General features: G+C 62.4%; 42 protein-coding genes and 1 riboswitch. Of the genes, 14 read left to right on the top strand and 28 right to left on the bottom strand.

Going from position 1 to position 48,305, the window contains the following annotated elements:
- Positions 1-157 precede the first annotated feature (157 nt).
- From tyrS to CRD15_RS01595, 5 genes are read right to left on the bottom strand one after another with little or no spacing between them, the layout of a single operon-like run.
- A complete protein-coding gene (tyrS, locus tag CRD15_RS01615) occupies positions 158-1,444 on the bottom strand; it encodes a tyrosine--tRNA ligase (RefSeq protein ID WP_187401750.1) in 1,287 nt (428 codons plus the stop codon).
- 46 nt (positions 1,445-1,490) lie between these two features.
- A complete protein-coding gene (locus tag CRD15_RS01610; protein ID WP_034966121.1) occupies positions 1,491-1,658 on the bottom strand; it encodes a Trm112 family protein in 168 nt (55 codons plus the stop codon).
- A 48-nt stretch (positions 1,659-1,706) separates the two neighbouring features.
- A complete protein-coding gene (locus CRD15_RS01605; protein WP_187401749.1) occupies positions 1,707-3,284 on the bottom strand; it encodes a VWA domain-containing protein in 1,578 nt (525 codons plus the stop codon).
- A 60-nt stretch (positions 3,285-3,344) separates the two neighbouring features.
- Entirely contained in the window at positions 3,345-4,010 is a 666-nt protein-coding gene (locus CRD15_RS01600) for a hypothetical protein (RefSeq protein WP_034966117.1), read from the bottom strand.
- A gap of 48 nt (positions 4,011-4,058) precedes the next feature.
- The gene (locus CRD15_RS01595; protein ID WP_187401748.1) at positions 4,059-5,714 is read right to left on the bottom strand and encodes a VWA domain-containing protein; all 1,656 of its coding nucleotides are present in this window, start codon (positions 5,712-5,714) and stop codon (positions 4,059-4,061) included.
- 101 nt (positions 5,715-5,815) lie between these two features.
- Positions 5,816-5,929: riboswitch (TPP riboswitch) on the top strand.
- On the opposite strand from CRD15_RS01595, the gene thiC reads away from it, so the two are divergent.
- From thiC to CRD15_RS01565, 6 genes are all read left to right on the top strand, one after another.
- Positions 5,930-7,870, top strand: coding sequence for a phosphomethylpyrimidine synthase ThiC (gene thiC / locus CRD15_RS01590; protein ID WP_187401747.1), 1,941 nt, complete (start codon positions 5,930-5,932; stop codon positions 7,868-7,870). It begins immediately after the preceding riboswitch.
- The gene (locus CRD15_RS01585; protein ID WP_187401746.1) at positions 7,860-8,504 is read left to right on the top strand and encodes a thiamine phosphate synthase; all 645 of its coding nucleotides are present in this window, start codon (positions 7,860-7,862) and stop codon (positions 8,502-8,504) included. Before thiC ends, CRD15_RS01585 begins: the two co-directional genes overlap by 11 nt.
- Positions 8,505-8,545: 41 nt before the next feature.
- Entirely contained in the window at positions 8,546-9,706 is a 1,161-nt protein-coding gene (gene thiO / locus CRD15_RS01580; RefSeq protein WP_187401745.1) for a glycine oxidase ThiO, read from the top strand.
- Between the two features lie 65 nt (positions 9,707-9,771).
- Positions 9,772-9,990, top strand: a complete 219-nt coding sequence (gene thiS / locus CRD15_RS01575) for a sulfur carrier protein ThiS (RefSeq protein ID WP_034966107.1) — start codon at positions 9,772-9,774, stop codon at positions 9,988-9,990.
- Positions 9,991-10,002: 12 nt separating this feature from the next.
- A complete protein-coding gene (locus CRD15_RS01570) occupies positions 10,003-10,806 on the top strand; it encodes a thiazole synthase (RefSeq protein ID WP_034966104.1) in 804 nt (267 codons plus the stop codon).
- Positions 10,806-12,029: a ThiF family adenylyltransferase gene (locus CRD15_RS01565; RefSeq protein ID WP_187401744.1), complete on the top strand. Its 1,224-nt coding sequence runs from the start codon at positions 10,806-10,808 to the stop codon at positions 12,027-12,029. The genes CRD15_RS01570 and CRD15_RS01565 overlap by 1 nt, the downstream gene beginning before the upstream one ends.
- A 29-nt stretch (positions 12,030-12,058) precedes the next feature.
- Here the strand turns inward: CRD15_RS01565 and argH are convergent, their stop codons facing one another.
- The 16 genes from argH to CRD15_RS10080 all read right to left on the bottom strand — a co-directional run bounded on the left by argH (position 12,059) and on the right by CRD15_RS10080 (position 28,380).
- Entirely contained in the window at positions 12,059-13,498 is a 1,440-nt protein-coding gene (argH, locus tag CRD15_RS01560) for an argininosuccinate lyase (protein ID WP_187401743.1), read from the bottom strand.
- Between the two features lie 62 nt (positions 13,499-13,560).
- Positions 13,561-14,757, bottom strand: coding sequence for an argininosuccinate synthase (locus CRD15_RS01555; RefSeq protein ID WP_034981490.1), 1,197 nt, complete (start codon positions 14,755-14,757; stop codon positions 13,561-13,563).
- A 72-nt stretch (positions 14,758-14,829) separates the two neighbouring features.
- Positions 14,830-15,294, bottom strand: a complete 465-nt coding sequence (gene argR, locus CRD15_RS01550) for an arginine repressor (protein ID WP_034966094.1) — start codon at positions 15,292-15,294, stop codon at positions 14,830-14,832.
- Positions 15,279-16,214 (bottom strand): ornithine carbamoyltransferase, encoded by a 936-nt coding sequence (gene argF, locus CRD15_RS01545; RefSeq protein WP_035008671.1) that lies wholly within the window; start codon positions 16,212-16,214, stop codon positions 15,279-15,281. The genes argR and argF overlap by 16 nt, the downstream gene beginning before the upstream one ends.
- A 19-nt stretch (positions 16,215-16,233) precedes the next feature.
- Positions 16,234-17,439: an acetylornithine transaminase gene (locus tag CRD15_RS01540; RefSeq protein ID WP_035008672.1), complete on the bottom strand. Its 1,206-nt coding sequence runs from the start codon at positions 17,437-17,439 to the stop codon at positions 16,234-16,236.
- A gap of 2 nt (positions 17,440-17,441) precedes the next feature.
- Positions 17,442-18,389 (bottom strand): acetylglutamate kinase, encoded by a 948-nt coding sequence (argB, locus tag CRD15_RS01535; protein WP_034973548.1) that lies wholly within the window; start codon positions 18,387-18,389, stop codon positions 17,442-17,444.
- Between the two features lie 63 nt (positions 18,390-18,452).
- Positions 18,453-19,655 (bottom strand): bifunctional glutamate N-acetyltransferase/amino-acid acetyltransferase ArgJ, encoded by a 1,203-nt coding sequence (gene argJ, locus CRD15_RS01530; protein WP_034973550.1) that lies wholly within the window; start codon positions 19,653-19,655, stop codon positions 18,453-18,455.
- 7 nt (positions 19,656-19,662) lie between these two features.
- Positions 19,663-20,688, bottom strand: coding sequence for an N-acetyl-gamma-glutamyl-phosphate reductase (gene argC, locus CRD15_RS01525; RefSeq protein ID WP_034973552.1), 1,026 nt, complete (start codon positions 20,686-20,688; stop codon positions 19,663-19,665).
- 66 nt (positions 20,689-20,754) lie between these two features.
- Positions 20,755-23,310 carry a phenylalanine--tRNA ligase subunit beta gene (gene pheT, locus CRD15_RS01520; RefSeq protein WP_187401742.1) on the bottom strand — a complete coding sequence of 852 codons (2,556 nt, stop codon included), beginning with the start codon at positions 23,308-23,310 and terminating at the stop codon, positions 20,755-20,757.
- Between the two features lie 48 nt (positions 23,311-23,358).
- Positions 23,359-24,414: a phenylalanine--tRNA ligase subunit alpha gene (pheS, locus tag CRD15_RS01515; RefSeq protein WP_187401741.1), complete on the bottom strand. Its 1,056-nt coding sequence runs from the start codon at positions 24,412-24,414 to the stop codon at positions 23,359-23,361.
- An 85-nt stretch (positions 24,415-24,499) separates the two neighbouring features.
- Positions 24,500-25,360 carry an RNA methyltransferase gene (locus tag CRD15_RS01510; protein WP_187401740.1) on the bottom strand — a complete coding sequence of 287 codons (861 nt, stop codon included), beginning with the start codon at positions 25,358-25,360 and terminating at the stop codon, positions 24,500-24,502.
- 7 nt (positions 25,361-25,367) lie between these two features.
- Positions 25,368-26,123, bottom strand: coding sequence for a hypothetical protein (locus CRD15_RS01505; RefSeq protein ID WP_255463685.1), 756 nt, complete (start codon positions 26,121-26,123; stop codon positions 25,368-25,370).
- A gap of 136 nt (positions 26,124-26,259) precedes the next feature.
- A complete protein-coding gene (gene rplT, locus CRD15_RS01500) occupies positions 26,260-26,643 on the bottom strand; it encodes a 50S ribosomal protein L20 (protein WP_011273437.1) in 384 nt (127 codons plus the stop codon).
- Positions 26,644-26,755: 112 nt separating this feature from the next.
- On the bottom strand, positions 26,756-26,950 hold the full coding sequence (rpmI, locus tag CRD15_RS01495; protein WP_005295736.1) for a 50S ribosomal protein L35: 195 nt from the start codon (positions 26,948-26,950) through the stop codon (positions 26,756-26,758).
- A gap of 32 nt (positions 26,951-26,982) precedes the next feature.
- Entirely contained in the window at positions 26,983-27,504 is a 522-nt protein-coding gene (gene infC, locus CRD15_RS01490; protein ID WP_080716109.1) for a translation initiation factor IF-3, read from the bottom strand.
- A 639-nt stretch (positions 27,505-28,143) separates the two neighbouring features.
- Positions 28,144-28,380, bottom strand: a complete 237-nt coding sequence (locus CRD15_RS10080) for a hypothetical protein (RefSeq protein WP_237744617.1) — start codon at positions 28,378-28,380, stop codon at positions 28,144-28,146.
- Positions 28,381-28,412: 32 nt separating this feature from the next.
- Here CRD15_RS10080 and CRD15_RS01485 point away from each other — a divergent pair, with 32 nt between their 5' ends.
- Complete coding sequence (locus CRD15_RS01485; RefSeq protein ID WP_237744616.1) at positions 28,413-30,269, top strand: DUF2339 domain-containing protein; 1,857 nt, start codon at positions 28,413-28,415, stop codon at positions 30,267-30,269.
- Here the strand turns inward: CRD15_RS01485 and uvrA are convergent.
- Positions 30,248-33,094: an excinuclease ABC subunit UvrA gene (gene uvrA / locus CRD15_RS01480; RefSeq protein WP_034981472.1), complete on the bottom strand. Its 2,847-nt coding sequence runs from the start codon at positions 33,092-33,094 to the stop codon at positions 30,248-30,250. The two genes, CRD15_RS01485 and uvrA, sit on opposite strands and share 22 nt — an antisense overlap.
- A 72-nt stretch (positions 33,095-33,166) precedes the next feature.
- On the opposite strand from uvrA, the gene CRD15_RS01475 reads away from it, so the two are divergent.
- Both CRD15_RS01475 and CRD15_RS01470 read left to right on the top strand, forming a co-directional pair.
- Positions 33,167-33,880: an MBL fold metallo-hydrolase gene (locus tag CRD15_RS01475; RefSeq protein ID WP_034981469.1), complete on the top strand. Its 714-nt coding sequence runs from the start codon at positions 33,167-33,169 to the stop codon at positions 33,878-33,880.
- 129 nt (positions 33,881-34,009) lie between these two features.
- Entirely contained in the window at positions 34,010-34,861 is an 852-nt protein-coding gene (locus tag CRD15_RS01470) for a DoxX family protein (protein WP_034981466.1), read from the top strand.
- Between the two features lie 59 nt (positions 34,862-34,920).
- Here CRD15_RS01470 and CRD15_RS01465 read toward each other — a convergent pair whose 3' ends face one another.
- Positions 34,921-35,871: a hypothetical protein gene (locus tag CRD15_RS01465; RefSeq protein ID WP_187401739.1), complete on the bottom strand. Its 951-nt coding sequence runs from the start codon at positions 35,869-35,871 to the stop codon at positions 34,921-34,923.
- A gap of 257 nt (positions 35,872-36,128) precedes the next feature.
- On the opposite strand from CRD15_RS01465, the gene CRD15_RS01460 reads away from it, so the two are divergent.
- Positions 36,129-38,426 carry an ATP-binding domain-containing protein gene (locus tag CRD15_RS01460; RefSeq protein WP_187401738.1) on the top strand — a complete coding sequence of 766 codons (2,298 nt, stop codon included), beginning with the start codon at positions 36,129-36,131 and terminating at the stop codon, positions 38,424-38,426.
- A 26-nt stretch (positions 38,427-38,452) separates the two neighbouring features.
- Here CRD15_RS01460 and CRD15_RS01455 read toward each other — a convergent pair whose 3' ends face one another.
- Positions 38,453-38,887: a universal stress protein gene (locus CRD15_RS01455; protein WP_034966036.1), complete on the bottom strand. Its 435-nt coding sequence runs from the start codon at positions 38,885-38,887 to the stop codon at positions 38,453-38,455.
- A 10-nt stretch (positions 38,888-38,897) separates the two neighbouring features.
- Positions 38,898-41,045 (bottom strand): excinuclease ABC subunit UvrB, encoded by a 2,148-nt coding sequence (gene uvrB, locus CRD15_RS01450; protein ID WP_187401737.1) that lies wholly within the window; start codon positions 41,043-41,045, stop codon positions 38,898-38,900.
- 85 nt (positions 41,046-41,130) lie between these two features.
- On the opposite strand from uvrB, the gene CRD15_RS01445 reads away from it, so the two are divergent.
- Complete coding sequence (locus CRD15_RS01445; RefSeq protein WP_187401736.1) at positions 41,131-42,075, top strand: YdcF family protein; 945 nt, start codon at positions 41,131-41,133, stop codon at positions 42,073-42,075.
- A gap of 4 nt (positions 42,076-42,079) precedes the next feature.
- Here the strand turns inward: CRD15_RS01445 and coaE are convergent, their stop codons facing one another.
- Both coaE and CRD15_RS01435 read right to left on the bottom strand, forming a co-directional pair.
- Complete coding sequence (gene coaE, locus CRD15_RS01440; protein ID WP_034971573.1) at positions 42,080-42,664, bottom strand: dephospho-CoA kinase; 585 nt, start codon at positions 42,662-42,664, stop codon at positions 42,080-42,082.
- 16 nt (positions 42,665-42,680) lie between these two features.
- Complete coding sequence (locus tag CRD15_RS01435) at positions 42,681-43,028, bottom strand: hypothetical protein (RefSeq protein ID WP_034975800.1); 348 nt, start codon at positions 43,026-43,028, stop codon at positions 42,681-42,683.
- 61 nt (positions 43,029-43,089) lie between these two features.
- Here CRD15_RS01435 and CRD15_RS01430 point away from each other — a divergent pair, with 61 nt between their 5' ends.
- Positions 43,090-44,337: a DUF4185 domain-containing protein gene (locus tag CRD15_RS01430; RefSeq protein ID WP_043012877.1), complete on the top strand. Its 1,248-nt coding sequence runs from the start codon at positions 43,090-43,092 to the stop codon at positions 44,335-44,337.
- A gap of 56 nt (positions 44,338-44,393) precedes the next feature.
- Here CRD15_RS01430 and CRD15_RS01425 read toward each other — a convergent pair whose 3' ends face one another.
- Positions 44,394-45,710 (bottom strand): acetyl-CoA C-acetyltransferase, encoded by a 1,317-nt coding sequence (locus tag CRD15_RS01425; RefSeq protein WP_034966024.1) that lies wholly within the window; start codon positions 45,708-45,710, stop codon positions 44,394-44,396.
- Positions 45,711-45,938: 228 nt separating this feature from the next.
- Between CRD15_RS01425 and CRD15_RS01420 the strand changes: the two genes are divergently transcribed.
- Positions 45,939-47,285, top strand: coding sequence for a 3-oxoacyl-ACP reductase (locus CRD15_RS01420; RefSeq protein WP_187401735.1), 1,347 nt, complete (start codon positions 45,939-45,941; stop codon positions 47,283-47,285).
- Between the two features lie 44 nt (positions 47,286-47,329).
- Positions 47,330-48,259: a MaoC family dehydratase gene (locus tag CRD15_RS01415; RefSeq protein WP_284821228.1), complete on the top strand. Its 930-nt coding sequence runs from the start codon at positions 47,330-47,332 to the stop codon at positions 48,257-48,259.
- The last annotated feature ends 46 nt before the right edge of the window (positions 48,260-48,305 follow it).

The raw sequence follows: 48,305 nt of genomic DNA, 5'->3' as shown, positions 1-48,305 counted from the left end.
CGACCGCACCAGTAAGGTTTGTGTTCCCCACTCGCTCTCGGCGACTTGATTTAATGTACACCCACCCCGAAGAAACACACAAATCCCCTGGTAGAAGCGGGAAATGCAACTACCAAGGGATCTGTTTAACGCATAAAGGCCGTTCGGGGTGGCGTCACTAAGAAGAAGCCCCAACGCGCGCACCGGCGAAACGCTTCTTACCCTTGCGCAGCACCAGCCACGATCCGTGCAGCAGATCGTCGGCGGACGGCGACCATTCGATGTCCTCGATGCGCTGGTTGTTCACGTAAGCGCCACCCTCCCCGACGGTACGACGGGCGGCACCCTTGGACTTCTCCAGGCCGGACTCGACGAGGAGGTCCAGGATGGTGGCATCGGGACCGACCTCAGCAACCTCGGTTTCCTGCAGGGCGGAAGACAGGGTGGCCTCGTCCAGATCCTGCAGCTCCGCCTTGCCGAACAACGCCTGGGCGGCCAGCTCCACAGCCTCAGTAGCAGCAGCGCCGTGCACCAGAGTGGTCATCTCGCGGGCCAGAACACGCTGCGCCTCGCGCTTGAAGGGCTCCTCGGCGACCTTGCGCTCCAGCTCCGCGATCTCCTCCTGGGAAAGGAAGGTAAACCAGCGCAGGTAATCGATCACTACGGTATCGCCTGCGTTGATGAAGTACTGGTACCAGGAGTACGGACTGGTCAGCTGCGGATCCAGCCACAGCTTGCCACCGCCGGTGGACTTGCCGAACTTGTTGCCCTCCGCGTCGGTGACCAGTGGCACGGTCAGGCCATGCACCTTGGCGCCGTTCACGCGGCGGTTCAGATCCACACCAGAAACGATGTTGCCCCACTGGTCGCCACCGCCGATCTGCAGCACGCAGTCGTACTCGTTGTGCAGGTGCACGTAGTCGTTGGCCTGCAGCAGCATGTAGGAAAACTCAGTGTAGGAAATGCCATCCGATTCCAAGCGGCGCTTCACGGTATCGCGGTCCAGCATGGTGTTCAGCGAGAAGTTCTTGCCGACATCGCGCAGGTACTCAATGACGTTCATCTGGCTGATCCAGTCAGCGTTGTTCACCATCACGGCCGGGCTGTCCACGTCGCTTTCGCCGGTGAAATCGACGAATGCCTCCAGCTGCTTCTTGATGGCCACCATGTTCTCACCGATCTGCTCTTCGGAAAGCATGGAGCGTTCGCCCACATCGCGCGGGTCGCCGATCATGCCGGTCGCGCCACCAGCCAGGGTGATCGGGCGGTGGCCGAACTGCTGGAAGCGCTTCAACATAATCAGCGGCACCAGGTGGCCCGCGTGCAGGGAGCTACCCGTCGGGTCGAAACCGCAGTACAGCGTGATGGGATCCTGCGTGGCCTCCTTCAGCGCCTCCAGGTCCGTGGACTGATTAATCAGGCCGCGCCACTGCAACTCGTCAATGATGTTCTTGTTGTCACTCATGCGTATTCGTTCTCGTTCCTCTTTTATGCGTTGCTACTTGACGGGGTTACTTGACCGGCCAGTCTTGAGCTTCTTCGACCAGCAGCACCGGGATACCATCCTGCACCGGATAGGCCTTATTCAGGCGGGGGTTCACCAAATAGTCACCGTGATCCTCCAGCGGCTGCTTGTCGATGGGGCACGCGAGGATCTCTAGGAGCTTCTGGTCAATCATGTTGCCCAGTCTAGCTGGTGGCTTGGGCTCCTTCCTTAGTGACGCCCCCTACGTAGCCCAATACTTACTGGCCCTGTCCAGGGCAGTGGCCAGGCCGCCCTCTTTGGCCTTAAAGACTTCACCGCCGGTCTCTTCAGCAAGACGCTGCATGTCCTCTGCGTTTTCATTGCCGTAATGGACGATGTATACGGGGAAAACTACCCCCTCCTTGCGCTCCCTGTACCTCAGTTCGTGCGACCATTCCGCATAGTCCACACCTTTGGCAGGTGTTCCACTGGTCAGCAAGACTATTGACTGTCCTTGAATCAAGTTTCCTCTTTGCGGAATTCGCAGATATTCCCTGTACAGCTGGTAATAGATATTGGCCTCTTGGCGGGCCGCCATACGGTCTACGTAATCCTTTAGAGTGCGTGCATGCTTTGGATCATCTGGGGAATAGTCCTTTTGGGTGAACGCTTTGCTCGAGGATGTACTGGATGTTGTGATATTTACCGCTCTGCCATTGACCCCCGCTTGTTCACCAAGCAAATCGAGTATGTCTTTCTTTGCTTCCCTGAATTTTTCCCCTTGCATGGAAGCGGAAACGTCGACTAGCAGGTTGATGTCTCTGGGGCGAAGCAGCTCCTCCCGATAAAAGCGCAATGTGTTTTCGAACTCCTGCTTGGAACCGGGGAGCTTATGAGCGGTTGTATCAGCACGGCGTTGCCCAGGTGAGTCGCCCAATTCAACTCGTATTTTATGCCGGAGTTCGTTGCCATGTTGAGTGACCCAATCAGCGAAGGCTTTCGTCTTAGCATGAGCAGAAGCCTCAGCTTCTTCGTCATCTGGATTCTTGATCACCGAAATCGGAAAGTCGTTAAACCCGATCCTGTCAGCGGGGATAACAAAGGTAATTTCTCCGTTATCCCTTAAAAGTTTCTCATCAGAAGAAAACGCGAAAACTGCTTGAGCAACATCATCTGTAGCAGAGAATCTGTCATACAATTCATCAGAAGTATCGCTTAAAAGCACCTGAGCGCCGAAAAACTTCTTCAATTGAGGATGAACTTTACCTGCAACCTCTTCTGCTAAGTCATCTGATTGCAAGCCCCCGATCTTGTATAGTATGCCGATCAGAGACTGCATCCCCAGGTTGGATTTGCCCGGATCTGCCATACCAAAAGTTAGGTCTCCCCTTGTGACCGCTTCCCGGACATCGTTCCACGTAACTTGCTTCTTCTGCCATCCCAAACGATCCAGGTCTTTGCTCCTTAATGCGAGCCCCAACGTATCCGAAGCCAACCCGTAGCTCTCTCCGAGCGCCTCATTGTTTTGCAGGTTCACATAGGAGTTAGTCGCCAACCAGACTGCATCGTACTCATCCCCTAGCTCCCCATTAGCAATCTTCCGGGAAAGCTCAACTGTGTCTCCCCCGAGGTCAATCTCGACTTGCATTCCGTAGTCACGCTTCGCTTCTACCCACAGGAACGGACTGAATGGAATGTCATTCGCCATCACTATCCGCAGCGGGCGCTCATCTTCTCCTCCATCACGTTTCTTGGCTACAGTCCCCACAGCCACAAGAAACACGGCAAGGATCAATACGAGGAGAATACTGGCGGTCTTTTTGGAGAAAGCATTAGTCATTTCTTCAACTCTATTTGTGCGCAAACCGATGCATTATCTTGAAACCTAATTGATTTATACTCATTCCTCGGGCTTCCGTAGCACGCCGAATTCCAGTTCTAGGAATGTGCGATTGTCCTTCAGCTCTTGGAGGTTGTCCTGCATGATCGCTTGGTGAACTTTGTCCATTTCTGATTGCAAAACTGCCAGCGAAGCACGGAAATCCTCAACGGCCTGGTTATGCGTTGCAGTCGGCATGTCATCAAGAATTCGGCAGGTCTCTGGGAAATAGACGTCCAAAATGCGGCGAACCTTGTTCTCTTGCGGCGGATCCGCAGCCAAGTGATCCCACTCGTGCACAACGTCCTTGCACGTGCTGTAGAAATGATCGAGATCCGCGTAGAACTCTTGGCGCTGCTGTCCGGAGACGCGCACGGATTCTTTGAGATGCTTAGAGTGGGTGCGGATGCCCTGTAGGGACTCGGTAGGAACCTCATAGAACGTGGGAGCTGGTTTACTAAAAGGTTCGTGCCGTTTCTTTTCCAGAGAGTGCTTCCCATCCTGGACTGGCTTCCCCTCTAGCGACTTTTGTTCCTGTCCTTCCGGCATGAGCATCCCAGCAGCACCGGCGAGGGCTCCCGCCACGACGATCCACAGAGACCCTAGATCCACCGCAGCATGCAAGCCCACGATCGCGACGAAAACGACAAGCCCAGCAACGATTTTCGGAAAGTACTTGGAGTTCATGGTTTCTTTCCTACCCTGTCCTACTGATTGCGGCCTACTGATTGCGGCCTACTGGTAACTGCGGATCTCTTCGAACGCCTTAGACAGATCACCGCTACGAGCGTTGAAAACCTTGCCACCGGTGAAGTCCGCCAGGAAGTTCATCTCCTCCTCGCTGGCCTCCCCATAGAGGATGACGAACACCGGGATCTTGCGGTCAGTCTCGGCCATCTTGCGCTTCATCTTGGTGATGAACTCCTGGCGATTCGTGCCGGAGTTCGACTCACCATCGGTCATCAGCACAATCGAATTCAGGGAACCGCCGCCTTCACCCACACGGTCGTAGGCGCGCAACACGGCGTCATAAATCGCAGTTTCACCACGGGGCTGCAGACCATTGACGTAATCCCGCAGGCCTCGACTCTGCTCCGCGCTGTCCGGGTCGTAGTGCTCCTGGGTGTATCCATCGGCAACCTTGCTACTGAAAGGCATAAGGGTGATCGTTTCGCGACGGCCGAATCCCTTCGGATTACCGGCTTCGCCTGCGGTGCCGTCAATAAGCCTGTTCAGGATGCCCTTCAGATCTGCCAGTCGGTTGCCCCGCATCGAGCCGGACGTGTCGAGCAGGAAGTTGCTGTCAGCGGGGCGGCGAAGGTCATCACGATACAGGCTGACAAGAGAACGAATGTGATCCTTCGACGTCGGATACTCGTAGTAGTTCTGGGTGCCCTTGTTTTCCGCGTCCTTGCCCGAAACGATCAGGTGGGTTCGCTCCCCTACCTCTTCGCTGTGCTCTTTAAACCAATCGGCTAGGGCTTCGACCTTCGCTACGGTGTCCGCCTCAGGCCCCGTTTCGCCGGGCTTCGTGAGCGCCGAAAGGGGGTAATCGGCAGCGCCCGCGGCATCCCCGGGGACGATTACTTCGATATCTACCCCGTCGTTTTCCTTCATCGATTGCAGAACGGATTGATAGTTGAAGATGCCATCCGCCTTGCCAGGGTTCTTTACGAAGGTATCGCGCAGCCAACCGGAGGATCCGGAAGTGATCGTCTGGCCGGAGAAGAAGTCCTTCATACGTGGCTTGTCGAGAAACGCCGTCGAAAGATCGAACTTCTGCCCCTGCGGAGAGTTGCTCAGTGCCGCCGCGACCGAAAGAAGAGTAAGGAAACCGGAGTTGGATTCCTGCGGATCTGTCATGCCGAACGTAAGATCACCGCGCTTTACGGCCTCAGCGATATCCGACCACTTGACGTCCTTATTGCGCCATCCCAGGCGATTGACCGCGTCCTGTTTGAGCCCCAGAGCTACCGGCGAACGGGCAATGCTGTGATCTTCGGACTGCTGGGATGAGCCCTCCGCTCTGGCAAAAGCGTTGGTTGCAAACCAGGTGGCGTCATACTTATCCCCATAATCACCATCCACCAGGTTACGAGTGTTGACGAGAGTGCCACTGTCGTACTCCATTTCAATCTCGAACCCCAAGTCCGAGGAAGCCTGTTGGATAAACGGTTCCATATCCGACAGCTCTGTAGCAGCGACAATTTTCAAAGGCTTGCTGGTGTCATAAGACTTCCCGCCAGATCCGGTTAGACTGCCGGGGAAGTTCCCCGAGCCAACCACATAAGCAACCGCTGCTACCAGCAGCAACACAACTACAAGGAAAAACTTTGAACTGCTCTTTTTGCCGTTATTGGCGTTCAAGCTGCTGGGGTATGGGCTCGTCATAGGCCTGATCTTATTTCACACGCAGCTACTTTTCAGGCCAAACCGAACAAGCTGACAGGGCGAAACTACACGCTTGTGAGAGGTGCGTTACAGTGGAAAGCACAACCGAACACGGGCGCTCGAGGTATCGAGCTGAGACCGCGCTACATCCCGCGCGGGTACCGCTAGAACCTGTCTGGTTAGAACCAGCGAAGGAAGAGTCAGGAGAGTCTTTAATGACGGACACGTCTACCCAGAACACCGCTGCCACCCCCACCGACGAGTACGGCGCGGAGATCCACCCGAAGCACAGCTTCTCCCCCATCGAGAAGACCGTGGAATCCTTCGGCAAGACCTTCAAGCTGCAGGTTCCGGAGACGGAGATTCAGCTGGACGACTCACCGACCGGCCCCAACGCGCCGGTGAGGATCTACCGGACCCGCGGACCGTGGGCCGAGCCGACCAAGGGACTGGAAGGGCTGCGCAGCGAGTGGATCGAAGCTCGTGGCGACGTGGAGCCCTACGAGGGGCGCCGTCGCAACCTGCTGGATGACGGCAACCGTGCAGTCAAGCGTGGCGAGGCCAGCGAGGAATGGAAGGGTTCCACCCGCCCCACCCTGCGCGCCAAGGACGGCAAGCGCGTTACCCAGATGCACTACGCCCGCCAGGGCATCATCACCCCGGAGATGGAGTACGTGGCGCTGCGCGAGCACTGCGACGTAGAGAAGGTCCGCGAGCAGGTTGCCTCCGGCAAGGCCATCATCCCGAACAACGTTAACCACCCGGAATCCGAGCCGATGATCATCGGCAACGCCTTCACCACGAAGATCAACGCCAACATCGGTAACTCCGCCGTCACTTCCTCCATCCGCGAAGAGGTCGACAAGCTGCGTTGGGCCACCCGCTGGGGTGCGGACACCGTGATGGATCTGTCCACCGGTAACGACATTCACACCACCCGCGAATGGATCCTGCGCAACTCCCCTGTACCCATCGGCACCGTGCCGATCTACCAAGCCCTGGAGAAGGTCGACGGCGTGGCCGAGGATCTGACCTGGGAGATCTTCCGCGATACCGTCATCGAGCAGTGCGAGCAGGGCGTGGACTACATGACCATCCACGCTGGCGTGCGCCTGCCGTTCGTGCCGCTGACCACCAAGCGCGTTACCGGCATCGTGTCTCGCGGTGGTTCCATCATGGCGGGCTGGTGCCTGGCCCACCACAAGGAATCCTTCCTCTACGAAAACTTCGACGAACTGTGCGAGATCTTCACCAAGTACGACGTCGCCTTCTCCCTGGGCGACGGCCTGCGCCCCGGCTCCATCGCGGACGCCAACGACGCAGCCCAGTTCGCAGAGCTGAAGACCATCGGCGAGCTGACCCACCGCGCCTGGGAGTACGACGTGCAGGTCATGGTCGAAGGTCCGGGCCACGTGCCACTAAACATGGTGCAGGTCAACAACGAAAAGGAGCAAGAATGGTGCGGCGGCGCACCGTTCTACACCCTGGGTCCGCTGGTTACGGATATCGCTCCGGGGTACGACCACATCACCTCCGCCATCGGTGCGGCAAACATCGCCATGGGTGGCACCGCGATGCTGTGCTACGTCACCCCGAAGGAGCACTTGGGTCTGCCGAACAAGGATGACGTGAAGACCGGTGTGATCACCTACAAGGTGTCCGCCCACGCCGCCGACGTGGCCAAGGGCCACCCGGGCGCCCACGAGTGGGACGATGCCATGAGTAAGGCCCGCTTCGAGTTCCGCTGGCACGACCAGTTCGCCCTTTCCCTGGATCCGGACACCGCGCAGGCGTACCACGACGAGACCCTGCCTGCGGAGCCGGCGAAGACCGCGCACTTCTGCTCCATGTGTGGCCCGAAGTTCTGCTCCATGCGCATTAGCCAAGACATCCGCGATGCTTTCGGCGACGAGATCGACGAGGCATTGGCCACCGATCAGAAGCAGTCGCTGGTTAAGGATCTGGGCCTGCCGGGCTTCGGCCGCCAAAGCGTAGACGGCGTGGACGCTACAGATGCCAAGGCCAGCGCTGCGGGCGAAGAGGAAATGGCCGAGGAGTTCCGCCGTGCGGGCTCCCAGCTGTACCTAAACCGCGACGAGGCCAAGGAAGTTGCCGAGGATCTGCAGAAGGAGGCGGCAGCGCACGGTGAGCGCTAACGTCGATCTGCGCTGCTACCTGGTTACCGGCGCGCCGCACGAGAAAGTCGTCGACGTCGCCGCGGCCGCGGCCGCCGGAGGTGCGGGCGTGGTGCAGGTGCGCAGCAAACCCATTAGTGTGCGTGACCTGACGGCTCTGGCCATCGAGGTCGCCGCCGCCGTCCAGCGGGCCAACCCGGCCACCAAAGTGCTGATCGACGACCGCGTGGATGTCGCCGCTGCCCTCATGGGTCACCACCACATCCACGGCGTGCACATTGGCCAGGACGACCTTGATCCGCGCCTGGCACGCGAGGTACTGGGGCCAGATGCAATCATTGGGCTGACCACCGGCACTCTGCCGCTGGTGCAGCAGGCCAACGAGTACGCCGATGCGATCGACTACATCGGCGCCGGCCCCTTCCGCCCCACCCCCACCAAGGATTCCGGCCGCGAGCCGTTGGGGCTGGAAGGTTATCCCGCGCTGGTGCGAGCCTCCCGCGTTCCGGTGGTAGCCATCGGCGACGTGCGCGCGGAGGACGCAGCCGACCTAGCCGACACGGGTGTTGCCGGAGTCGCGATCGTTCGCGGATTCATGAACTCACCCAACCCGCGCGCCACCGCCCGGCAGGTGCTCGCTGGTTTTTCTTCGTGACGCCCACCGCTTGCAACCCGCACAAGAGGAAGTGAATAGAAGTGACTAATTCCAGTCCTGGCGGCTCCCAGCACTATGCCCACATTGTGGTGGGCGCGGGGATCGTGGGTCTTTCCACCGCTTTCAAGCTGGTGGACCTCGGGGCGGACCCCTCTAGCGTGGCGGTGATCGACCCAGCCCCAGTAAGCGGGGCCTCCTTCATCGCGGGCGGCATGCTGGCCCCGGTCGCAGAAGTGCAGTATAAGCAGGAGCCGTTGTACCCGCTGATGGTGGCGTCCAAAAACTTGTACGACGACCTGCTGCAACGGCTGGGCGAAAAGACCTCCCTAAGCACCGGCCACAGAACAGAATCGACCTTCGTGGTGGGGGCGGATCGAGCGGACGCGCGGCACCTCACCGAGCTGACGGAACACCAGCACGGCCACGGCATGGAGGTACAGCGCCTGCCACTGCGCCAGGCACGCAAGATCGAATGGGGCCTCAGCCCGCAGCTATCCGGTGTGGTCGAGATCCCCGGCGACCACCAGGTGAACCCGCGCATGTACTGTGCGGCGCTGCTGGATGCGCTGCGGAACATGGGCGTGGCGATCCTCGGCGAGCGGGTGAGCCACATCGAGGACGGTACCGTCACCACAGACGCCGCGACGTACACGGCCGACATGGTGTACCTGTGCAACGGGCTAGGCGCCGGGCAGGTAAAGGGCTGGTACGAGGGCGAGAAATCTCCGCTGAAGCTGCGCCCGGTGCGCGGCGATATGCTGCGGCTGCGGGTGCCCGAGGGAATGGAGCCGCCCGTGGGGCGCGTGATCCGGGGATTCGTGGAGGACCGGCCGGTGTACATCATCCCGCGGACCGACGGCACAATCGCGGTCGGTGCGACCAGCCGCGAAGACGCCCGCCGTGGCCCCGCGGTGGACGGGGTGTACACGCTGCTGCGCGATGCGATTCGGATTGTGCCCGGGATCCAGGAGTGCGAATTCATTGAAGCGATCACCGGCGAACGGCCGGGCGCGCCAGACGACCTGCCGTACCTGGGGAAAATCGGCGAGAAACTGGTGATTTCCACTGGCTACTTCCGCCACGGAATTCTGCTGTCCGCGTTGGGGGCTACAGTGGGGGCAGCACTGGGAATGGGCCAGCCGGTCCCCACGTTGGAACCGGAGATCGACCTGGCCAGTTGCGCGCCACTGCGCCACGCCTAGAGGGGCGTGCGCGGGCGCTGCACAGAAGAGCTTGCAAAGTAAAGCCGTAACGCTAAGGAGTTTTCATGGACTACACGGTGAATGACGAACCACGGTCAGCGGAAAACGCGCCGAGTGTGGCGGAAGTCGTGGCTGCGGAGACGGGCCGCGAGACCTCTGCTGCGGAAGGCGCGAAGGGGGTCGCAGTGGCAGTGAACCGCGCGGTCGTTCCGGCTAGCGACTGGGGGCGCACCCTGGACGACGGCGACGCGGTGGACATCCTGATCGCCGTCCAGGGCGGCTAGGAGTAACCGGCGATGCTGAAGATTGCGGATAAGGAATTCGATTCCCACCTTGTCATGGGCACCGGTGGCGCCAGCAGCCAGTCACTGCTGGAGGATGCGCTGGTTGCCAGTGGCACGCAGCTAACCACGGTGGCGATGCGCCGCCACAGCGCACAAACTACCGGCGGCGGTGAGAGCGTCTTCGAGCTACTGAACCGCCTGGGTATAGACGTGTTGCCGAACACCGCGGGATGCCAGACGGCGCGCGATGCGATGCTGACGGCCCAGCTGGCGCGCGAGGCACTGGGGACGAACTGGGTGAAGGTAGAGGTCATCGCCGACGACCACACGCTGCTGCCCGACGTGGTGGAGCTGGTGGATGCCTGCGAGATGCTGGTGGCCGAAGGCTTCGTGGTGCTTGCCTACACCAGCGACGACCCGGTAGTAGCCCGGCGGCTGGAGGACGTGGGCGTGCATGCTGTCATGCCGCTGGGTTCGCCGATCGGCACGGGGCTGGGGATCCTGAACCCGCACAACATCGAACTGATCTGTTCGCGCGCCCAGGTGCCGGTGCTGCTGGACGCGGGCGTGGGCACGGCCTCCGACGCGGCGCTGGCGATGGAGCTGGGCTGTTCCGGTGTGCTGCTAGCCAGCGCGGTAAACCGCTGCCAGGATCCGGTGGCGATGGCGCAGGCCATGAAGGCGGCCGTGGAGGCCGGCCGATTGGCACGCGGGGCTGGGCGCATTCCCCAGCGCACGCATGCCCAGGGTGCGTTGGCCTCCTCTAGCTTCGACGGTTTGGCCAGCTGGGATGGCTGGGCAGACGAGGTGCTGTGATGTTCAGCGAATACACTTCGCTGCCCGCCGATGAACTGAAGCGGGTGGCGCGGCAGACGATCCTTCCGGGACACGGCCTGCGAGAACAGGAGCGCCTGCACGAGGCACATGTGCTGGTGATCGGCGCGGGCGGCCTCGGCTGCCCCTTGATGCAGTCGCTGGCTGCAGCGGGGGTCGGTGAGATGTCCGTTATCGACGACGACACGGTGGACATCACGAACATCCACCGCCAAATCCTCTTCGGTGCCAGCGACGTCGGCCGTCCCAAGGTGGACGTCGCCGGCGAGCGCCTGCGGGAGCTACAGCCCGGTCTGCGCTTCCACGGCATCCACGGCCGCTTCACCGCCGACAACGCCGCCGAGCTGCTGGAGGACGTGGACGTGCTGATCGACGGCTCGGATACTTTCGCCACGAAGTTCCTGGCCGCTGATGCTGCCGAGGCCACCGGCACTCCCTTGGTCTGGGGTTCTGTGCTGCGCTACCGTGGCGACGTGGCGGTTTGGTGGTCCGGCCCGGGCGCTGACATAAGCGCCGAGGAGTCCGCCCGGGGCGTCGGCATGCGCGACCTCTACCCCTCCCAACCGGATCCGGACAGCGTGCCGGACTGCGCCACCGCCGGAGTGCTGGGCGTAACGACCGCGGTAGTCGCGGGCCTCATGGCCACGGAGACCATTAAGTTCCTGCGCGATCCTGACTCTCGCGCACAGCAAGTTGGGCGGTTGCATATTTATGACGCCCTTAGCGCCAACATCCAGCACTTCAACGTCACCGCCGATCCACAGCGGAAGCCGGTCACCGAGATCGTGGCGGAGGAAACATCGAGCTGCGAGGCTGACGCAGCTCAGGATAGTAGGCCTGCAGCGGCTGGGGAAGATACAGCCGCCTGCCTACTGCGTGCCCTAGCCGACGGGGCAGCGATAGCGATTGACGTGCGCGAGCCGGGAGAAAAGGCCATCAAGGACCTGCCGACGTTCTCCGAGTACCCCGGCTACCACCTGCCCACCAGCGTGTGGAGCGAGCAGCCGGAACTGGCGGAGCAGCTGCTTGAGAGCATGAGCAGCGCACACGGCGCTGCGGAGGACACGGTGGATGTCGTGGTCTACTGCGCGTCCGGCAAGCGCTCGGCAAACTTCGTCGAACGCTTCGCAAAGCACGCCGCCGGGCAGGGCGTGCGTCTGCACAACCTGCCCGGCGGGGCGAATGAACACGGGGTCGGGATCTAGACCCGATTGAACCTAGGTTCCCTGGGCGCTTAGACCAGGCGGGTCTTCTCAGCCCACTTGCGGTCGGTAGAGGAGGCTTCGCGCACGCGCTCCTTCTGCTCCGCCACGCGCACGCCAGCGGTGCCACCGCGGGTAGCGCGGGAGGCCACGGCACCGTCGATGGTCAGCACCTCGCGAACCTCCGGAGTCAGAGCCGTGTGCACACCCGCCAGCTCCTCGTCGGTGAGATCCACCAGATCCACTCCGCGCGATTCCGCGATGCGGACACAAGAGCCGGAGGCCTCGTGGGCGACGCGGAAAGGCACGCCCTGGCGAACCATCCACTCCGCCAGGTCGGTGGCCAGCGTGAAGCCCGCCGGGGCGAGCTCACCCAGGCGCTCCGGGTGGAAAGTCAGCGTATCGACCAGGCCAGCCATCGCCGGGAGCAGCAGGTTCAGCTGAGCCACGGAATCCGCGATGGGCTCCTTGTCCTCCTGCAAATCACGGTTGTAGGCCAGCGGCATAGCCTTCAGGGTGGCCAGCAGACCGGTGGCGTTGCCGATCAGGCGGCCGGTCTTGCCGCGCATGAGCTCTGCGACGTCCGGGTTCTTCTTCTGCGGCATGATCGACGAGCCGGTGGACCACTCATCGGCCAGCGTGACGTAACCGAACTCCGGGGTGGACCAGGCGATGACTTCCTCTGCCAGACGGGAAAGATCCACTGCAACCTGGGCAAACACGAAGGCTGCCTCAGAGGCGAAGTCGCGGGAACTAGTGGCGTCAATAGAGTTATCCGCAGCAGAGTCAAAGCCGAGCTCCTCCGCGATGGCCTCCGGGTCGAGCGCCAGGGAGGAACCCGCGAGCGCACCAGAACCATACGGGGACACAGCGAGGCGCTTATCCAGATCCTGGAAGCGCTGCACGTCGCGCAGCAGCGGCTGCGCGTGCGCCAGCAGCTGGTGGGCCAGCAGCACCGGCTGGGCGGCCTGGAAGTGCGTCTTGCCCGGCATGATGGCCTCCGGGTGGCGATCACACTGGGCGACCAGAGCGTCGACGACGTCCAGTACGCCCGCGGTGATGTCGCGGATCGCGTCGCGCAGCCACATGCGGAACAGGGTGGCGACCTGGTCATTGCGGGAACGACCCGCACGCAGGCGACCGCCGGCCTCCGGGCCGACCCGATCAATCAGGCCGCGTTCCATCGCGCCGTGGACGTCCTCGTCGCTGGGTTCGGGGCCGAAGGAACCATCGGCGACGTCCTTCCCCAGTTTCTGCAAGCCAGCGATGAGGGTATCGAAGTCCTCGTCGCTGAGCAGGTTGGCCTTGTGTAGCACCCGTGCATGAGCCTGCGAGGCCAGCACGTCATAGGGGGCCAGGACCCAGTCGAAGTGCGTGGACTTCGACAGGGCAGCCATCGCCTCAGTCGGGCCGCCGGAGAATCGGCCGCCCCACAGGGCGCCCTCGTTCGTGCCGTGTGCCTCGGTGGTCATGGTTGGGTTCAGTGCCTTTCTGCTCTCGTTAGCCTCTGGTGAGCCTCTGGTGGGATTGGCCGCTAATTAGCCAGGTCGCGCTTCGCGGCGATCTTGGAGGACAGGCCGTGCAGCTCCACGAAGCCACGCGCCATGGACTGGTCGAAAGAGTCGCCCTCGTCGTAGGTGGCCAGGTTGAAGTCGTACAGGGACTTGCCGGAGCGGCGGCCGTTGACGGTGATGGAGCCAGCGTGCAGAACCAGGCGGATGTCGCCGGTGACGTGGGTCTGGGTGGACTCGATGAACGCATCCAGGGAGCGCTTCAGCGGGCTGAACCACAGGCCGTCGTAAACCTGGTTGGACCACTCAGCATCGATGCCGCGCTTGTAGCGGGCCAGCTCACGCTCGACGGTGACTGCCTCCAAAGCCTCGTGTGCGCGGATCAGGGTCATAGCACCCGGAGCCTCGTAGATCTCGCGGGACTTGATGCCCACCAGGCGATCCTCAACCATGTCCAGGCGGCCCACACCCTGGGCGCCGGCGCGGCGGTTCAGTTCTTCGATAGCCTCCAGCACGGTGACCTTCTTGCCGTCGATGGCGACGGGCTTGCCGCCTTCGAAGGAGATGATGACCTCATCCGGAGCCTGCCCCAGGCCCGGATCCTCGGTGTAGGCGTAAACGTCCTTGGTCGGGGCGTTCCACAGATCCTCCAGGAAGCCGGTTTCAACGGCACGGCCCCAAACGTTCTGATCAATGGAGAACGGGGACTTCTTGGACTGCTCGATCGGGATGCCATTTTCCTCGGCGAAGGCGATGGCCTTCTCGCGAGTCCAGGCGTAGTCGCGGACCGGGGCGATGATCTCCAGGTCGGGGGCGGTGTTGGCGAAGCCGACCTCGAAGCGAACCTGGTCGTTGCCCTTACCGGTGCAGCCGTGGGCAACGGCGGTTCCGCCGTGCTCGGCAGCGGCCTCGGACAGGTGCTTCACGATCAGCGGGCGGGAGATCGCGGAGACCAGCGGGTACTCCTTCATGTACATGCCGTTGGCCTTGATGGTCGGCAGGCAGTAATCGTTGGCGAACTCATCGCGAGCGTCCACGACGATGGATTCCACGGCGCCGGCGCCCAGTGCGCGCTGGCGGACGGTCTCCATGTCCTCGCCGCCCTGGCCCAGGTCGATGGAGACGCACACGACCTCTGCGTTGCGCTCCTTGGCGATCCAGCTGATGGCAACGGTGGTATCCAGCCCGCCGGAGTATGCGAGTACTACGCGATCCTTCATTCTTCTTTACGCTTCCCTTCGAAAGTCTTATGCAGTCTTTTGCGGTCTTGCTCTAGTATCAGTTAATTCATTCTAGCTTTGCGCCAGGTGGTAGAAGTACTCCCCAAGCTCCTTACCGCTGAGGGGCTCCCGCGCCAGGACGAACACCGTATCGTCGCCAGCGATCGTGGCCACCACTCGGTTGACGTCCGAGCGGTCGAGGATGCTGGCCAGGTACTGCGCGGCACCGGGTGGGGTACGCAGCACTGCGATGTTGCCGGAGTGATCGTGGTCGACCAGCAGCTCCCCCAATACTCGGCGCAGCTTATCCGGGCCATCGACACGCACGTCGTCGGACAGGGAGTAGTACACCTCCCCGCCCACACGCACCTTCTTGGCTCCCAGATCCACCAGGTCGCGCGACAAGGTCGCCTGGGTGACGTCGATGCCGCGGTTGACCAGGATGCCCAGCAGCTGGCGCTGGCTGCCTACCTTCTCGGCGCCGATGATGCGCCCGATCATGTCCTGTCGCGCGGTGCGGGTTAGCGAAGAAGCCATACCATCAGCGCCTTTTGTGCGTGCAAGCGGTTTTCTGCCTCATCGAATACCACGGACTGTGGCCCGTCGATAACCTCCGCGGTGACCTCGCTGCCCCGGTAGGCCGGCAGGCAGTGCAGGAAAATTGCGTCATCCTTGGCGGTGCCCATCAGTTCCGCGTCGACCTGGTAGGCCTTCAGCGCACTGCGATCCTCGGAGGCATCCTGCCCCATCGACAGCCAGGTATCGGTGATCACCACGTCCGCGCCGGTGGCGTCCACCTTGTCGGTCACGGTCACGGTCGCACCGGTCTGCTCGGCGCGCTGCCGAGCACGCTCGACGAACTCTGCGGCCGGCTGGAAGCCCTCGGGTGCGGCGATGGTGATGTTCACGCCCGCGGTGGCGAAGCCCAGCATGTAGCTGTTGGCCATGTTGTTCGCACCGTCGCCGAAGTACACGGCGTTCAAGCCCTTCAGCTCGCCCTTGTGCTCCTTGATGGTCACCAGGTCCGCCAGGATCTGGCAGGGGTGGAAGTCGTCGGACAGGGAGTTGATGATCGGCACGCCCGCGGTTTCTGCCATCTGGTGCAGGTTGTCGTGCGCGCCGGTGCGCCACACGATCGCGGAGACGTAGCGGGAAAGCACCGCGCCGGTGTCCTGGAAGGTCTCCCCCTTCCCCATCTGCGAGCTTCCACTGTCTACGACGATGGCATTGCCGCCCAGCTCGGTGATGCCGGCGTCAAAAGAAAAGCGCGTGCGCGTAGAGGTCTTGTCGAACAGCACGGCGACAGAGCGGCGCTCCAACAGGGTGCGGTAGCCGTTGCCGTAGCGGTTGTCCTTCAGCTCCTCGGCCAGCGCCAGCACTTCGGCCTGCTCCGCCGGGGAAAGATCGTCGTCGGCCAGCACGTGGCGCAGCGGGGCGCGGTTCGGGGTATTCGTCATGTGGGGTTCCTTTGTTGTGTTACTGGTTCTGCTTGCGGTTGTCGTCCAGCATCTGCCTAATCTTTGTGACGCCACCCTGCACCTCATCCGCCGTGATGTTCAGCGGGGGGACCAGGCGAATCACGTCGGGCTGGGGCTTGTTAACGATCAGCCCGTAGTTCAGCGGATCCAGAGTCAGGGGCGCGTCCAGGACAATTCCCAGCATCAGGCCGCGGCCACGGATGGACTTAATGCTCGGGTGGTCGGTCAGGCCTTCGCGGATGGCTGCGGACTGGGTTGCGACGTTGGCCAGCAGGTCCTCTTCCTGGATCGTGTCGATTACCGCGTTGGCGGCCGCACAGACCACGGGGTTGCCGCCGAAGGTGGTGCCGTGCATGCCCTTGGGCAGCAGCTGCGCCTTCGGCAAAGCGAGAGTGGCGCCGATCGGCAAGCCTCCGCCCAGTCCCTTGGCCATGGTGATCACGTCAGGCAGTACGCCGGGTTCGTGCTGGAAGCCGAACCACTGGCCGGTACGGCCCATGCCGGCCTGTACCTCGTCGACAACCATGAGGATCCCGTGCTGGTCACATAGTTCCCGGACGGCGGCCAGGAAGCCGTCCGGGGCGGGAATCACGCCGGTTTCGCCCTGGATGGGTTCCAGGAAGATTGCGGCCGTGTCGTCGTCCGCCATGTCCCGCAGCGCGTCGATGTCGCCGTAGGGGTAGTACTCCACGCCACCGGGCAGCGGCTTGAAGGGCTCCTGCTTGTCGGGCTGGCCGGTCAGAGCCAGGGCTCCCATGGTGCGGCCGTGGAAGCCACGCTCAGCGGCAAGGATCTTGGTCTTGCCGGTCGCGCGGGCGATCTTGAAGGCCGCTTCGTTGGCTTCTGCGCCGGAGTTGGAGAAGAACACGCGGGCGTCGGCCACCGCCTCGGCGGCCTCCCCACTCTGCTCCGCCAGCAGGCCTTTAAGCCGCTCAGCGAGCTTGATCACCTGCGGGTGGGCGAAAAGGTTCGACGTGTGGCTGAGCGTGGCGATCTGACTCGTTACGGCGTCAATAATGGCTGGGTGAGCGTGCCCCAGAGCGTTAACGGCAATACCGGACAGCAAGTCCAGGTAATCGTTGCCGTCGACGTCGGTGACGATGGCGCCGCGGCCAGACACGAGCTCGCGCGGCGGGGTGCCGTAGGTCTCGAAGATCGCGGCGTTCCAGTGGCTTTGCCAGTCAGTGCTTTTGCTGCTTGTCATGGCTAGTCCTCCCGGTAGTTGATGGCGGCGGTGGTTACGTCTTCCCAGTCCGCGGGGCAGATCATGGTGCCGATACCGCCGGTGGTCATCAGCTCCAAGATTACGGAGTGCGGGATACGGCCGTCGATAACGTGCGCGGCCTGCACGCCGGTGCGCAGCGCATCCAGGCAGGCCTCCATCTTCGGCACCATGCCGGAATCCAGGGTAGGTAGCAACTCCGACAGCTGGTCGGGGGTCAGGCTGGAAACCAAGGAGTCCTTGTTGGGCCAGTCGGTGTACAGGCCCTTAACGTTCGTGAGCATCACGAGCCTCTCCGCGCCTAAAGCACCGGCCAGCGCTCCGGCGGCCGTGTCCGCGTTGATGTTGTAGATCCGGCCCTGGTCATCCGGTGCGACTGTGGAGACCACGGGGATACGGCCCGCGTCGATAAGGTCGATCAAGCTTTCAGCGTTGACGTGCTCGATCTGGCCCACACGTCCCAGGTCGACGTCTTCCCCATCGATGGTGATGGTGCGCTTGGAGGCGGTGAACAGACCTGCATCCTCGCCCGAGGCACCGACGGCGTAGGGGCCGTGTTCGTTGATCAGCCCTACTAGCTCGCGGCCGACCTTTCCGAAAAGCACCATGCGGACGTACTCCATGACCTCCGGGGTGGTGACGCGGAAGCCGCCCTTGAACTCGCCTTCCAGGCCGACGGTCTTCAGCATCTCGTTGATCTGCGGACCGCCACCGTGGACCACGACCGGGCGGGCACCGATGGCGCGGAGGAATACCATGTCGGCGGCGAAGGCGCGCTTCAGTTCTTCGTCGATCATCGCGTTACCGCCGTACTTGACCACCACGATCTTGTCGCGGTAATGCAGCAGCCACGGCAGAGCCTCGGCCAGCACGTGGCTGCGCATCTCGGGGGTCAGCCCGGTGGTATCGATGGGATTGTGTTTGGGGGTCATTGGCGTATTTCCTGGTAGAAACGTGTTGTTGGTCGCGGTTTAAGCCACAGCTTGGGGCGCGGTTTAGGTCGAGTACTCGGAGTTGATCTCCACGTAGGAGTACGACAGGTCGGTCGTCCACACCGTCGCGCGTCCCTCGCCCACGCCCAGGTCCACCTCTACGGCAATGTCTGCGCCCGATAGGTCCACCGTGCGGGCACCGGGAGCGCCCGTGGAATTGATGCACACTGGGTGGCCGTTGAAGGACACGCTGATGCCTGCCGGGTTCATCTTCACCGGCGCCATGCCCACGGCCGCCAGCACGCGGCCCCAGTTCGGGTCGGAGCCGAACATCGCGCACTTAAACAGGTTGTCGCGGCCGATCACGCGCGCGGCGGTCTGTGCGGCCTCGTCTGTTTCTGCGCCGCCGACGGTGATGGAGACTCTCTTTGTGACGCCCTCAGCGTCCGCCTGTAACTGCATTGCAATATCGAGGCACACCTGGTGGATCGCAGCGTTGAACTCCTCGACATCAGGGGTCACGCCGGAAGCACCGGAGGCCATCAGCAGCACAGTGTCGTTGGTGGAGGTTGCCCCGTCGATGTCAATGCAATCGAAGGTTGTGGGGGTCGCACCCGCCAGGGCCTGGTGGGCCGTGGCGGAGCTGGGCAGGTGGGCGTCCGTAGTAATAAATACGAGCATCGTCGCCAGCGACGGGGCCATCATGCCTACGCCCTTGCCCATGGCGCCGATGGACCAGCCGTCACCGTGGTAGACGGCTTCCTTAGATACGAGGTCGGTGGTCATGATGGCGCGGGCGGTAGCGTTGCCAGCGGCGATGGACTGGTCGAGGTTACCGGCAAGCTCGTCGACACCCGCGAGGACCTTATCCATCGGCAGAACGTCGCCGATAAGCCCGGTGGAGCACACCGCAACGTCGCCGGGCTGGCAGCCCAGAGCCTCGGCTACCCTTTCCGCGGTGGCCTTGGCATCCTTGTCGCCCTGGGCGCCGTTGCAGGCATTGGCGTTGCCAGAGTTCACGACAACCGCGCGGAAGGTCCCGTCGTTATGCGCCTGGGTGTAACGCACCGGCGCGGCGGTGACCTGGTTGCGGGTGAACATCGCCGCGGCGATGGCATCCGGGCCGTCGTTGCGAATCAAAGCCATGTCCGACTTGCCGGAGGGCTTGATGCCCGCGGTCACCGCAGCGGCGCTGAAGCCCTGTGGCACCGTGACGCCGAGCTCGGCGGAGGAGGTCTTGGCTGTTACCTTGTCTGCGCTGGTCATAGCTGAATCAGAGTCCCGTCTGCGGGAGGCCCGCGGTTTCTTCCCAACCGAACATGAGGTTGAGGCACTGGATAGCGGCACCGGCGGTGCCCTTGGTGAGGTTATCGATGGCGCTGGTGGCGATAATCATGCCATCGGCGACCTCCACCTGGATGTGCACCATGTTGGAGCCGACAACGCTCTTGACCTCTGGCTGCTGGCCTTCCGGCAGCAGGTGCAGGAAGGGTTCGCCTGCACAGAAGTCCTCGTAGGCGCGGCGAATGTCACCCGCCTGGCCGCGGGCGGCAGCGGTGACGGTGGTGAGGATGCCACGGGTCAGCGGTGCAAGCACCGGGGTGAAGGTGACGTGTACGTCGTCCGAGGAGTAGCCGGGAGCCAGCAGCTCCTCCACACTCTGCTTGATCTCCGGCGCATGGCGGTGCGTGCCCACGCCGTAGGCACGCAGGTTGCCCATCGTTTCCGAACCCAGGAGGTTTACGGCGGCTTTCTTGCCAGCACCCGTGGTGCCGGTGACGGAGACGACACTGACCTGCGGGGCCATGAGCCCGCTGGCAATGGCAGGCATCAGCGCCAGCGTGGCGCCGGTCGGGAAGCAACCCGGGGCGGCAACATAGTTGGCGGCGGCGATTTCTTCCCTGTGACCAGGCATCTCCGGGATGCCATAAGTGCGAGTACCCGCGTGCGGGGTGCCGTAGAAACGTGCCCAATGGTTGGCGTTCTTGAGGCGGTAGTCTGCGCCGCAGTCCACAATCTTCATGGACTCGGGCAAGTTGAGGGCGGCGGAAACGCCGTGCGGAAGTGCGAGGATGGCAGCGTCGTTCGCGCCGAGGATCTCCTCGGTCGTCTCTTCGAGCACACGATCCGCCAGGGCGGGAAGACCCGGGTTGAGGTCGCCGAAACGCGTGCCGGCGTTGGAGCCGCCGGTAAGCGAGCCGATTTCGAAGTCCACGCCGTAGCCAGGGTGGTTCAATAGGAGGCGAAGAGCTTCGCCTCCCGCGTACCCACTGGCGCCTGCCACTGCAATTTTCAACATAGGACGATTCTGCCCTATATTCCCCCACAATGCAAATTATTCAACATTGTGGGAATTATGCAATTATCAGCGGAGCTGCGCCCCCACCCGCTCGGTGGCGGACTGCAGGGCGGCCTCGCGGGACTCGCTGGCTTCCTCTTCCGTCAGTGTCCGGTCGGCGGCGCGGAATCGCAGGCTGAAGGTCAGCGAGCGCTTACCCTCGCCCAGGGAATCCGAACGGTACACGTCGAACAGGCGAATCTCCTCGAGCAGTTCTCCCGCGCCGTCGCGCAGTGCATTCTCGACGTCCTGAGCCGGGGTGGTCTCGTCGACAACCACGGCAATGTCCTGCAGCACGGCCGGGAAAGCGGACAGTACGGGGCGCGGGAAAGTCTCCTCCAGCGGCAGTGCGTCCAGGTTCATCTCCATTGCGACGGTGCGCGGCGGCAGCTCCGCTCGCTCGCAGACCTGCGGGTGCAGCTCACCGGCGTGGCCAACGACCTTGTCGCCCACCAAAATCTCCGCGCAACGGCCCGGGTGCCACGGCAGGTACTCGGCATTTCGCACGGTGATTTCCACGCCTGCGGCACGGGCGACGACGCGGGCGGACTCGATGGCGTCCGCAGCCGTGAAGGACTCCGGGGCACCCCACGTACCCTGCAGCTGACGGTTACCCGTAGCAACAACGGCGACGTGCAGCGGCTGATCCGGCAGCGAAGCCAGCAGCTCGGCCAGCTCTTCCTTACCGGGTCGCTGCTTTACGGAAGGCATCGGCGAAAACGGCTTGGCCGACTTCGGCACGGAAACCTGCTCCACACCGTACAGAGCCACATCGCGCTGGCCACGGGTGACGTTCCGGCGCAGCGACTCGATCATCGACGGCAGCAAAGTGGTGCCGATGGAGGCGTAGTCGCTCTCCAGCGGATTCTGCACCTTCACAGTCAGGCGACGCGGATCGTCGGCGGGCAGCTCCCACACGTCGAACACGTCATTGGCGATGAACGGGGTCGGCAGGATCTCCGCGTAACCAGCCCACGCCAGCGCCTGGCCAACGTTGCGGCGCATCCGCTGGCGTGGGGTGTAGCCGCGGCCGGCCGGGGCGGTGGGAACGATCGATGGGATGTCCTCCAGCCCCTCCAGTCGCAGAACCTCCTCTACCAAGTCCGCGGGCATGGTCAGGTCAGGGCGCCAGCTCGGCGGGGTGACCTCGATCTCGCGGGCACCGTTATCGTCGCGGGAGCCGGTCTCGCGCACCTCGCAACCGACCTCACGCAGACGGGAGATAGTGGTGCCGTCCGGGTATATCTTGCCCGCCGTCTTGCCCGGGCGGGAGGTGTGCATGGTGATCATCGGCATCTCCGGAACCGTACCGAACAGGGTGCGGCCCTCCTCCACCTCGCCACCGGCGATGTTCACCAGCAGGGCAACGGCAAAGTCCAGGGCATCCTCAATGATCGCCGCATCCGTGCCACGCTCGAAGCGGCGGGAAGCCTCGGAGGATAGCTTGTGGCGGCGGCACGTCCGCGCCACGGTGATCTGATCCCAGTGTGCGGCCTCGAACAGCACATTTGTGGTCTCGTGGGTGATCTCGGAGGTCGACCCGCCCATCACGCCGGCCAGCGACTGAATGCCGGACTCGTCGCAGATCACCACATCTTCGGCATCCAAGGTGCGCTCCACGTCATCCAGCGTGGTCAGCTTCTCCCCCTTCTGCGCCCGGCGGACGTGCAGCTCGCCATTGACCTTATCCGCGTCGAAGGCGTGCATCGGCTGGCCCAGCAGGAACATCACATAGTTCGTCACGTCCGTCGCGGGGTTCACGGGGCGCTGGCCACATAGCATCAGCTCGCGCTGCAGCCACAGCGGAGACTCCGCCTTCGGGTCGATTCCGTTGACCTTCCGCATGCCGAACTTCGAGCACTTCGTGTCCTCATCGACTTTCAGCGCCTGTACCTCGCCGTCCGTGCCGGGCAGGCCGGCGAACAGGTCGTTGCGCATCGCTGCTGCCGCCGGATCCTGCGCTGGGTCGCGGTACTGCAGGTTAAAACTGGACGCCAACTCGCGGGCGAGTCCCCTGGCAGACAGCGCGTAGCCGCGATCCGGGGTGATGTTTACCTCGAAGATCGTGTCCTGCAAACCCAACAGCCCGCACGCGTCGTCACCTGGCTGAAGGTTGGCACTGGCCAAATCGGCGTCAGAAATAGTCATGATCCCCGCATTCTGCTGGGAGGCAAGGCCCACCTCCATCGCAGAACAGATCATGCCTTCGGAGATCTTGCCGTAAGTCTTCCGCGCAGAGATCTCGAACGGGCCGGGCAGCACTGTGCCGGGCAGGGCGATGACCACGTTGTCGCCCTCGGAGAAGTTCCGCGCGCCGCAGATGATGTGCTGCAGCTCGCCGGTGCCGTTGGCCTGGCCGACGTTGACGTCGCAGTAACGGATCGGCTTCTTAAACTCGGTGAGTTCCTCGATCTTTTCGACGCGACCGATCACCAGTGGGCCGGTGGTCTCGGGGATCGCCTCGTAGCCCTCGGTCTCGAAGCCGACGCGGACGAAGCCAGCGTCGAACTCCTCGGCGCTCACGCTCCACTGCGGGTTAGAGGTCTGCAGGATTCGGGTCAGCCACGACTGGGAAATAAGCATGATTTTCGAAAGATCCTTTGGGGTTGTCTAAGTTCTAACCGCGTAGTTTTAACCGCGTACGCCGAACGGCAGGGTGAAGCGAACGTCGCCCTCCACCATGTCGCGCATGTCGGGCAGGCCATTGCGGAACTGCAGGGTGCGTTCGATGCCCATGCCGAAGGCAAAACCGGAGTAAACCTCCGGATCCACGCCCGCGGCGATCAGGACGTTGGGGTTGACCATGCCGCAGCCGCCCCACTCGATCCAGCCTGCGCCGCCCTTCTTGTCTGCGAACCAAACATCGACCTCGGCGGAGGGCTCGGTGAATGGGAAGTAGTTCGGGCGGATGCGGGTCTTGGCTTCCTCGCCGAACAGGGTCTTGGCCAGGTGATCCAGCGTGCCCTTCAGGTGTGCCATCGTCAGACCCTTATCCACAGCCAGGCCTTCGACCTGGTGGAACACCGGAGTGTGGGTGGCGTCCAGCTCATCGGTGCGGAACACACGGCCAGGGCAAGCAATATAGATCGGCAGGTCGCGGGAAAGCATCGTGCGCATCTGCACCGGGGAAGTGTGGGTGCGCAGCACCTGGCCGGAACCCTCCGGAGCGATGTGGAAGGTATCCTGCAGCGTGCGCGCGGGGTGGTCCGGGATGAAGTTCAGGGAGTCGAAGTTGAAGTATTCGGCCTCGACCTCCGGGCCGTCCGCAATCTCCCAGCCCATGCCGACGAAAATGTCAGCGATCTGCTCGGACAGAATGGTGATCGGGTGCTGGGCGCCACGCTGCCCGCGGGTGGTCGGCTCGGTGACGTCGATGCGCTCTGCGCGCAGGACCTCCTCATTGCGCTTACGCTCGAGTTCGGCCTTGACCTGGGCGAAGCGCTTCTCGACGCGGCCCCGTTCCATGTTCACCAGGCGACCAGCGTCCTTGCGCTGCTCCTTGGGCAGGCTGCCCAGGCTGCGGCGGGCGGCCGGGATGGGGGCATCGTCGCCGAGGTGTTCGCGGCGGGCGACTGCCAGTTCCTCCAGATTTGCAGCTTCGGCGAAGGCTTTCTCAGCTGCGTCAGCGGCTGCGCTCAGCCCCTGCTCCGAAAGCTCTACCTGGGGAGTATCCGCGGAATCCGTCACTTGTGTGCGCTCCTCTATCTACGTGCACGGCTTAACCTGGTCAATAATACCCGGCGGGGATCATGGTGCGCCGAGTCGGGGGATATCAGTCCCCGGCTGACCCGTCTTCGGTAGCGCCGCGCGCCGCTGCCTGGGCACGCGCCGATTCATACATACAGATGGATGCGGCGGTCGCAAGGTTGAGTGATTCCGCGCGCCCGCGGATGGGGATGGAAACCCGCAGATCTGCCTCGGCGAGCAGCTCCTCCCCCAGTCCGTGGGCCTCGTTGCCGAACAGCCATGCGGTCGGCTTCGTAAGGATCTCCCCCGCGTCATCCAAGCTGACCTCACCGTCGGCTGCGGTGGCGACGATCTGCAGCCCCTGCGCGCGTAGCTGCCCCAGCACGTCCTTCACGTTGGTGGAACGCGCCACCGGCACGTGGAACAGCGACCCCGCAGAAGCACGTGCGGCCTTGCACGATTGCGGATCCGCGGTCTCGCCAGCGAATACCACGGCATCGGCGCCCATCGCATCGGCAACACGAATAAGGGTGCCTGCATTGCCGGGGTCGTTGGTTTCCACTGGGACGCTCACTAGCTGGGGCTGCGGCGTCAATGCCTTACCGACAGACCACAGGACAGGCTTGCATACGGCGAACAAGCCTGTGGTCGTGGCGGTATCAGAAAGGTGTTTGGCGGCTCTGTCGTTGATGTAGTGGACGAAGACGTTGAGGTAGCCGGCTGTGCGGATGATCGGCTCGAAGCGTTCTGCGGCTGCCGACGTGACGAAGACGTCCGTGGCGCTGCCGGTGGCGATAGCGGCCTCGACGCTGTTTTCCCCCTCCACGAGGAAAACCCCCGCCTTTTTGCGCGCAGCCGCCCGGTGAAGTTTGGCGGCGTTGACGACGCGGGGGGTTCTTTCGGTGAAAAGGTCTTGTGCATCCTGCGGGCTCATAACCCACAGCATAATTGACCTACTTTTCGAACAGAGTCACTTGCTCCTCTTCCGTCGTGGTCACGCCGTTCTCGGTGCGGGTACGGGTCATGGTGCCGCCACCGCCTTCCTTGCCAACCTCAACGAGGAACTGCCCATCTACCCGGAGCTGTCCGCCATCTACCCGCACAGTGATCGGTTCTTCCTGGTTACCGGGCAGCATCGCCAAGCGAATGGAAACCGACCCGACCGGGAACGTGACCTTCGTGCGTCCACTATCGGCCTCGGCCTTCTTGGGGTCTGGCTTGGCTGTCATTGCACCTTGCCCATCGGTGAAACGCCACAGCACGTCTAGCGTTGTGTTAATGCCAACGATCAAGGCACCGGTATCTTCCTTAGACATGTCATCAGCACCGGCGACGCGATCCCGGAAGCCATAGGCCTTATCGGCCGCTTCGATGGCGGTGTCTTTTTCTTCGTCGCTTAAGTCATTGAAGCTGTCGACGGAATTGACGCGCTTGAGCAGGCGCTTCTCCTCGTCAGGCAGCTTATCGATGGTATCTACCAAGGACGTGTCAAAGACGGCATTAAAGAAATCCTCGACGGTTTTCGCCGCCTTTTCGGCGAAGTCTTCCTCCGACATATCGGCATAAGAAAAATCCTCATCGGCCTTTTCCGAGGCTTCCTGCATAGCCTTTTCGGCGTCTTCGTTTGTGCTCATATTGCAGGCGGCCAAGGTACCGGTGAGCGAAAAGGCCAACAGTAGTGTCACTGCCCGGCGGGTGTAATCCTTCATTGCGGTCTCTCCTCGAAAAAGGCTGGCTAGCTTTCATTCAACCTAGCAGCCCTCAAAGCACAAAGAACCCCATCCGGGAAACCTTTCAGTTCAGGTTCCCCGGATGGGGTTTGCGTTACGCGCTACAAAGCTAGCTTTAGGAAGCAGCCGGTGCGTTAACGTCCTCCGGCAGGGCAGCCTTGGCAGCCTCGCACAGAGCGGTGAATGCGTCGAAGTCGTTGACGGCCAGCTCGGCCAGGTTCTTACGGTCGACCTCGATCTCAGCCAGACGCAGGCCCTGGATCAGGCGGTTGTAGGTCATGCCGTTCTGGCGTGCACCAGCGTTGATGCGCTGGATCCACAGCTTGCGGAACTCGTTCTTGCGGGCCTTGCGGTCGCGGAACTCGTAGGTCTTGGAGTGGAGCATCTGCTCCTTTGCCTTGCGGTACAGGCGGGAGCGCTGACCACGGTAGCCCTTAGCGGACTTCAGTACTTCGCGACGCTTCTTCTTGGCGTTCACTGAGCGCTTGACACGTGCCACGGTGATACTTCCTTTTCTTTAAGTGTGCGCGCCTCAGATGGGCACCTTCTATAGGTGCTGGAATTACTCGATGACGCGGTTAGGTGAATAGGGGTGGAAAGGCGGGCTTTAGTTATGCCTTGCCCAGCAGACGCTTCATGCGCTTGACATCGGCCGGAGCGACGTCCTCGGTGCCCTTCAGGCGACGGGTGCGCTTGGAGGGCTTGCCCTCCAACAGGTGGCGGCGGTTAGCCTGCTCGCGACGCAGCTTGCCGGAACCGGAGATCTTGATGCGCTTTGCGGCACCCTTGTGAGTCTTCTGCTTCATTGGTGAAAAACCTCTAACAACTAGTTCTGTTACTACTTCTTGCCCTTGCGGATCGGGCCCAGCACCATGGTCATGTTGCGGCCGTCCTGCTTGGCGCGGGTCTCAACTACGCCGTATTCCTCAACGTCGTTAGCCAGTCGCTCAAGCAGTCGGAACCCGAGCTCCGGTCGGGACTGCTCACGCCCGCGGAACATGATCGTGACCTTGACCTTGGAGCCCTTTTCCAGGAAACGAATGACGTTGCCCTTCTTGGTCTCGTAGTCGTGGTCGTCGATCTTCGGACGGAACTTCTGTTCCTTCACCACGGTCTGCTGCTGGTTCTTACGAGCTTCGCGAGCCTTCTGGGCCTGCTCGTACTTGAACTTGCCGAAGTCCATGATCTTTGCCACGGGTGGCTTGGCGTTCGGTGCAACCTCTACAAGGTCGAGGTCAGCTTCATAGGCCAGCTTTCGCGCATCGTCCGTCTTGACGATACCGACCTGTTCGCCGCCTGGACCGACGAGTCGGACCTCAGGGACTCGAATACGGTCGTTGATGCGAGCTTCTGCGCTAATGTGAACTCCTCAGTAGCAGTTTGGTTAATGTCTTACCGACCCCTGCAGTACTGAAGATCCCCCTATTCCCCCACAATCACAGCCATAGCGCACAAGCGGGAACATTCACCGATCACTGTGCATTACACTGTCGGATTCTTGCACCCCATCTGCGTCTTGGCCACGACCCGAGTCCAACCGTGTTGGCGGTCTCTAGGTGGGAGAAGGAATCTCCACTTGCAGCCCGTTTCCATTTCATAAAGCCAAAGCCTTATTAGATGGAACGAGACGGTAGTGGTTGGAAGTATAACAAGTATCCAGGCGATATCCAAATATGGCTAACGCCGTTTCTCCAAGACCGAACAAGAATAAACTTTTGCCTTATGAATAAGCCTCTCAACGGATCCACCGAGCCCACTAACGATCTGATCAAGCGCATTGATGATCTTGCTCGTTCGCAGATGCAAGCCCAGTCGCAGATGTTTAGTATCCTGCGCGAGGTCGCTGTTAATCAACAAAGGCTCTCTATGGCGCAGCAGCCCAGGGCTTCTTCGGTAGTGACGCCCCCAGCCTCACCTCCCCCACGCCCCAACAAGGAGGTTAAGGCTCCCCCGTCACAGCCCGCCCAGCCCCAGCAGCCAGCGCGACCACAGGCGCAACCTACTCAGCCACAGCGGCCTCAGGCGCCGCAGGCACAGCCCCACTCATGGCGCTCCCAACAACCGCAACCGCAACCCCAATCGCGCCCGCACACGCAGCAGCCGCCACAGCAGCCGCCACGGCAGTCGCAACCATCGCGGCCTCAGCCACAGCAGCCCCGCCCGCAAACGCAGCAGTCACAACCCACTGCGGCACAGCGCCAACCCACTGCGGCACAGCGCCAACCCACTGCGGCACAGCGCCAACCCACTGCGGTGCAACGTCAACCCGTGGCGCCCGTTCAGCCGCCCCGTCATCAGAATCAGGAACCACAGAAGCAGCCACAGCAGCGACAATCGCCGCTGCCTAAATTCCCCGCAGCGCAGCGTCAACAAGCAGCGCGGTCGAAGCCAGCTACTCCGAACAGGCTCCAGCAATGGTGGGAGAAGGAAGACCTGGTTACGCGCCTGCTGGCGATCATTGGCGGTTCCATTACCGTCGTGGGTCTGACCTTCCTGGCGCTACTGGCTTATGCGTCTGGGTTCCTGAGCCCGACGGGCGCCGTCATCCTCGCAGCAGTGCTGTGTGGTGGTTTGGCAGTCACGGCCACAGTCGTAAACAAGCGCCAGCCGAATGGCGTGAGTGCCGCAGCACTTCTGATAGTTGCCACGTTAGGCGGGCTCGCGGACCTGTGGGTCGCGGTATTCAAGATGGGCTGGTTCAGCGAGGCAGTGGGCAGTGTACTGACGGTGGTCATTTGTGCCGGATCGTTGGGCTTGGCCTACGCGTGGAAGAAGGAGATCCTCGCTTCCATTGTCACTGCGTTTGCACCCCTGTTCATCGTTCCTGTAGCAGCGAGCTTCCTGTCGATGTTCCCCTCCGACAACCCGGTGCAAAGGGAAATCCACACTGGCTACTTCGCCGGCAGCCTGCTAGCAGCCGCGATCTGTGGCTTCGCGGCCCGCTGGGGTCGCCCCTGGTTCAAACTGCAGGTCACCGCCACTGTTACCTACATCATTGCAATGCTCATGGCCTCCCCCTTCGCGGTATCCACCTTCTTGATGGGCGTGGTGAGCTTCGCGATCCTGGCTATCCTCAGCTTCGTCCCGCCATGGGCATCGCGTCAGCTGCACGTCGGCAGCGTCCTTGCGGTAGTGGTCGTTCCTGCCGCGCTGCTGTGTGTCCACGATTCCTGGGTGAGCCCGGCGTTTATCGCCCTGGCGACTGCCTGCTCCTTCTTGATCGCCCGGGCCAACGGTGGCATGTACAAGGTGGACTTCCAGGTGGATGGGAATGCTCCGCTACCTCCACAGGTGGCCAGCGCCTTCACGTTCACGATCTCCGCAGGGACGTTGCCCATCATCTTCATCATCCGGTTCTTCCGCTGGCATGCCCTCGATGGAGAGGTACAAAAGCACCTCGATAACTTCCCCTACTTCGGATACTGGAGCATTGGCATCGCGGTGGCGTTGCTGGTCTTCACTGCTGCCATTGTGTGGGGCCTGCCGAAAATGCCACGGTCCGTTGCCTGGATTTCCCTCATCTGCTCTTTCCTTGCTGTGTTCACCTATGCCCCGTTCAGCTGGGTTAACTCGAGGGCTATGGAAATCCCTGATTCCGCGATCGTGCTAGTGATGAGCCTTCTGCTTTCCGTGGCGTTGGCATACCGCCACCAACACCTATTCGATACTGAAATCAGGGGGATTGCCGGCCGCGAAGTTCCCGACAGCCAGGCCAATACGGAGGTTGCGAAGCTGCTTATCGGCATTGTGACTCTCGTGCTCGCTTCCTCTGCAATCCCGGCCGTAGCCATGGCGATTTCCGCCACGAAGCTTTCGTTCATGGTGGCGCACGTGCTGATCTCCGTCAGCTGGATGCTGGGCGCGGTGTACCTACTGCACCGCAACAACTCCAAGCCCGGATTGCTGCTGGCCATCACTGCAACTGCGAAGCTAGTTTTCTACGACCTGTCCGTCCTGGGCGGCCTTGTCCAAGCACTGGCGTTCCTGATCTGTGGCATGGTGCTGCTGGTCGCCGCCGTCACACGTGAGAAGCCGAACAAGAGCACCGCTGTCGGTCCGCCGAACCCACAGCAGCAATCGGTACAGCCGCAGCCGCCGCAGAATCAGAGCATCGACCGCAAGTAACGGCCAGTGTGGGAGGCCTCCACCTCCGCAACCTGCTCCGGGGTGCCCTCGGCCACGACGGTGCCACCGCCGGAGCCGCCCTCCGGGCCCATGTCCACGATCCAGTCGGCGGCCTTAATGACATCCAGGTTGTGCTCAATAATGAACACGCTGTTGCCCTTGTCCACCAGTCCCTGGATCACCAGCATGAGTTTGCGGATGTCCTCGAAGTGTAGGCCCGTGGTCGGCTCGTCCAGGATGTACACCGTCCGGCCGTTGGAGCGCTTCTGCAGCTCGGCAGCCAGCTTCACGCGCTGAGCCTCGCCACCCGATAGCGTGGTTGCCGCCTGGCCCAGGCGCACATACCCCAGGCCGACGTCGACCAGAGTGTTCAGATAGCGGGAAATGGAAGTCACCGGCTCGAAGAACTCCGCAGCCTCCGAGATCGGCATATCCAGTACTTCGGCGATGGACTTGCCCTTGTAGTGAACCTCCAGGGTCTCGCGGTTGTAGCGAGCGCCATTGCAGACCTCGCAGGGCACGTACACGTCGGGCAGGAAGTTCATCTCGATCTTCAGGGTGCCATCGCCATGGCAGGCCTCACAGCGCCCGCCCTTAACGTTGAACGAGAAGCGCCCCGCGGTGTAGCCACGCACCTTCGCCTCCGTGGTCTCGGCGAAGAGCTTGCGGATCTTGTCAAACACACCCGTGTACGTCGCGGGGTTCGACCGCGGAGTGCGGCCGATCGGACTCTGGTCTACCTGCACCAGCTTGTCCAGGTGCTCCATTCCAGTGATCTTCTTGTGGTGCCCCGGCACCTGGCGTGCCTTGTTCAGGGTATTGCCCAAGGACTTCGCAACGATGCCGTTGATCAGGGAGGACTTGCCAGATCCAGATACGCCAGTCACACAGGTCAATACGCCCAGCGGCAGCGTGACATCCACGTTCTGCAGGTTGTTTTCCTGCGCTCCGTGAACCTTCAGCACGCGATCCTTATCCACCGGGCGGCGCTTATCCGGCACTGCCAGTACTCGCTGGCCGGAAAGGTATTGGCCAGTCAACGATTCCTCGACCTTGAAGATGCCCTCCGGCTCGCCTTGATAAACGATCTCGCCACCGTACTCGCCGGCGCGCGGTCCGATATCCACCAGCCAGTCGGCGGTACGAATCGTGTCCTCGTCGTGCTCCACCACAATCAGGGTGTTGCCCAGATCCCGCAGGTGCTGCAGGGTGCGGATAAGGCGCTCGTTATCGCGCTGATGCAGGCCGATCGACGGCTCATCTAGCACGTACAGCACGCCCGCCAGGCCGGAACCAATCTGCGTGGCCAGGCGGATGCGCTGGGCCTCACCGCCGGAGAGTGTGCCCGCGGAACGGGACATCGACAAGTAGTTCAGCCCGACGTCCAGAAGGAATTTCAGGCGCGCCTGAATCTCCCGCAGAACCGCCCCGGCGATCATCTCCTCCCGCTTGGTTAGAGATAGGTTGTCGAGGAAGCTGCTGGCGTCCGCAATAGAAAGATCAGAAACCTCGGCGATAGACAGTTCCCGATCGCCCGAGGCGATGGTTACCGCGAGGACCTCCGGCTTCAGGCGCGTGCCATTACACGTCGGGCAGGCGACTTCGCGCATGTAGCTGCGGTAACGATCCTTGGACCAGTCGGAATCGGTCTGGTCGAGCTTGCGCTTCAAGAAGGGCATCACTCCCTCGAAGGGCGCGTTGTAGTTGCGGGAACGGCCGTAGCGGTTGCGATAGCTGACCTTGATTTGGGTCTTGTGGCCGTTCAGGATCGCCTTGCGGTGGGTCGCCTTCAGATCCTTCCACGGGGCTTTCGGGTCGAAGCCCATAGCCTCGCCCAGCGCGTTGACCAGCTTGGTGAAGTACTTGCTGTTCGGACTGGAGGCCCACGGGGCGATTGCGTCGACTACGGGCGCGTCCTCGTCCGGGATCACCAGCTTCTCGTCGACCTCCAGGCGCGTGCCCAGTCCGTCGCAGGCTGGGCAGGCGCCGTAGGGAGAGTTGAAGGAGAACGTGCGCGGCTCCAGCTCATCCAGCTGAATCGCGTGACCGTTCGGGCAAGCCATCTTCTCAGAAAATCGCCGCGTGCGGTTCGGATCGTCGTCCGGCAGTCCCACGAAGTCCAGCACCACGATGCCATCGGCCAGCTGCAGGGCGGTCTCGATGGAATCGGTCAGGCGCTGCTTCTGCGAATCCTTCACCTGCAGACGGTCGACCACCACGTCAATATCGTGCTTGACCTGCTTTTCCAGCGTCGGCGGATCGGACAGCTGGTACACCGCCCCGTCGACCTGCACACGGGAGTAGCCCTGGGCGGCCAGGTCCTCGAAAAGGTCCACGAACTCACCCTTGCGGGTGCGCACCACTGGCGCGAGCACCTGGAACTTCAGGCCCTGCTCCATCGCCAGAATCTGGTCGACGATCTCCTGCGGGGTTTGCCGCTGGATCACGCCGCCGCACTCCGGGCAGTGCGGAACGCCGGTGCGGGCGTACAGCAGACGCAGGTAGTCGAAGATCTCGGTTACCGTGCCGACGGTCGAGCGCGGGTTGCGGTTCGTGGATTTCTGGTCGATGGAGACGGCTGGGGAAAGTCCCTCGATCAGTTCCACATCCGGCTTGTCCATCCGCCCCAGGAACATGCGCGCGTAGGAGCTAAGCGATTCGACGTACCTACGCTGGCCTTCCGCAAAAATCGTATCGAAAGCCAGGGAGGATTTACCCGAGCCGGACAGCCCCGTAAACACGATCATCTTGTCGCGTGGCAGGTCGATATCCACGCCCTTCAGGTTGTGTTCGCTAGCGCCACGGACAATCAGTTGATCGGCCACTTTCACTCCTTGTAGTTGATTTATCAACCCTGTCAGTCTACGCCAAACCCGCAACAACGTTAATGTGGTGCCATGCAGCAAGTCACTGAGTTTAGCCATCTTTCCGCACCACGCGACGTGCAGGTTCTTCGTACTGACGCCCACACGTACGCAGTAACGACCGTAGGTTCTATGGACAACAATTGTTGGTTGTTGTGCCGGGGCGGTGAAGCGCTGCTGGTGGATGCCGCGGATGACGCGGAGCACCTGCTGGGGTTGGCCGAACAGCTGGGTGTGCGCATCACCGATGTGCTGACCACCCACCAGCATGCAGACCACACTCGCGCGCTGGCAGACGTGCTGGAGGCGACGGGCGCCCGCCATCACGGGCCGCACCTGGATGCCGAGGCGCTGCCCGTGGCGCCGGACCGAGTGTATGGAAACGACGACGGGTCGCGGGAGGCACTAGAACTGGCGGGCGAGCACCTGCAGGAACTGGGGCTTGTGGTTGTGGAGCTACGCGGCCACACTCCTGGTGGTCTGGCCCTGCTGGATCTTGCAGGGGCGGATGCCGGGCAGAACCCGGCCGACGGGCGCGTGCCACGAGCGTGGGTGGGCGACAGCGTTTTCCCCGGCGGCGTCGGAAAAACAAATAGCCCCGAGCAATTCCAACAGCTCCTCGGCGACGTCACCGATAGGATCTTCACCCTGCCTGCAGAGACTCGCATTCACCCTGGTCACGGCGATTCTACGACCGTCGGCGAGGAAAAGGGCAAGGTCGATGAGTGGGCAGCGCGAGGTTGGTAAAGACGAAGAGTCGGAGTGTTAGCATCCGCTCGGCGCATCACTAATTCGGGTAGCCTGGGTGATTGTTCGAGCACGACTAATTGCAGTCAAGGGTCGTGCCACCAACTAATGAGGAGTGTGTAGACCCAAATGTTCCGTACCCTTGCTCGCCCGCTGCTGGCTTCCGCTTTCGCTGTCGACGGTGCACAGATGCTGCTGAACAGCAACGAATACGCAGAGGACGCTAAGGCTATCAACGGCACGCTGCGTTCCGTACTGCCACAGGACAAGGCCGGGCTGATCCCCGATGATGCGGAGACCACCGTGCGCGTCGTAGGCACCACCAAGGTCATTGCCTCTGCCCTGCTAGCTACGGGCAAGGCTCCGCGTCTGGCTGCCGCTACCTTGGCCGCCGTGCAGATCCCGACTGCGCTGTCCCGCCACGCTTTCTGGAATGCTTCCAACGGCGCTGAGCGCAAGGAGGAGATCCGCGGCCTGGTTACCGATCTGGCTCTGCTGGGTGGCCTGGTCATCACCTCCGCTGACACGGCCGGCAAGCCGGGCCTGAAGTGGCGCGCCCAGCAGGCACTGCCGGGTAATTCCGAGCAGCAGAAGATGATCGAGAACGCGCAGACGCAGTCCAAGGCGTTCGCCGCCAGCGCCTCCGACCAGGCTCAGGGTTTCTTTGCCAAGACCAAGGAGGTCGCTGGCCAGGTTCAGGAGAAGGTCGCTGATTACGTCGACGAGCACCAGGATGAGTGGAAGGAAACCGCCGAGAACCTGCGCGAGCGCGCAGCAGAGTTCGGTGACCAGGCTTCCGACTACGCACAGTCCGCTGCGGCAAAGGCGCAGGGTGCATGGGAGGACTTCGACGCCGAGGAACTGAAGAAGGACGTCAAGAAGGCAACCAAAAAGTCCCGCAAGCGCGCCCAGAAGGCACAGAAGCAGGCCCAGAAGCGAGCAAAGAAGGCTCAGAAGAATGCGCAGAAGCGCTTCAAGTAAGAGCTGGTAGAACAGAAAAGAACCCCTGGTGAACCAGGGGTTCTTTTGCGTTGGTTAGGTTAGCGCGGGCCGAAGTTCTGCATCAGGTAGTTAGCGATAACTCCCAGTGCACCGATCACTCCCAGAACTCCAGCGATGATGCCGAAGATCTTGCCTGCTTCTCCATTGCCGAGACTGCCTAGCAGGCCGTTGATGTCGATGCCGCTATTACCGTTCGATTGCATCTGACCAGGATCCTGATTTTCCGGGAACTTGCCAGGGCGAATGCTTCCGTTGTCAGCGACCTTGAGTTGGGTGCGGGTATTTTCCAGGTATTGGCCGTCGCCCTTCCGCATATAGGAGGCCTGCATCGAAGATGCTTCTTTTAGCCCGCCGTTCACATGGGAGTACGCATTAGCAGCGCCGTAAGCGGTGTACTTGGGATTGATCATCAGCCAAAGGTGGCCGTTTTGAGCGTTTGGGCGCCCCTTGGCCGCTCTCAAAGCCGATTCTTCTCCCCGCCCCCACAGCTGCATGATCGAGTGGCGCAGGTTCGCGCTGGACGAAAGGTTCTCTCCCCAGGACTGCTCACCGTTGCGCTTCGCACTCCACACAGAAGCGCAATCTGAGATTTCGCAGGAATCATTTGTCGGGCGCTTGTGAGCAAGGCTTGGCCAGACCAGCGTTTCAGCTGCGCGCTGAACCGCAATGAAGGACATGTTGGAGTCGACCCGGGCTGCCTTAACGTAAGCATCCTTGTTGGCGTAGCCAGCCTTATTGGCTGCTTCGCGGAGGGTGGTTCCTTCAAAGGGCACATTCTTGTCCCACATTTCTCCACGAATGTCGTAGAGCGCCTTCTGTACGTCTGCTCCCTGGTTGGAAATGACGTCAAGGGTGACAGTTCGGCTCAGCGGAACGTTTAGTTCCACCCTGGTGGCGGGATCCGGTTCTGCGTTGGCAACTCCGGTGAAGATGGAGGAGCTTACCGCCAAAGCGGCAACGGCTGCAGTGAGCTTCTTTGCGGGTTTCATGGCTATAGGAGTTCCTTTCATCCAAGCCAAAGGATCCGTGCGGATCAACAGGGTAGGTAGAAGAGAATGAGTAGCCGCTTGGGCTGACAAGCATTCAACTTACGATTTTATACGCTCTTACTTATATGCCCTATATATTCCCACCGTTATCCCCCCCGAACGGAAAACCCTGGACATCCACAAGTATCGACCGAAGGGAGTAGGATAGCGTGCTCTATCCTTAACACCCCCCACACAGAAGGGACCCCGCACCCACCTTGGCGCCCAACAACGACATCGCCGCCGAGCAAAGCTATCTCGACGACCTCCTATCCCGGGTAGACCACGCCCGCGAGAAGCTGGAACAGCGGCTCAAGGCTGTCCGACTGGAGGCCGACATCGACGACCCGCAGGGTCTGATGGTGCGCGACCGCGAGGCTCGCGACATTGCTCAGCGCCTGGATTCCTACTCCGCTGCGGAAGTTGGCCTCATGTTCGGCCGCATCGACGTCGAGGACGAAGAAGCGGAAAATCCTGTCGCGGGAAACGAGAAACTGGATCGCCGCTATATCGGGCGCATCGGACTGCACGACGACGATGAACAGATGCGCACCCTTCTGATGGACTGGCGCGCTCCCCTAGCTCGCCCCTTCTACCTGGCCACCACCCTGCACCCCGACGGAGTTCATTCCCGGCGCCACATCACTACCCGTGGACGCACGGTGCGCAGCGTGGCAGACGAACAGCTGTCCACCGCGGCAGCCCCATCTGAGTCTGTGGGCGCTGGGGCGCGAGGTGGCGTCGCCAAAGAAGAAGCCCTACTCGATGCCGTCAACAGGGCACGCACCGCCTATATGCAGGACATCGTCGAGACCATCGCGGCGGAGCAGGACACAATCATCCGCGCCGAACACCGCGGCGTAACTGTTGTCCAGGGAGCACCCGGAACAGGCAAAACAGCCGTGGCGCTACACCGCGCTGCTTACCTGCTGTACACGTGGCGTGAACAGCTAGACAACACAGGCGTGCTGATCATCGGGCCGAACGACCGCTTCCTTTCCTATATTTCCCAGGTGCTGCCCTCGCTGGGTGAGACCGGCGTGGTGCTGGCGACCCCCGGCACGCTGCTGCCGAACCTGCACACCGTGCCGGAGACGAACCTGCTGGCGCGCGAGGTCAAAGGCTCGGCGGAGATGCTGACGATCCTGGCTGATGCGATCAAGACCTACCAGACCGTGCCGGAAGACAGCATCGACATCAGTATTGACGGGCTCAACGTGCAGCTCACTCCGACCATGGTGCGGGCAGCCCGGGCACGCGCGCGACGATCCCGCAAACCGCACAACCACGCGCGGGCGGCCTTCCTGGACTACGGGTTGAACGCGCTGGCGGACGCGCTAGGCAAGAACATCGGCGCAGACCCTCTGGGTGGGGCGAACCTGCTGAGCAAAGGCGACATCGCCACATTGCGCGAAGAACTCGGAGCGGACCCGACGGTCGTGGATGTCCTTGGGCAGTTCTGGCCCGAGCTGCGCCCCACCCAGGTTTTGGAACGGCTCTATGCGGATCCGGCTGCCATCGCCGTGGACTACGACGAGGACACGTGGCACGGCCTGGCCACCCACCCCAGCGGTGAATGGACGGATGCCGACGCGCCACTTATCGATGAATTGATCGACATGTTGGGATATGTCTCCGACGAGGAAACCGCCGCCGAAGAACGCGAACAGTGGCTGGAGAAAATCACGGAGGCGCAAGAGGCACTGGACATCTTGACGGGTTCGGCCAGCCAGGATCTGGACGATGGCTTCGCGCCCGAAGTGCTGATGGCCTACGACGTTATCGACGCGGAAACGCTGGCCGCCCGCCAGCAAGTGCGCGACGAGCGCACCACCGCCGAACGCGCCGCCGCGGATAGCCGCTGGGCGTTCGGTCACGTGATTGTCGACGAAGCCCAGGAGCTCAGCCCCATGGCTTGGCGGATGGTGTTCCGGCGCTCGCCGAACAGGTGGATGACGTTAGTAGGCGATCCCGCGCAGACCGGCAATCCCGGCGGGGTTGATAGTTGGGCGGAGGCTCTATCCCCCTTTGTTGCGGATCGCTGGCAGCTGCACCAGTTGACGGTGAACTACCGCACGCCGAAAGACATCGCGGACTTGGCCGCGCCGCTGCTGCAAGAGATCGACCCGACCCAGTCCGTACCGCTGGCCCTGCGCGAATCGGGCACCGGAGTGCGCTATATGCCGGTTGAGGGTGCCGAGCTCGGCTCGAAGGTTCAGGCCGCGGTTGAGCAGGCTCGGGAACTCACGGGTGAAGAAGGCCTTATCGGTGTGATCACCACCCGCCCGGAGCCGCTGCAGGTGGCGTTATCCGAGTCCACGGATGCCTCCGGCGCGGAGGTTGTATTCGTCGACACGGCCGCGGCGAAGGGTCTGGAATTCGACGAGGTTGTGCTGGTCGAGCCCGCGGACATCGTGGAGGCCTCGCCGCAGGGGCTCAACGACCTCTACGTAGCCATGACCCGCGCCACCCAGGGCCTGACAGTCGTGCATGCCCGCCCATTGCCCTGGGATTAACCGGGTCTAACGCGGATCAGGAAGGGCTAGTCCCTGGTGCCGACGGTGTGGACGATCATCACGTCGCACTCGGCCTGGCGCGCAGCGTCGGCGGGAACGCTGCCCAGCAGACGTCCCGTCAGCGAGTTAATGCCGCGATTACCCACCACCAGCAGGTCTGCCTCTTCGCTCTTCACGATGCTCATCAGCGCCTCTACCGGGTCGCCTTCCTTCAGCACCGCGCGAACCTTCTTCGCGCCCTCCCCTTCGGCCTCTTTTCTTGCGGACGCCAACACCTCAGCCGCCGACATCTCACCTTCCACAGCAGTGGAATTCTGGGCCGCGTTGTCCGCGTGCTCCCCCACGTAGGCGCTGGCCAACACAAGATCGGCATCCATGGCCGCAGCCACGCCCGCGGCACGCCGCACTGCTAAAAAGGAAGATTCTGACCCATCGGTTCCGACGACGACTGTGCTGTACATAACTCTGATCTTACAACCCAGCCTCGATCATGCCCCGAAGTTCCTTTTTTAGGTCTGCAATTTCATCGCGCAGCCTACCCGCGAGTTCGAACTTCAGCTCCTTCGCCGCCGACTTCATCTGTTCCGTCATCTCCTGGATCAGCTTCTCCAGCTGCGGGCGTGCCATCGGCTCGTCACTGGAGCCACGCACCAGCGCCCAGTCGGCCTCCGGCGATTCGCCTCGCCCGCCGGCGCTGGAATCGGCGCCGGTGCCGCCTGCGGCGTCCCCACCAGACTCCGCTTCGAGCTCCGCAACCTGGTCCAAGATATCGGCGATCTTCTTGCGCAGCGGCTGCGGGTCAATGCCGTGTTCCTCGTTGTAGGCGATCTGCTTGGCGCGGCGGCGTTCGGTCTCGTCGATGGCGTACTGCATGGAGTCTGTGACCTTGTCGGCGTACATGATGACCTCGCCCGAGACGTTACGCGCAGCGCGGCCGATGGTCTGGATCAGCGAGCGTTCGGAGCGCAGGAAACCCTCCTTGTCCGCGTCCAGGATCGCGACCAGCGAGACCTCCGGCAGGTCGAGGCCCTCACGCAGCAGGTTGATGCCCACCAGCACATCAAACTCACCGAGGCGCAGCTGGCGGAGCAGCTCCACGCGCTTGAGGGTATCGATGTCGGAGTGCATGTAGCGGACCTTCACGCCGTGTTCCAGCAGGTAATCGGTGAGATCCTCGGCCATGCGCTTGGTCAGGGTGGTCACCAGCACGCGCTCGTTCTTCTCTGTCCGCTGGCGGATCTGTTCGATCAGGTCGTCGATCTGGCCCTCGGTCGGACGCACCTCCACCTTCGGATCCACCAGACCAGTCGGGCGAATGACCTGCTCTACGTACTCGCCCTGAGCGGCAGCGATCTCGTAATCGCCGGGAGTGGCGGACATGTAGACGCACTGGCCCTTGCGGTCGTCGAATTCCTCCCACGTCAGCGGGCGGTTATCCAGCGCGCTGGGCAGGCGGAAGCCGTGCTCCACGAGGTTGCGTTTGCGGGACATGTCGCCTTCGAACATGCCGCCGATCTGTGGGACGGTCACGTGGGACTCGTCGATGATGGTGAGGAAGTCCTCGGGGAAGTAGTCGATCAGGGTGGCGGGAGCGGAACCGGCCTCGCGCCCGTCGATGTGGCGGGAGTAGTTCTCGATGCCGCTGGTGAAGCCCACTTGCTGGATCATCTCCAGGTCGTATTCGGTGCGCATGCGCAGGCGCTGGGCCTCCAGTAGCTTGCCGCGGTTTTCCAGCTCGTCCAGGCGCTGCGCCAGTTCCTCCTTGATGGCCTGCATGGCTTTTTCCATGCGCTCCGGGCCTGCCACGTAGTGGGTCGCCGGGAAGATGCGCAGCTCGTCGACCTGGCGAATCACATCGCCGGTCAGCGGATGGATGTAATACAGCGCATCGATGTCATCGCCGAAGAACTCCACGCGCACCGCCAGCTCCTCATAGGCCGGGATGATGTCCACCGTGTCGCCCTTTACGCGGAAAGTGCCGCGAGTGAAGGCGACGTCGTTACGGGAGTACTGGATATCCACCAGCAGGCGCAGGAATTGGTCGCGCTCGACCTCCTCGTCGACCTTCAAGACCACCGAGCGGTCCAGGTAGGACTGCGGGGTGCCCAGGCCGTAGATGCAGGAAACCGAGGAGACAACCACGACGTCCCGGCGCGACAGCAGCGCGGAGGTCGCAGAGTGGCGCAGGCGCTCCACGTCCTCGTTAATGGACGAGTCCTTCTCGATGTACGTATCCGTTTGCGCGATATACGCCTCCGGTTGGTAGTAGTCGTAATAGGAGACGAAGTATTCCACCGCGTTGTTCGGCAGCAGGCTACGCAGCTCGTTGGCCAACTGGGCGGCCAGGGTTTTATTCGGTGCCATGACCAGGGTGGGGCGCTGCTCCTTTTCGATCAGCCAGGCGGCCGTCGCGGACTTACCCGTACCGGTGGCGCCCATCAGCACCACGTCGCGCTCGCCTCGGTTGAGGCGCTGGTGCAGCTCTTCGATCGCCTTCGGTTGGTCGCCGGCGGGTTTGTAATCGCTAATGACCTCGAACTTCCCGCTGGAGCGCTCGACCTCCCCCACGGGGCGGAACTCGGAGTAGGACAGTTCGGGACGTTCTGCTGCAAAGGCCATGTGGCCAAGTCTACGTGTCGCCCCGGACAACCTCTGCCGTCCCGCTGCCCAGCGCTGGCCACGCTCCCGGTTTAAGGTTAATCACATGAAGCTCTTCTCCCGCGGTCGTGCCGCTATTGCCCCTGTCATCGCTCTTTCACTCTTGGTTACTCCCTCTGCCGTTGCCGCGCCAGCGCCGGCTGTGCCCGCCGTTCCACCGATCGTTGTCGGTCCCGCGCCGATCGGCCCCAACACCGTCGTTATTCCGGGCGAACTGTTGCCGGTCGGTCCCAGCGGTGCGCGTACTGCTCGCACTGTTGATGACGCCTACTCCGCAGCCGCCATTGCCGCCCAGTATCTGCACAAGGATCCGCGCCCGGCGCTGGATCGGCTCTCCCCCGCCCGGCGCGCCGAGGTTAGCCACATCCTCAAGGTCTTGGAAGCTCCTGTGAAGGCTCCTGGCAAGGCCACCAATCCGCGGGCAACTGTGGTGGTGCTGGGCAATGGCCTGAACCGGGACGGTTCCGTGCACCCCAACCTTCAGCGTCGCCTGGAGGTCGCCCGCGATTACGCCCGCAAGCACCCGGCTAGCCCCATCATCACCTCTGGCGGCAAGACCGAGCACGGCCACGTGGAGGCCGAGGCGATGAAGAGGTGGCTCGTCCGCGCCGGGATCTCCCCGAAGCGCATCCACGTGGAGGGCAACTCCTGGTCCACTATTAGCAATGCGTGGCACAGCGCGAAGGTCTTCGGAAGGATGAACGCGCAGGCCAAGAGAGCCTCCCACGGCAAGCCACTACCGCGCGAGCTGGTGATTGCCACGACTGATAGCCACCTGCACCGTGGAGTGAGCGACTATCGCATTGCCTTTGGCCCGCGCACCACCGTCTACGGCCTGGCCTCCAAGTCTGATCCCGTGCAACAGCGGAACGTGGCCAAGGAGCGCACCTCTCGCTACCGCGACGCGGTCGGGCTGTTCATCTTCCCGGAGACGATCGTGGCCGACGGTCTGCCGCCGATCTTCGGCGCGGGAATCCCCCGGTTCTGGTAAGCCTCTAGAGCCCGGCCCAGAAGCCGTCGACCTGCTCGAGTAGCTGTTCTACGGTTCCGGAGTTATCCAGCACCGTGTCGGCCGCGGCCAGGCGGGTTTCCCGATCGATTTGGGCGGCAATGCGGCGGCGAGCATCATCCTCATCTAGACCACGGTGCTGCACGAGCCGCTCGATGCGCAGCTCGTCGGGAGCATCCACCACCAGCACGTGGTCGACCTTGTCCACCTCGCCATTCTCGATGAGCAGTGGCATGTCGTAGACCAGCGCTTGCGCGCCGGACTCCCTCCCCTGCCGAAACAGCTCCTCGGTGCGGGCGCGGATGCGCGGATGGGTAATCGCGTTCAGCTTTTCCGTCGCCTCCGGGGTGGCGAAGGCTTGGCGCGCCAGCTCTGCACGGTTCAACGTTCCGTCGGGGTTTAGCACCCCATCAAAAGCATCTGCCAGCTCGGCCAAAGCTGGCTGGCCGGGTTCGACGATTTCGCGCGCCACCAGGTCGGCGTCCACAATAAAGGCACCGTGCTCCGACAACCGCGAAGATACGGTCGACTTGCCGGAGCCGATGCCACCAGTCAGTCCAATTGTGATCATGAGGCCATGCTAGTGCCTACAGCGAGCCGGCCAGAGTGTTTCCGGCCAGGCGGCACTGGTAGTAGCTGGCGGCGAGGTTGCCGAAATCCACGCGCAGGCCATTGGCCTTGTGGATATCCTGCTCGGCGACAGCGGCATCCCACTGCTTACGGATCTGCTCAATCTGCTGATCCAGCTTCTGACACGCCTTGGGCACCCGCGAGGAGCTACCCGTGCTACCCGTGGCCGGAGCCTCGACCTCCGGCAGAGGCTGCAGGGTCTCGGGGGCAGAGTCAGCATCCGCAGCACTGGCGATGCCCACCGCGCACGAAAGGCTCAAGCATGTAGCGGCAGCGATGGAAGCAATGCGAGAAAAGTTAGCCATAGTCGAAAATATAGCGAAGCATAGCGGGCAATGCAGGCCAGCGTGTGCGACTATGGTCGACATGCACAAGATTTCCGCCTCTCGCCGTACCCTCGCCTCCACTTTGACCGCCGGAACCATACTGGCGACCGCCACCGCAGTGTCCGCCCTGGCAACAGGCCAGGCCGCCGCGGACCCGTGCTGGACCTACAGCCCCACCCTGAGCGATGGGCTCGCAGCCAGCAGCAGCGGATCGCTGGCGGGCAGCCTCGGCCAGCCGCAGTGGCTCACCGGCAAGCCCGAGGGCATGCCGAAGGTCACCGGCAACACCGAGGCGGTGCACATGCTGACCGGGCGATTCGCCCCAGATCGCACCGACAAAACGGGCTTGAGCTCCACCGACCTGGGCATCATGTGGGATTCCGGGGACGGGCGTGTGCTGGCGGCGTTTGGTGATTCCTTCCGCTGCGGTGCGGGTGACAACGGCTGGCACTCCAACGCTTTGTACGAAACCGATGACATGGATCCCTCCAACGGTATCCACCTGGGCGGGCCGGCAACCGGTGCGCGCTCGGAGGAGTTCCTGCCCGCGTCCTTGAAGATCAGCGGGGTGGAAATGACGGTCATCCCCACCGCCGGCATCGAGGTCGGCGGTGCACAGTACGTGGACTTCATGTCGGTCCGCGATTGGGGCAAGCCCGGCCAGTGGCGTACGAACTACGCCGCAACGGCGAAGTCCACCGACGGCGGAAAGACGTTCTCTGTGGTGCCGGGCTCCTACCGCACGAGCTCGGCGGCCTCCGGCGACGGGCGCCTGCCGGACTTCCCTGCCCACCGACCGGGCGCGGATAACTTCCAGATGACGGCCTTTGTTAAGGCACCAGAAGGTGCAGAGGATGGCTACGTCTATGTCTACGGCACCCCGTCCGGCCGTTCCGGGCAGGCCCGCTTGGCGCGCATCAGCGAAGCTTCGTTCCCGGATTTTAGCTCCGCGGAGTACTGGGATGGCAGTGGATGGAACTCCCGTATGGACTCCGCCAAGCCGGTGTTGGACGGGCGCGTTTCCGAGCTATCGGTGCAGTACAACAAGCACCTAGGTAAGTGGCTGGCTCTGTACGAAACCACACAGGGCATGGTGCTGCGCCAGGCGGATAAACCAGAAGGCCCCTGGAGCAGCGCGAAAACGCTGATCTCCAGGGCCCAGGTGCCGGATATCTACGGCGGTTTTATGTACCCACACCAGACCGATGGGAACCTGTACTGGGTGGCTACCTCATGGCACAGCTACAACGCTGTGGTGTACAAGACTGATCTGGCGAAGGTTTTCTAGCAACCGGCGGCTCGCAGCCGCTGGTCGCTAGCAGCTAACTAGCCGCTAGCGGCACTTTAGCGCTCGATGATGGCGACGATACCCTGACCACCTGCAGCGCAGATGGAAACCAGGGTGCGGCCGCCGCCGTTTTCCTCCAGCACCTTCGCAGCGGTGGCGATGATGCGGCCGCCAGTAGCGGCGAACGGGTGGCCGGCGGCCAGGGAGGAGCCCTTGACGTTCAGCTTCTCGCGATCGATGGCACCCAGGGCGCCGTCCAGGCCCAGGCGCTCGCGGCAGTACTCGTCGGACTCCCACGCCTTCAGGGTGGCGCAGGTCTGGGAGGCGAAAGCCTCGTGGATCTCGTAGAAGTCAAAGTCCTGCAGGGTGAGGTTGTTGCGCTTCAACAGGCGGGCGACCGCGTAGGTCGGGGACATCAGCAGGCCGTCCGGGGTCATGCCGTCGCGACCGTTGATGAAGTCCACGGAAGCGACCTCAGAGTCGACCAGGTAAGCCTTAACCGGGATGTTGTGCTCTGCTGCCCATTCCTCAGAGGAGATCAGGACGGCGGAAGCACCGTCGGTCAGCGGGGTGGAGTTACCGGCGGTCATGGTGGCCTTGGTGCCGTGCTGCTCGGCATCCTTCTTGCCGAAGACCGGCTTCAGCTTGGCCAGCTTCTCCACGTTGGAGTCCGGGCGCAGGTTGGTATCGCGCTGCACGCCCAGGAACGGGGTGATGAGATCCTCAAAGAAGCCCTCGTCGTAGGCCTTGGCCAGCTTCTGGTGAGACTCGGCTGCCAGCTGGTCCTGCTCCTCGCGGCTCAGGCCGAACTCGCGGGCGGTGATGGCCGCGTGGTCGCCCATGGAAAGCCCGGTGCGGGGCTCGCCGTTGCTCGGCTGCTCCGGGGCCAACTGGGACGGGCGGATCTGGCCGACCAGCTTCAGGCGGTCGGTGGTGGTCTTTGCGTTGTTCAGCTTGATCAGGGTCTTGCGCAGCTGATCGTTAACGGCCAGCGGTGCGTCGGAGGTGGTGTCTACGCCGCCGCCGATGCCGGACTCGATGCGACCCAGGGCGATAGCGTCTGCAACCTGCACCAGGGCAGCCAGGCCGGTGCCGCAGGCCATCTGCAGGTCAAAAGCCGGGGTGGTGGAGGACAGTGCGGAACCGATAACGGTCTCGCGGGTCAGGTTGAAGTCGCGGGAGTGCTTCAGGACGGCACCGGCGACGACCTCGCCCAGTTCTTCGCCCTGCAGGCCGTAGCGAGCCACCAGACCATCGATGGCAGCGGTCAGCATGTCCTGGTTCGACGCATTCGCGTATTCCTTGTTGGAACGGGCGAACGGGATGCGGTTGCCGCCGAGAATGGCGACCTTGCGGGGTGCTCCGTTAGTCATAGTTTTTGTGTCACTCCATCGAAGAATGTGAATTGAAAGAACGTTTTCCTACACGGTGTGCTCGATCACACCGTATGGTTATACATGAGAACATACATTGTCTCGGCAACGCACGTGTACGTATTGCCAACAAGACTCGTATATTTCCCGCTCACTTCCCCGCACCATGCCAGGTATAAGGCACAGTAGGGGCGAGTAAGTAGTTATCAATTTGAGGAGTTAAAGCAAGTGCCTGAAAACCAGGATGCATACCTGAAGTTCATCAACTCGGACCTCGGCAAGAAGATCTCCAAGCAGGCTGGCCTGCCGGTACCGACGAAGCTGCGTCGCTACAAGGAGGGCGAGCCCGCCCTGGACGGCCGTGTCCTGCTGGGCGGTTCCGGTCGCCTGGTCGGCCGCATCGAGGAGCTGCTCGCCGACGACTACAAGGTCTCTACCTCCGCTGGCGATAACAAGTACGCCGGTCTGGTATTCGACGCCACCGGCATCACCAAGCCGGAAGACCTCCGCCAGCTGTACGACTTCTTCCACCCGGTCATGCGTCAGCTCCAGCCGTGCGCCCGCCTGCTGGTCATTGGCACCACCCCGGAGCTGATCGATGACGCTGACGAGCGCATCGCACAGCGCGCCCTGGAGGGCTTCACCCGCTCCGTCGGTAAGGAGCTGCTCCGCGGCGCTACCGTCCAGCTGGTCTACACCGCCCCGGATGCGTCCGCTGATCTGGCTGGTCTGGAGTCCACCCTGCGCTTCGTGCTGTCTGCTAAGTCGGCCTTCGTGGATGCACAGGTTATTCGTGTTGACGCCCAGTCCGCGACCGCCCCGGCAAACTGGGACAAGCCGTCTGAGGGCAAGGTCGCAGTCGTCACCGGTGCTGCCCGCGGCATCGGCGCCACCATCGCAGAGGTGCTGGCTCGCGACGGCGCGAAGGTCATCTGCGTGGACATCCCGCAGGCTGGCGAGGGCCTGACCGAGACCGCCAACAAGGTTGGCGGCACCGCCCTGCCGCTGGACGTCACCGCTGATGATGCTGCCGAGAAGCTGAAGGAGCACGCTGAGGCTCGCCACGGCGGCCCGATCGACATCATCGTCCACAACGCCGGCATCACCCGCGATAAGCTGCTGGCCAACATGGACGAGGGCCGCTGGGATTCCGTCATTGCTGTGAACCTGGTCGCCCCGGTTCGCATCACCGAGAAGCTGCTGAACAACGGCGGCCTGGCCGACAACGGTCGCGTCATCGGTGTGGCCTCCATCGCCGGCATCGCCGGTAACCGTGGCCAGACCAACTACGGCGCCACCAAGGCTGGCGTGATCGGCTTCGTAGACTCCTTCTCCGACAAGCTGGCTGACCGTGGCATCACCGTCAACGCTGTGGCTCCGGGCTTCATCGAGACCCAAATGACCGCCGCCATCCCGTTCGGCACCCGCGTCGGTGGCCGTCTGCTTTCCTCCCTGCAGCAGGGTGGCGAGACCGTGGATGTCGCCGAGACCATCGCCTACTTCGCAGCTCCGGCTTCCCAGGCTGTCACCGGCAACGTTGTCCGCGTGTGTGGCCAGGCAATGCTGGGCGCTTAAGACGGACCTCTTCGAGCGAGCTGTAGAGAAAGGAGCCACAACCAGTGGTTGACTACAAGAAGCTGGATTCCATCCCAGTGCTGATGGACGAGTACCGCAACGCTGTGAAGGATGTTGTTCCGGGCGTGGGTAGCCCCCGCAGCGCCAAGGAGAATCCGACAACTGCGTTCAAGGTTGAGGGCGTCAAGATCAAGGTGCCAGAACTAGCTGCCTACAACGCGGCAACGGGCCTGCGACTGTGCAACGAGCTGCCGATCACGTATCCGTACGTGCTGAGCTTCCCGATCGTCATGAAGATCCTGACTGCCTCGGACTCCCCCGTGAACGCCGTGGGCCTGGTGCACCTGACCAACCGCATCGAGCAGACCCGCGACCTGACTGTGGATGACGTGCTGGATATCCGCGTGCACGCGGAGAACCTGCGCCCGCACACCAAGGGCGTGCTGCTGGATGTCGTCACCGTCGTCTCCGTCGAAGGCGAGGACGTGTGGAAGCAGACCAGCGGCTTCCTGTCTAAGGGTGCGAAGCTGTCCAGCTCCTCGCCCTACAAGGACGAGCAGCCGACCGATGGCCGCATTCTAGAGCCGGTCGCGTTCGATGAGTACGACGCAACCCCGACCGCGAAATACCGCGTAACCCCGGCGGATATTCAGGAGTATGCGCAGGCTTCGGGCGACAAGAACCCGATCCACGTCTCCGGCATTGGTGCGAAGGCATTCGGCTTCCCGGCCGTCATCGCGCACGGCATGTGGTCCGCTGCCACGATGCTGCGTGGCCTGGAAGGCGTGCTGCCGTCCGCCGCGCGCTTCAGCGTGGAGTTCGCCAAGCCGGTAACTCTGCCGACCACCGTGGCATTCTTCGCCGAGGCTGCGGGCGACAAGGCCTACCCGCGCCCCAGCGAGTGGGATCTGCAGCTACGCAAGGCTTCCAACCTGAAGACTCTGCACGCAGTGGGCAAGGTCGAGAGAATCTAGCCAACATCTAGCCGACGTCTGTTATGTCCAAAGGGTTTTTGGACAC

This window comes from Corynebacterium sp. LK28, from assembly GCF_014335105.1.
Lineage (GTDB): Bacteria > Actinomycetota > Actinomycetes > Mycobacteriales > Mycobacteriaceae > Corynebacterium > Corynebacterium macclintockiae.
Note: the sequence above shows the minus strand (reverse complement) of the source record. Positions and strands in the feature narration are given on the sequence as shown.

Excerpts from the sequence above, each read along its gene's own strand:
- tyrS (WP_187401750.1), bottom strand. The coding sequence starts at position 1,444 with ATGAGTGACAACAAGAACATCATTGACGAGTTGCAGTGGCGCGGCCTG.
- CRD15_RS01610 (WP_034966121.1), bottom strand. The coding sequence starts at position 1,658 with ATGATTGACCAGAAGCTCCTAGAGATCCTCGCGTGCCCCATCGACAAG.
- CRD15_RS01605 (WP_187401749.1), bottom strand. The coding sequence starts at position 3,284 with ATGACTAATGCTTTCTCCAAAAAGACCGCCAGTATTCTCCTCGTATTG.
- CRD15_RS01600 (WP_034966117.1), bottom strand. The coding sequence starts at position 4,010 with ATGAACTCCAAGTACTTTCCGAAAATCGTTGCTGGGCTTGTCGTTTTC.
- CRD15_RS01595 (WP_187401748.1), bottom strand. The coding sequence starts at position 5,714 with ATGACGAGCCCATACCCCAGCAGCTTGAACGCCAATAACGGCAAAAAG.
- thiC (WP_187401747.1), top strand. The coding sequence starts at position 5,930 with ATGACGGACACGTCTACCCAGAACACCGCTGCCACCCCCACCGACGAG.
- thiS (WP_034966107.1), top strand. The coding sequence starts at position 9,772 with ATGGACTACACGGTGAATGACGAACCACGGTCAGCGGAAAACGCGCCG.
- CRD15_RS01570 (WP_034966104.1), top strand. The coding sequence starts at position 10,003 with ATGCTGAAGATTGCGGATAAGGAATTCGATTCCCACCTTGTCATGGGC.
- CRD15_RS01565 (WP_187401744.1), top strand. The coding sequence starts at position 10,806 with ATGTTCAGCGAATACACTTCGCTGCCCGCCGATGAACTGAAGCGGGTG.
- argH (WP_187401743.1), bottom strand. The coding sequence starts at position 13,498 with ATGACCACCGAGGCACACGGCACGAACGAGGGCGCCCTGTGGGGCGGC.
- CRD15_RS01555 (WP_034981490.1), bottom strand. The coding sequence starts at position 14,757 with ATGAAGGATCGCGTAGTACTCGCATACTCCGGCGGGCTGGATACCACC.
- argR (WP_034966094.1), bottom strand. The coding sequence starts at position 15,294 with ATGGCTTCTTCGCTAACCCGCACCGCGCGACAGGACATGATCGGGCGC.
- argF (WP_035008671.1), bottom strand. The coding sequence starts at position 16,214 with ATGACGAATACCCCGAACCGCGCCCCGCTGCGCCACGTGCTGGCCGAC.
- CRD15_RS01540 (WP_035008672.1), bottom strand. The coding sequence starts at position 17,439 with ATGACAAGCAGCAAAAGCACTGACTGGCAAAGCCACTGGAACGCCGCG.
- argB (WP_034973548.1), bottom strand. The coding sequence starts at position 18,389 with ATGACCCCCAAACACAATCCCATCGATACCACCGGGCTGACCCCCGAG.
- argJ (WP_034973550.1), bottom strand. The coding sequence starts at position 19,655 with ATGACCAGCGCAGACAAGGTAACAGCCAAGACCTCCTCCGCCGAGCTC.
- argC (WP_034973552.1), bottom strand. The coding sequence starts at position 20,688 with ATGTTGAAAATTGCAGTGGCAGGCGCCAGTGGGTACGCGGGAGGCGAA.
- pheT (WP_187401742.1), bottom strand. The coding sequence starts at position 23,310 with ATGCTTATTTCCCAGTCGTGGCTGACCCGAATCCTGCAGACCTCTAAC.
- CRD15_RS01510 (WP_187401740.1), bottom strand. The coding sequence starts at position 25,360 with ATGCTGTGGGTTATGAGCCCGCAGGATGCACAAGACCTTTTCACCGAA.
- CRD15_RS01505 (WP_255463685.1), bottom strand. The coding sequence starts at position 26,123 with ATGAAGGATTACACCCGCCGGGCAGTGACACTACTGTTGGCCTTTTCG.
- rpmI (WP_005295736.1), bottom strand. The coding sequence starts at position 26,950 with ATGAAGCAGAAGACTCACAAGGGTGCCGCAAAGCGCATCAAGATCTCC.
- CRD15_RS01475 (WP_034981469.1), top strand. The coding sequence starts at position 33,167 with ATGCAGCAAGTCACTGAGTTTAGCCATCTTTCCGCACCACGCGACGTG.
- CRD15_RS01470 (WP_034981466.1), top strand. The coding sequence starts at position 34,010 with ATGTTCCGTACCCTTGCTCGCCCGCTGCTGGCTTCCGCTTTCGCTGTC.
- CRD15_RS01465 (WP_187401739.1), bottom strand. The coding sequence starts at position 35,871 with ATGAAACCCGCAAAGAAGCTCACTGCAGCCGTTGCCGCTTTGGCGGTA.
- CRD15_RS01455 (WP_034966036.1), bottom strand. The coding sequence starts at position 38,887 with ATGTACAGCACAGTCGTCGTCGGAACCGATGGGTCAGAATCTTCCTTT.
- uvrB (WP_187401737.1), bottom strand. The coding sequence starts at position 41,045 with ATGGCCTTTGCAGCAGAACGTCCCGAACTGTCCTACTCCGAGTTCCGC.
- CRD15_RS01445 (WP_187401736.1), top strand. The coding sequence starts at position 41,131 with ATGAAGCTCTTCTCCCGCGGTCGTGCCGCTATTGCCCCTGTCATCGCT.
- coaE (WP_034971573.1), bottom strand. The coding sequence starts at position 42,664 with ATGATCACAATTGGACTGACTGGTGGCATCGGCTCCGGCAAGTCGACC.
- CRD15_RS01435 (WP_034975800.1), bottom strand. The coding sequence starts at position 43,028 with ATGGCTAACTTTTCTCGCATTGCTTCCATCGCTGCCGCTACATGCTTG.
- CRD15_RS01430 (WP_043012877.1), top strand. The coding sequence starts at position 43,090 with ATGCACAAGATTTCCGCCTCTCGCCGTACCCTCGCCTCCACTTTGACC.
- CRD15_RS01425 (WP_034966024.1), bottom strand. The coding sequence starts at position 45,710 with ATGACTAACGGAGCACCCCGCAAGGTCGCCATTCTCGGCGGCAACCGC.